45 protein-coding genes (2 of these 45 only partly in view) are annotated in these 57671 nt (G+C 43.0%); 18 read left to right on the top strand and 27 right to left on the bottom strand.

Annotation, left to right across the window (positions count from 1 at the left end; genetic code table 11):
* From BV372_RS01600 to BV372_RS01585, 3 genes are all read right to left on the bottom strand, one after another.
* Positions 1-1682: the 5' portion of a caspase family protein gene (locus BV372_RS01600; RefSeq protein ID WP_086682188.1), read on the bottom strand. The gene continues 490 nt to the left of window position 1, outside the view; only the first 1682 of its 2172 coding nucleotides appear in the window; the start codon lies at positions 1680-1682; its stop codon lies beyond the left edge, outside the window.
* Between the two features lie 841 nt (positions 1683-2523).
* Positions 2524-4800, bottom strand: coding sequence for a PP2C family serine/threonine-protein phosphatase (locus BV372_RS01590; RefSeq protein ID WP_086682185.1), 2277 nt, complete (start codon positions 4798-4800; stop codon positions 2524-2526).
* 929 nt (positions 4801-5729) lie between these two features.
* Positions 5730-6089, bottom strand: coding sequence for an NAD(P)H-quinone oxidoreductase subunit M (locus BV372_RS01585; protein WP_086682182.1), 360 nt, complete (start codon positions 6087-6089; stop codon positions 5730-5732).
* A gap of 1257 nt (positions 6090-7346) precedes the next feature.
* On the opposite strand from BV372_RS01585, the gene BV372_RS01580 reads away from it, so the two are divergent.
* Positions 7347-7628: an Npun_R1517 family heterocyst differentiation transcriptional regulator gene (locus BV372_RS01580; protein WP_086682179.1), complete on the top strand. Its 282-nt coding sequence runs from the start codon at positions 7347-7349 to the stop codon at positions 7626-7628.
* 532 nt (positions 7629-8160) lie between these two features.
* The gene (locus BV372_RS34945; protein ID WP_143844930.1) at positions 8161-8361 is read left to right on the top strand and encodes a hypothetical protein; all 201 of its coding nucleotides are present in this window, start codon (positions 8161-8163) and stop codon (positions 8359-8361) included.
* 240 nt (positions 8362-8601) lie between these two features.
* Here BV372_RS34945 and BV372_RS01575 read toward each other — a convergent pair whose 3' ends face one another.
* The 3 genes from BV372_RS01575 to ctpB all read right to left on the bottom strand — a co-directional run bounded on the left by BV372_RS01575 (position 8602) and on the right by ctpB (position 11969).
* Positions 8602-9297, bottom strand: coding sequence for a response regulator transcription factor (locus tag BV372_RS01575; RefSeq protein WP_086682176.1), 696 nt, complete (start codon positions 9295-9297; stop codon positions 8602-8604).
* Between the two features lie 168 nt (positions 9298-9465).
* A complete protein-coding gene (locus BV372_RS01570; protein WP_086682173.1) occupies positions 9466-10434 on the bottom strand; it encodes a glycosyltransferase family 2 protein in 969 nt (322 codons plus the stop codon).
* A gap of 197 nt (positions 10435-10631) precedes the next feature.
* Positions 10632-11969 (bottom strand): carboxyl-terminal processing protease CtpB, encoded by a 1338-nt coding sequence (gene ctpB / locus BV372_RS01565; RefSeq protein WP_086682170.1) that lies wholly within the window; start codon positions 11967-11969, stop codon positions 10632-10634.
* A 401-nt stretch (positions 11970-12370) separates the two neighbouring features.
* On the opposite strand from ctpB, the gene BV372_RS01560 reads away from it, so the two are divergent.
* From BV372_RS01560 to BV372_RS35850, 4 genes are all read left to right on the top strand, one after another.
* Positions 12371-12979: a YdcF family protein gene (locus tag BV372_RS01560; RefSeq protein WP_373270733.1), complete on the top strand. Its 609-nt coding sequence runs from the start codon at positions 12371-12373 to the stop codon at positions 12977-12979.
* A 190-nt stretch (positions 12980-13169) separates the two neighbouring features.
* On the top strand, positions 13170-13496 hold the full coding sequence (locus BV372_RS01555; protein ID WP_086682165.1) for a hypothetical protein: 327 nt from the start codon (positions 13170-13172) through the stop codon (positions 13494-13496).
* Positions 13497-13578: 82 nt separating this feature from the next.
* Positions 13579-16938, top strand: coding sequence for a tetratricopeptide repeat protein (locus BV372_RS01550; RefSeq protein ID WP_086682162.1), 3360 nt, complete (start codon positions 13579-13581; stop codon positions 16936-16938).
* Between the two features lie 291 nt (positions 16939-17229).
* Positions 17230-17391 carry a hypothetical protein gene (locus tag BV372_RS35850; protein WP_179197939.1) on the top strand — a complete coding sequence of 54 codons (162 nt, stop codon included), beginning with the start codon at positions 17230-17232 and terminating at the stop codon, positions 17389-17391.
* Between the two features lie 56 nt (positions 17392-17447).
* Here BV372_RS35850 and BV372_RS01540 read toward each other — a convergent pair whose 3' ends face one another.
* The 8 genes from BV372_RS01540 to BV372_RS37340 all read right to left on the bottom strand — a co-directional run bounded on the left by BV372_RS01540 (position 17448) and on the right by BV372_RS37340 (position 26324).
* Positions 17448-18119, bottom strand: coding sequence for a Uma2 family endonuclease (locus tag BV372_RS01540; protein WP_086682160.1), 672 nt, complete (start codon positions 18117-18119; stop codon positions 17448-17450).
* A gap of 124 nt (positions 18120-18243) precedes the next feature.
* The gene (locus BV372_RS01535) at positions 18244-20601 is read right to left on the bottom strand and encodes an adenylate/guanylate cyclase domain-containing protein (protein WP_086682158.1); all 2358 of its coding nucleotides are present in this window, start codon (positions 20599-20601) and stop codon (positions 18244-18246) included.
* A gap of 596 nt (positions 20602-21197) precedes the next feature.
* Entirely contained in the window at positions 21198-23603 is a 2406-nt protein-coding gene (locus tag BV372_RS01530) for a DHH family phosphoesterase (protein ID WP_086682155.1), read from the bottom strand.
* Positions 23604-23734: 131 nt separating this feature from the next.
* The gene (locus BV372_RS01525; protein ID WP_086682152.1) at positions 23735-24379 is read right to left on the bottom strand and encodes a GNAT family N-acetyltransferase; all 645 of its coding nucleotides are present in this window, start codon (positions 24377-24379) and stop codon (positions 23735-23737) included.
* A 78-nt stretch (positions 24380-24457) separates the two neighbouring features.
* On the bottom strand, positions 24458-25282 hold the full coding sequence (locus BV372_RS01520) for a PD-(D/E)XK nuclease family protein (RefSeq protein ID WP_086682149.1): 825 nt from the start codon (positions 25280-25282) through the stop codon (positions 24458-24460).
* A 248-nt stretch (positions 25283-25530) separates the two neighbouring features.
* Complete coding sequence (locus tag BV372_RS01515; protein WP_086682146.1) at positions 25531-25758, bottom strand: hypothetical protein; 228 nt, start codon at positions 25756-25758, stop codon at positions 25531-25533.
* Positions 25759-25864: 106 nt separating this feature from the next.
* Entirely contained in the window at positions 25865-26104 is a 240-nt protein-coding gene (locus tag BV372_RS01510; RefSeq protein WP_086682143.1) for a hypothetical protein, read from the bottom strand.
* Between the two features lie 88 nt (positions 26105-26192).
* A complete protein-coding gene (locus BV372_RS37340; RefSeq protein WP_256973056.1) occupies positions 26193-26324 on the bottom strand; it encodes a hypothetical protein in 132 nt (43 codons plus the stop codon).
* Positions 26325-26631: 307 nt separating this feature from the next.
* Between BV372_RS37340 and BV372_RS01505 the strand changes: the two genes are divergently transcribed.
* Positions 26632-30198: an NB-ARC domain-containing protein gene (locus BV372_RS01505; RefSeq protein ID WP_086682140.1), complete on the top strand. Its 3567-nt coding sequence runs from the start codon at positions 26632-26634 to the stop codon at positions 30196-30198.
* A 70-nt stretch (positions 30199-30268) separates the two neighbouring features.
* On the opposite strand, the gene BV372_RS01500 is transcribed toward BV372_RS01505, so the two are convergent.
* Positions 30269-30472 carry a hypothetical protein gene (locus BV372_RS01500; RefSeq protein WP_086682137.1) on the bottom strand — a complete coding sequence of 68 codons (204 nt, stop codon included), beginning with the start codon at positions 30470-30472 and terminating at the stop codon, positions 30269-30271.
* Between the two features lie 12 nt (positions 30473-30484).
* Entirely contained in the window at positions 30485-31048 is a 564-nt protein-coding gene (gene def / locus BV372_RS01495; RefSeq protein ID WP_086682134.1) for a peptide deformylase, read from the bottom strand.
* 224 nt (positions 31049-31272) lie between these two features.
* On the opposite strand from def, the gene BV372_RS01490 reads away from it, so the two are divergent.
* Together BV372_RS01490 and BV372_RS01485 are read left to right on the top strand one after the other, a co-directional pair.
* Positions 31273-32175, top strand: a complete 903-nt coding sequence (locus BV372_RS01490; RefSeq protein WP_086682132.1) for an ABC transporter permease — start codon at positions 31273-31275, stop codon at positions 32173-32175.
* A 124-nt stretch (positions 32176-32299) separates the two neighbouring features.
* A complete protein-coding gene (locus BV372_RS01485; RefSeq protein ID WP_086682482.1) occupies positions 32300-33109 on the top strand; it encodes a DUF3598 family protein in 810 nt (269 codons plus the stop codon).
* Between the two features lie 205 nt (positions 33110-33314).
* Here the strand turns inward: BV372_RS01485 and BV372_RS01480 are convergent, their stop codons facing one another.
* From BV372_RS01480 to BV372_RS01470, 3 genes are all read right to left on the bottom strand, one after another.
* Complete coding sequence (locus BV372_RS01480; RefSeq protein WP_086682129.1) at positions 33315-34337, bottom strand: saccharopine dehydrogenase-like oxidoreductase; 1023 nt, start codon at positions 34335-34337, stop codon at positions 33315-33317.
* Positions 34338-34990: 653 nt separating this feature from the next.
* Positions 34991-36829, bottom strand: a complete 1839-nt coding sequence (locus BV372_RS01475) for a tetratricopeptide repeat protein (protein WP_086682126.1) — start codon at positions 36827-36829, stop codon at positions 34991-34993.
* 39 nt (positions 36830-36868) lie between these two features.
* Positions 36869-37612 (bottom strand): TIR domain-containing protein, encoded by a 744-nt coding sequence (locus BV372_RS01470; protein WP_086682123.1) that lies wholly within the window; start codon positions 37610-37612, stop codon positions 36869-36871.
* Positions 37613-38262: 650 nt separating this feature from the next.
* Between BV372_RS01470 and BV372_RS01465 the strand changes: the two genes are divergently transcribed.
* Positions 38263-40545 (top strand): FUSC family protein, encoded by a 2283-nt coding sequence (locus tag BV372_RS01465; protein WP_086682120.1) that lies wholly within the window; start codon positions 38263-38265, stop codon positions 40543-40545.
* Positions 40546-40594: 49 nt separating this feature from the next.
* Here BV372_RS01465 and BV372_RS01460 read toward each other — a convergent pair whose 3' ends face one another.
* The 3 genes from BV372_RS01460 to yidD form a co-directional block, all read right to left on the bottom strand.
* A complete protein-coding gene (locus BV372_RS01460; protein WP_086682117.1) occupies positions 40595-41041 on the bottom strand; it encodes a DUF2127 domain-containing protein in 447 nt (148 codons plus the stop codon).
* A gap of 168 nt (positions 41042-41209) precedes the next feature.
* A complete protein-coding gene (locus tag BV372_RS01455; protein WP_086682115.1) occupies positions 41210-41920 on the bottom strand; it encodes a M15 family metallopeptidase in 711 nt (236 codons plus the stop codon).
* A 79-nt stretch (positions 41921-41999) separates the two neighbouring features.
* Positions 42000-42239, bottom strand: coding sequence for a membrane protein insertion efficiency factor YidD (gene yidD / locus BV372_RS01450; protein ID WP_086682111.1), 240 nt, complete (start codon positions 42237-42239; stop codon positions 42000-42002).
* Positions 42240-42303: 64 nt separating this feature from the next.
* Here yidD and BV372_RS01445 point away from each other — a divergent pair, with 64 nt between their 5' ends.
* From BV372_RS01445 to BV372_RS01435, 3 genes are all read left to right on the top strand, one after another.
* Positions 42304-43008 carry a diacylglycerol/polyprenol kinase family protein gene (locus BV372_RS01445; RefSeq protein WP_373270732.1) on the top strand — a complete coding sequence of 235 codons (705 nt, stop codon included), beginning with the start codon at positions 42304-42306 and terminating at the stop codon, positions 43006-43008.
* Between the two features lie 351 nt (positions 43009-43359).
* Complete coding sequence (locus tag BV372_RS01440; RefSeq protein WP_086682104.1) at positions 43360-43971, top strand: hypothetical protein; 612 nt, start codon at positions 43360-43362, stop codon at positions 43969-43971.
* Positions 43972-44288: 317 nt separating this feature from the next.
* Entirely contained in the window at positions 44289-45179 is an 891-nt protein-coding gene (locus BV372_RS01435; protein WP_086682101.1) for an N-acetylmuramoyl-L-alanine amidase, read from the top strand.
* A 73-nt stretch (positions 45180-45252) separates the two neighbouring features.
* On the opposite strand, the gene ribBA is transcribed toward BV372_RS01435, so the two are convergent.
* Complete coding sequence (gene ribBA / locus BV372_RS01430) at positions 45253-47058, bottom strand: bifunctional 3,4-dihydroxy-2-butanone-4-phosphate synthase/GTP cyclohydrolase II (RefSeq protein WP_086682098.1); 1806 nt, start codon at positions 47056-47058, stop codon at positions 45253-45255.
* A 466-nt stretch (positions 47059-47524) separates the two neighbouring features.
* Here ribBA and argC point away from each other — a divergent pair, with 466 nt between their 5' ends.
* Positions 47525-48583: an N-acetyl-gamma-glutamyl-phosphate reductase gene (argC, locus tag BV372_RS01425; protein ID WP_086682095.1), complete on the top strand. Its 1059-nt coding sequence runs from the start codon at positions 47525-47527 to the stop codon at positions 48581-48583.
* A gap of 51 nt (positions 48584-48634) precedes the next feature.
* Here the strand turns inward: argC and eno are convergent, their stop codons facing one another.
* Positions 48635-49924, bottom strand: coding sequence for a phosphopyruvate hydratase (gene eno / locus BV372_RS01420; protein WP_086682092.1), 1290 nt, complete (start codon positions 49922-49924; stop codon positions 48635-48637).
* Between the two features lie 402 nt (positions 49925-50326).
* On the opposite strand from eno, the gene gloA reads away from it, so the two are divergent.
* The 3 genes from gloA (at position 50327) to clpB (ending at position 54137) form a co-directional block, all read left to right on the top strand.
* Positions 50327-50758 (top strand): lactoylglutathione lyase, encoded by a 432-nt coding sequence (gloA, locus tag BV372_RS01415; protein WP_086682479.1) that lies wholly within the window; start codon positions 50327-50329, stop codon positions 50756-50758.
* Positions 50759-50786: 28 nt separating this feature from the next.
* Positions 50787-50963: a hypothetical protein gene (locus BV372_RS35845; RefSeq protein ID WP_179197938.1), complete on the top strand. Its 177-nt coding sequence runs from the start codon at positions 50787-50789 to the stop codon at positions 50961-50963.
* A gap of 504 nt (positions 50964-51467) precedes the next feature.
* Positions 51468-54137, top strand: a complete 2670-nt coding sequence (clpB, locus tag BV372_RS01410) for an ATP-dependent chaperone ClpB (protein WP_086682088.1) — start codon at positions 51468-51470, stop codon at positions 54135-54137.
* Positions 54138-54319: 182 nt separating this feature from the next.
* On the opposite strand, the gene BV372_RS01405 is transcribed toward clpB, so the two are convergent.
* Positions 54320-55156: an HAD family hydrolase gene (locus tag BV372_RS01405; RefSeq protein WP_086682086.1), complete on the bottom strand. Its 837-nt coding sequence runs from the start codon at positions 55154-55156 to the stop codon at positions 54320-54322.
* Positions 55157-55261: 105 nt separating this feature from the next.
* Between BV372_RS01405 and BV372_RS01400 the strand changes: the two genes are divergently transcribed.
* Positions 55262-56068 (top strand): hypothetical protein, encoded by an 807-nt coding sequence (locus tag BV372_RS01400; protein ID WP_086682476.1) that lies wholly within the window; start codon positions 55262-55264, stop codon positions 56066-56068.
* Between the two features lie 33 nt (positions 56069-56101).
* Here BV372_RS01400 and BV372_RS01395 read toward each other — a convergent pair whose 3' ends face one another.
* Positions 56102-56836, bottom strand: a complete 735-nt coding sequence (locus BV372_RS01395; RefSeq protein ID WP_086682084.1) for a DevA family ABC transporter ATP-binding protein — start codon at positions 56834-56836, stop codon at positions 56102-56104.
* 159 nt (positions 56837-56995) lie between these two features.
* On the bottom strand, positions 56996-57671 hold the 3' portion of the coding sequence (gene devC, locus BV372_RS01390; protein ID WP_086682081.1) for an ABC transporter permease DevC. Its footprint extends 521 nt past the window's final position; 676 of the gene's 1197 nt are visible here — the last part of the coding sequence; its start codon lies off the right edge, out of view; the stop codon is at positions 56996-56998.

The raw sequence follows: 57671 nt of genomic DNA, 5'->3' as shown, positions 1-57671 counted from the left end.
GGAATTACTCGCGTTTTAGCAGCCAATGGTGCAAACTCGGTTGGAGATACTGGCGGCTGTGGTGGTAGCACTGTCTGTTGAAACGACCTAAATTGCCGAACAACTATTTCTTCAATTTGTACTACGTCTTCATCTTCCAGTCCCAAAACGTTTTGAAATCGTCTTAACTCTCCACGAACCTCGTCTCTAAGTGGGTATTCATGCTGAATAGCTTGACTCACAACCTGCTCATACTGCTGCAATTTTTGTCGATGTGCCTCTATGTCAGATGTAATTCGGGTTTCAATTGGAGCAATATCTTGATCCTTAAGGCCTAAGTCTTGCTGTTGCTGCCGTAGTTGATTGCGCTGCTTTATACTCAAAGGGTATTCTTGCTGTGTTGCACTGATCAATACCTGTTCATACTGCTGCAATTTTTGTCGATATGCCTCTATGTCAGCTGTAACACTCCTTGAAATCTTAGCTATGTCCTGCTCGGTGAGCAGCCATTGCTGTTGCATCTGCTGCAACCGATAACAAGTATTTTGGCTCAGAGGAGACTCTCGTTGTATTGCTTCAGCCAATACATGCTCATACTGTTGCAAGTGTTGCTTGTAGGCTTCAATTTGTGCCTTAACCTGCGCTTCAATTAGCATTGTATCCTCATTCCTCAGCCCTAAAATTTGCTGAAGATTCTGTCGTAGTTCATTTAAATCTTCTTCACTAGGCGTTACTTCCTGCTGAAGTGCGTTAGTAAAGGCTCGCTCATATTGCTGTAACTTCTCTCTAAATTCCTGGCGAGCAACTACTAAAGTCTCATCTTCAATTGCAGTTGCTTCCACCTCAGAAAGCCCCAAGCGAATTCTTAGAACCTCTAGAGTCTGGCGACCGACAAAAGAAATTTCGCCACGTTTAATGTATCGCGCTACCTCTTTGTGATATTTCTTTTTGGGATCACCTGGCGGAACTTTTGTGAGCCGAATCTTAAAGCCTTCTCTTATCGCATAAATTTCAGGCTTCATTGCTGGCTGTATTTGTCTGACTTTTCTGCTGGCATATTCATGCAACTCGTCGATGGAGACAACTCCATCATCATCTAAGTCTGCGACCCCAGTTGTAATTCCTTCAATTAAATAACGGGTATAAATTGAAAGGTCTGACCCTTCTTGCTCAAAGGAATATTGTGTTGAACTGGATGAAGTGAGAACAGCCCGCCCTTCACCTCCTAATTGCTCACGGATATTGACAGTACCATCATCCTTGGCTAACAAACCCTCAGCAAAAGCGCCACTAAAGCAACTGTCCAGTATCACTACTTGTCGCTTAGAACGGCTGCGGCTCATACTTTCATGTACAAAACTGGCTGCAACTGCGGATGAGCGGATTAAATCTCCTTTGAGAGTTTTGCGAGTGGTGCGCGTTGCGAGGTAAAGCCTGCCAGTATCATCCTTAATGCCATGACCTGAGAAGAACAACAGTAAAAGATCATCGCGCTGACGACCTGTAAACAGATTCTCAATTGCTTCTTCCATCTCTTGACGTTGGGGATTTTGAAGCACCTCAATATCTGCTTTGGCAAAGCCACCTATTTCTGGGTGTACTAGCGCTTGGTACATTCCATCGACATCTTTCACCGCAGCTGGTAACGGGCTCAACCCTGGCTCATATTCACTAACCCCAATCAACAACGCTACCTTAGCCATCTGAGATTCCCTATCCTGCTACAAATTTTTGGGCTGCCTCAATTGCTGCTTCTAACTCTTGCCGACTACTAAATCAGAATCTTTAAGGCGATGGTGATTTGGACATTGCATGTAATGGACATTTTTCACTTCTGATTGTGGTTAATACTTAAATTATCACGACTACTTATACAATTTAGCTAGTCACCATTCCGGGCTGATTACAGTAATAAAATGTTACGGGTTTTGAAGCCTGGATCGGCAGGCTTTGTACTTTTAGCCTCACCCTTTAGGAGGTCAGCACTCTTCATTCTTCTCTTGCTTTATGCTATATAAATAATTCTCGGTTTATTACTTATAGCCCAGCTTATACAATCGTCCCTACTGATAAATGCTTTAATCGCTCTACCTACTGTAAATTTCGCACCAACCCAGGTAAAAGTCTTTGGCTAAGTCTATCAACAGCAGAAAGCATTTTCAAACAACTTCAAAGCGAAAATGTTGTGAAATTCTCATTTCCAGCGGTGAAGTAGCTCCAATTCACCAAAGCGTGAGGAGTGGTTTCAACATACAACTGAGCATTGTCTAATGGAATTTATAGATATAGTAACCGAAATTTTTCTTAGCCAAATTGTCAAATTTTTAATTATTATTACTGTCGTCAGTTCATAAAAATAGAATATATTGACTTTTTTGCACGGTTTTATTAATAGTTAAAACTGACAAAATCTTTACGATTTTGACTTCAAAGTAACAGAGAAAAAATTGCTGCCCAAATTCCCAAATTTTTCAAAAATTCGAGGAGCTAAATCAACCTTATTACAGTGAGATTCCACCCTAAAACTATTTATAATGACCTGTATTAGGGTTGATTATCTTCAGGTTGTGTACTCGTCGCAGGCGTTTGGGTTACTGGGTCTGGCGTGGTTGAGACACATGGATTTGGTTGGTTTGCTGGTAAGACGAAAACCTTATACTTTTTAAGTTGAGCGTCGGACAATATAATTTCCTGCGAAGACTTAGAAACATCAGCGTTATTCGCCTTTGATTGAGTGGGTGTATTTTTCTGTGAGCAGAGCTTCAAATTTACAGAAAAGCTCCCAGAATCTGATTCGGAGTTCGATTGTTTATTGGTAACTTCTAAAAAAGTGCCAGGCGATAATGATTCCTTGTTGTTCAGCTTGTTGTCTAGGGGTATTGCAACCGTGGTTTTAATCACCCACCCAATATCGATATTGTTAAGTGATCGCTTTATTGGCGATTTATCAGGAGTTGGCTGCACAGTTGTAGTTGGACTGGGGGTATTTTGAACTGTAGCTACTTGCGATTGCTGTTCCTTAAACCAGTAGCCAATACCAGCAGCAGCAGCCACTATGAGTAATGGGACTATAAACTGTAACGGTAGTTGAGCGCGGGGACGCTGCTTATTTTCTGGAATGACTTGCGTTTTAGCATTGGAGTTGGTTAAAAGAGTCTGTTGTGTTGTTCTGGGAGATGTATCAGTAGCTTGCGTGGGGAGACTTTCGGGAATGACTGCTGTGAGGCTGGACTCTGGTTCAATGTATTTGACCTGATAGTGTACTAAAGCGATGGTGACATTATCATGACCATTTTTGGTATTAGCGATTTCTACTAATTTTTCCGCAGCATTTGCAACATCTGTTTCCGCTTTCAGAATTGGCAATATTTCTGTTTCCCAATAATCCTCTACACGGTCAAAATCGCTTAAGCCATCGGATGTGAGTAGGAAAACAGCATCTTCATCGAGAATAAACCGTTGGGAGGTGGGATGTAGCGAAGTACTAGGACTCATCCCTAAAGCTTGTACAAGAGAGCCAGAACCACTCTGTTGTACTGCTTCGCGATAGACGGCATAGCCTAACCTGACTTCGCGGGAGGCAACATCATCGTCGAGAGTAACTTGATAACAACCGTGACGCGTAATCCAATAGGCACGACTATCACCAACATGGGTAATGTACATTTCGTGGGCAATTGGCAACGCCATTACCAAAGTTGTTCCCATGCGTTGACGCCCTTGGCGATTTTCGCTGTCGTTGCGCTGGCTGATTTTATCATTCACAATTGCTACAGCCGATTCTAAGTCAGAGAGTAGCAGTGAAGGATCTATGTGATCGGCAGGAACTTTTGTAAGTTGCTGTACCTGCTGTTGAATTGTTTCAATCGCTAAATTTGATGCCACATTGCCGCCTTCGTGCCCACCAATGCCGTCGCAGACAATAGCTAAGGCTGTGGCTTGCGGTGGTTTACTCACTAAAGTCCCACTAGGGGGATAACAGGCATCTTCATTGCGTTGGCGGCTGGGGCCTGTGTCAGTTTTGGTAAAAATTTTGATGGTGAGCGTTTGCGATCGCCCTAATTGAGCTAGTCCTTGATCTAAGACTGCAATTAGTTGTTCAGACGAATTGATTTCTGCCTGAATTAAAGAACTAGTGATTTTGTGAATAAATTCAGCTATGGCTGGTTTAGCATCCTTGTGCAACTGCCCCCAAAATTCACCTAATTGGGGCAAGGTGGGCGCTGCTGTGGAGTCAGAATGCAATTCTAACAAACGTACTAACGGACCTTCTACCCTGATTAAATCTGATTCGAGTAAGCTAACTGCCACACCTTCACTTAACAGTGGTTGCCAGAGATTCGCTAACTGCCACAGCCAGTGGAGTTGGCGCATTGAGCTAGCATCACGCCAAGCTGTAATTAAATCGGGGCAAAGTTGCACTTGTGGGACTGTACCATCGTTAAGCAGTGGCGGTTTTTCTAAGAGTAATATTTCTTGGTGGAAGCGCCCGTCTATGGGCGGTATAACTCCATATACCTGCGGTACGTGTAATCGATAAGGTATGAGCCGCAAATAAGGTTTAATTGTCGATAAACTCTCTAATTCAGGCGATTGGGGTACTAAACCAGGCCTGATATCTAAAACGATAGATCTATCGATTACTAAATAGCGATCGGCTAATATCTCCCCAGGGGCGGCAACACTCAAGCCTTCTCCTTCAGCCCAAAGATAGCGCTTGGGTAGGGGTGTAGAGCACCGCAAGCAAAATTTGTGGCTTAGGGGGTTGGGAGATTGACAAAGATCATTTGGGCAGTAGAGCGTTGCCGCATCATTTTCCATAGTTTTTTCACCGATCAGCAATTGGCAATTTCTTCAACAGCATTGGCAGCGGCAATCTAAACCGCTCATGTTTTTGAACCTGACATATCCAACTTTGGATCAATGATTTTAGCTGGTGGATAGCAGCAGGTGCTAATACTTATTGAATCTACGATCTACTTATCCAAATAATTTACTCCTCAGTCAACCCTACAGCCTCATCATAGCCTCTATTGCTCTATGTCTCTCCATCGTCAACACAGCTAACTTTAACCCTGTCACCAAAGCTTAACCCCAGCATAACTGTACTGTTTACTTTTGTTGAATTACTTCATCAAAAACAGGTAAATTATGCTGATATTCCTATAGTTTATAAGTTACTAGGTAACAATTAACTTTAATTAAGAATTAAGATAACTAAATAAATCAACTAATCAATGCTTAAAGTTTGCGAAATATGTAAAGTACGCCTATTCGATTTTTGAACTTACTTGTAGCGGTAGGGAACTGTTAACAAGGAACGGGGAACAGCCAATAAGGGAGGTTGAGGCTTAGGACATTTTTTCAAAACTCAAACTGAGTTGTTGTAGGTCATTAATCTTTGATTTAATGCTGCCAAAACTTCCGTTCATCGAATTTTTTGCTGAATGCGCCCACATTCACCCTAGAAAAGTTAGATTAGTAAAAATTATAATTACTTTAAACTAAGATAACTTGAGTAAATTCAATAATTGTGCCCAGCTATACCAAACAGATAATAGTGTATTCAAGGCTCAGAAATTAATTGCTAATATTTTGAATGCTTCAGCACTAAAACGCAAAAACAAACAGAATAAACACTTCCTTGCGTCCTATCCTGTTTCTTGTGTTTGTTCAGAATTCCTAGGGGTAGTTTGGAGAATGCCCCTAGGAAGCTCAGAGATACCAAAACTTAGAGGTAGCTCTTAACTTTACTGTTGATTATCAACGGCTACTTGTGGAACTCCCATACTGTAGTTGGTGACACGGCTTTGGAGATTGTAGCTGATTTCGCCTTTTTGCAAGAGCGATCGCAAATAATGCTCTAAGTCGGAACCAACACGGCGTAAATTGTAGTCTGTTAAATCTGCGCCACTAGATGCTTCTACTAGTTCATCAAACTTGTGATAGATCTTTTGCAGGGCATCTTCATTCCAGGTGAATTCATTGTCTGGATCAACATCTAAGGTTAAGACCTGATTACTGGGAACCAGGTCACCATCCCGGTCAATTTCTGCCGCAAAAATGCGAATATGCCGAGTTGTAGACTTGAGCAGCATCGGGTTGTCCATAAAAAGGTGTAAGATTTGGGTTGACTACACTGAAATCATTGTAGACGTTATGCCTGAGCTTAAATGCCCGCAATGACAAGGAATCATACCTATTAAGCAGGCATACGCAAAAAGCTTGTACGTCAATCAGCAACTGCTCATAACTAAAGCAAGGGAGGTTTGTTCAACTAGGAAGCGCAGATGAAATTTCCTCTATTGAAAATGATGGGGTAGGTTGTTTTCATTTCTGAAGGGACTACAAGTTTACTGTAGCGGTAACTTAACCATATTCAAACAATACTGTCAAGCTGTTTGCACTCGTTAGATTGATTAGGCATCAGGGTGGGTATTTAGTGCAAGCAGGCAAAAGGGATATTGCTAATTTCATCAGTCTCCTGCCTCATGCCACCGCTGCTGCTATCACAGGCTGGCGGTGAGCCTACTACTGCCAACAGAAGTGCCTAGCACGGGTTTTCAAGGCGCTCTGTTCGGTCGTCACACTTGTACTCCAAAGGAGAAATCTTAGGGTAGGAAGTACCGCTGCGTTGTGGTAACTTCGGGAGCTTTTCTCGAACCAGGTGACTGGCGTTCACATAGCATTTCCCAGAGAAGCTGATCCAAGGTAGTAGGATTTCTTCGGGAACCACTTTTGTGGCTCTGCCGACTTGATAGTGGATCAGTTATCTACTACTCTTGGCTCTGACTGCTTCAATTTTGTCACTTTGTAATAGGCTGTAATCAGCGTATTTCAGTGTCTATAATTTTGATTCAGATCAAAAATCAACCTTTAACGACTTTGCTGCTTAACGTCTCCTAAAATTTTAGGATGAAAAAAATGTATATCTAGTAGATTTACGTAGTTATGGTACAACTACCTTAGACTTTCATCAAAAAGCAGAAATTTAGTGTGATCACTTACGTAAAAATACTAAATTTTCAGTAAAATCCCAAACTGTTGTTGACGTTAAGATAAAGTTGATGTAAAAACCTTTAAAAAGCTCGAACAAGTTCTTACAGAAACTTTATTGTATAGAATCTTAAAAACTGAATAATAGTTATGGCTTACCTGCACACCTCTGGCGCAGGGACATTACAGCCTAAGCAGTGTAAAGTATGAATTGGCAAAAAACGAGAGGAGAGTGAAATGGAATACAAATGTGATGAATAAAGAATAATTCTTAATTCAAACACTTTGGATTCACAAGAAAATATAAAGAATTTTGCTGGAGATTTAACTCCTAAACTTCATGACCACCAAGTAAAGGAATCCTCAAATCTATGAACTCCAAAGCCTTACCCCGCCAGATAAATAATATTGAAGTAGGTGTTTATGAGTGCGAAATCCATCTCAAATTCCGTTTAATTGAGGAAAAGAGTCTATTGGGCGATCGCGAGCAACTGTTACAGGTACTATTAGATGCTTTAACCGAAGGGTCTGATGACTTTTTGGAGACGCTGCAAGCGTCGGTCAAAGCTCAGGAAATTTCTGAGTTCAAAGCTTCACCGCAAATGCGACGTCAGTTAATGCGCTTACGTAACTTTGCCGACAATAGTCAATAATTATCTGTATTAATTAAGTAGTGGCAAGTTGTGAATTGAGCATCAAATGGTAAATTTTCTATATGTAATTTGTCGTTTGCTCTAACATTTATTGAGTTGGCTTGTGTAATCTAAAACCTAGGCTTGGAGCTGATTCTCTCCTCAAAAAAGCCGAAGAAAGCGTCACAGTAGCCCTCACCCTTTGCACTACGGAAATACTTGGGTGCCTACTAATGCAGTTATGCCTTCCTCACCAGGGCGGTTATAGTTTTTCAAAAATTCTAGTTCTGGGGATACATTTAATCAGGGTGTTACTTCAAGTTGGCGAAGTACTTGCGAGCGATAATCTGCTTGATATAGTCTAAACATTGCCAAAATTGCTGAATTATCACTCCTCTGTTGAGCGATCGCAATTGTTGAATGTAGTATTTTGCGAGCTTGAAGTTACATTCCGCCCTCACAACTGGCATACGTATAAGATAATTTTGGCTAAATCGTCAGGGTTGAATTAATTTTTTTAGGATAATGTAGATTGGCATGGGGAGGCAGTGCAGTGAGTCCAGCACTGCAAAGAGAAGTGCCTTACGGGGGTTCCCCGCATTGTGGCAACTTCGGGGAGGGTTTCCAACGCCACTTGCTACCCTTGGGGAACGCCTCCAGCGAACAAGTCGGGGAACCCTTTTGGCAGTCCGATCTTGCGGGAAACCCGCAAGATCGGACTGCCGACGCTCCTACGTCGCTACCGCTACGCTAACACCAACACAGTGGCTCCTCCGCACGTGACTGGCGTTAGCAACGTTCGCGTAGCGTCTTCCCTTGGGAGAAGGAGCCTTACCCGTAAGAGTCTTGGGATGTCCCCAAGTGGAGCAACTGCCGTCATAGGGCATGAGTTATTTCCCTTTTTCCTCTTTTTCTCCCTTATCCCCTTAATTCTGGTCTTTGTGCTTGTTTTCTGCCTTTTCCATCTATCCTTATGTACGCATTTTGATAACAGCTATTTAGCAAGACCATGTTCTAAGGCAAAACGAACCAACTCTGTGCGGCTATTTGTACCAGTTTTGCTAAACAAACGGCTAACGTACTTTTCGACATTACGGACGCTGGTCTCTAAGCGCCGGGCGATTTCTTTATTCATCAACCCTTCAGCTACCAAATTTAAAACACTTTGTTCTCTGGGGGTTAAGTCAATTTTAAAAGGTGCTGGTGATTGAGAGATGGCGCTTCTTTGAGTTAACAACGCCTTTATTTGGGCAATCTGATTGGCTAGTTCAGCTATATCAGGTGTTTCAGTATCTTCACCTGTAGCTTGAGGTTTAGCCATGCGTCGGGAAAGTAAGTTTTCTACTATGGCAATTAGTTCATCTGGATCGAAGGGTTTGGGTAAGTAAGCATCAACACCAGCTTGATAACCTTGGATGCGATCGCCTGTCATCCCCTTAGCAGTTAAAAATACTACAGGAAGTGCTTGGAAACGAGGGTCTTCTCGTAGTTGTTTCAGGAACTGATAGCCGTCCACCTGAGGCATCATGATGTCAGAAATCACTAAGTCAGGCGTATTCTGCTGCATCAAATCCCAGCCTTCACGGGCGTTACTGGCGACTTGAACGCTGAAACCGCTTTCTTGCAAATAGTCTTTTACGGCTTCCCGCAATCCCGGTTCATCATCTACCAATAACAATTGTGCTGACATTTAAAATTTCCTTGAGTCTACCTTTTTCCAATTTAGCGAAAGTTGGCAAGCATTGGACACTAGGAGCGTAAATAAAAGGACAAGGTTACAGGGAGGAGGGAAACAAGAAAGACAAAAAAGAAATAACTATTGACAATTGACTCTTCAGGCTTGACTAATAAAAAATTTCTATAACCAATCAATGATCTGGGCTTTTTCTGGTAGTTTGGCTTCACTTTGACCTAAGTAACGGGCTTTTGCTGTAAATAAGCCTATAGGAGTACTTAAAAAGTCTACAAAGGTAGCTTTACCTGCGATCGCCTTGAAAATATTTTTTGGTATTTCTTTTACTAACCAGCGTACTAAGCGATGATAATATTCCTTACGTGTCAGCCCTGGCATTAACTCCACACCGTACAGTTCATGCAGGTAGCGATTTGAACGCCCATAGCGCCGCCACTGACTTTGAAGTTCCTTAAGTGTAGTGCGGTGGCGATGTTCGACTACTGCATTTAAAGCAAATTCTAATTTGCCGATTTTTGCCATCAGAATTCGCCAACAAATATCTGCATCACCCCCAGTAGTAAGATAGGGGCGAAACAAACCGACTTTTTCCAAAGCGAGACGGCGAATGGCTAAATTAGCAGTTTGACCATAAGCACAGAAGCGATGGGAAAGAGTATGCTTTTGTGATAGAGTTTCTTGGCGGTCGGCGTGTTGTTCTAAAATACTTTTACCTGGTAGCGCTGTAATTTCACCTACAACAATTACTACGTCCAGGTTGATAAAAGGTTGAATTAATGATTCTAGCCACTGTGGCTGCGGACGGCAATCAGCATCAGTAAAAGCGATTATTTCACCTGTGGCAGAGCGAATGCCAGTGTTACGGGCTGCATAGGAGCTTTGAATTTGATTTTCACTCAAAGGGCGAATGGCGAGGGGGGAAAGTTCCGCAGCTGTTTTGAGGAAAGTCAGAGTGCGATCGCTGCTGTTATTATCTACCAGCAAATACTCTACCCGGTCTTGAGGATAAGTTTGAGACAACAAACAAGAGATTAAATCTGGTAAATCTGCCTCACCATTATAAATAGGTACAACCACCGACACCTTAGGCAAAAAGCTTTGGGCGGTGGTTGCATCAACTGGTGAATGATTCATAAATTAAAATTTTGGGATGGGATTACTAACTAGTATTCCCAATCCAAAGTCTTAAAATCAGTTAAGATAGGCAGTTTGCCAAAATCTCAAAACCTAGATTACCAGCAAATAGATCTTAGGAAGAAATTGAGTAGCGTAATCAATTACTCAATTCCTTAATTCGCATTTGTGTAGCAATTATCCAGAGAGCCTATCCCCTATAATTTTAAGTCTCTAGCACGAACGCTCATGGCTCCAGTCGGTTGACTGGCTGGGGGTTGAGCGAAGTTAGTATTAGAGAGCGCTGTAATTGCGCGCGCATATTGCGGATCGTTTTTCGTGCCAACTAAATCTGGATTAGATGCTAGCTGACGCTCTTGGGCTTCTGTTAATTCTTGCTTGATATCAGGTGTAATTCCTTTATGGTTAATATCAGTTCCTTTAGGCGTGTAATAGTGAGCAATGGTGACTGCCAAACCAGAACCGTCTGTGAGTTCATGAACTGACTGCACTAAGGCTTTACCAAAAGTTTGACTACCAACAACTACTGCCCGCTTATTATCTTTGAGTGCTCCTGTTAAGATCTCGCTAGCACTAGCTGAATTACCATCTACCAATACTGCTAAGGGGAGATTAGTCAAGGCAGTGCGATTAGCTTTAGTGTCCTCAGTTCCTCCCTGACGATCTACTGTACGGACAATGCCACCGTTATCCAGCCACATCCGCGCAATTTCAATGCTTGCTTGCAACAAACCGCCAGGATTGCCTCGCAAATCTAAGACATAAGCGTTAACTTGCTTACTGTTCAAATCGCGGATAGCTCGACGCATTTGCTCGCCAGCATGGGAACTAAACTCTCGTAACCGAATATAGCCAACGCGGCGGTTACCTTCTTGCTTGAGGGTATAACGCACTGTTGGAACTTCAATAGTAGCCCGGGTTAGCTTTAGATCAAAAACACTCTGCCCTGTCCGTCCCAGCCGCAAAGTCAAAGCAGTACCAGCTTTGCCGCGAATCAATTTGGAGGCATCATCCACTTTCATTTGTTGAGTGGGTTTACCATCAATAGCCAAAATCTCATCGCCTGCTTTAATACCTGCTTTGAGTGCTGGGGAATTTTCTATAGCTTCCACAACAGTCAGCCGCTTGGTTTTGTCGTTCAATTCCATGCGAATGCCAATCCCAGAAACTTCTCCTGAAGTTTGGCTGGTTAAAGCTTCATACTGTTTGGGGTCCATAAACCTAGTGTATGGATCGTTCAAAGTTTTTAAAGCTTCGCGAATTGCGACATAAGCGTCTTCCCGAGAAGCATAGTTTTTACTTAAAAGGCTCTGTCTAGTAGCTTGCCAATCTTGTTGATTAAATTTACCATCAACATATTCACGATTCACCAATTGCCATACTTGGTCTACTATTGCTTTCGGGCTATCTTGTAGGGCAGCACGAACGCAGCGAGTCCAAGCGGGACCAAATACAGATACAGTGGCTGTCGTGGCGATCGCTCCACCAATCAAGGCTACTTGGAGCGGTGAGTAACGTTTCGCAGATTGGTTCATGTATATCAGCTGGAATAATTGTGTTGTTGACAGTTTAGCAATCAGGATTTCCAGAAATTTTTAAGTTTTTATACTCAAGTTAAGCTTTACTTTTTAATCATTTCAATTAGAAATGATACTGAAAATACAGCTTTACTTTTTAACAATCATTTCTCTGTTTGCTAGCTTTCTCCGGGATAATCATCTAGGCGAATATGACACTTTTATATGTGTCAACTTTACACCCTTGATTACTTTTATAAGATAGCACTTTGCTAGCTTAGTTGCTGGTATTTTAAACACTAACTAACCAAGCTTTTCGTAACTGTGTAATGAAACGTAATGGTTCCATGAAATCAACAGATTCCCATAGGAGAAAACTCAGGAAACTGTGGCACTTGATACAAAAAATAGCCTGTGGGATGTGCGTTATCCTTGGGATTTGGCTGGTCTGTACCACTATAACCCTAGTTTCAGTATCTTCCCAGCCAGTAGACGCTTTGTTTGTGCTTGGTGGTAGTATCCGCCGAGAAATATACGTAGCCAAAGAAGCTAAAAAATACCCTAGTATCCCAATTTTAATTTCTCATGGTTCTCCAGACCCATGTGTATGGCTCATATTTCAAAGAGAAAATACTGAGTTACAAAATATTTGGTTAGAAAACTGTGCAAATTCTACTTGGGGAAATTTTTACTATAGTATTCCCATTCTGCGGCGCTGGGGAGTACATAAAGTAAAACTAATTACTTCGCCAACACACTTACCTAGAGCTAAATGGATGGCGCAGATTATCTTGGGAGCTAATGGCATTTGGGTAGAGCCAGATATTGTTCAAGAGCAAGGTATTCCCGCCAATCATGAATATTGGCTGAAAACTGGATTGGATGTAACTCGGAGCTTGATATGGGCGGGTTTAAGCCAAATTATTCAGCCACAATGCTCGAAAGTGACACGACTTGCAGATGTAGATATGCAAGCTTGGCAAAGTCACGGTTTTAAATGTGAACATCAGGGGAAGTTAGAGAGATAGGGGAATTTAGGGACGCAAAGACGCGGAGAAGTCCGAAGTAATGAAGAATTAACCGCCGATATAGATGGCTTCCCGCAGGGTACGCAGATGAAATTTACCTATGTAAGAGGTTTAATGAATCGCAGAAAGTCGGAGAAATGGCGATCGCATATTGCTTAAAATAACCCTGAAGATAGTTGTAGGTAGATCTATGGCAGAAATTCAGTTGGCGATTGAGGGTGAAGATGCGATCGCAGCAACAGAGGCGCTTTTGGCGATTCCTGGTATATCAGGCGACTATGCAGTGAGTTCAGAAACACAGGAACGAGAGCCAGTAGTTACAACAGTTGCAACTATTGTAGGGATTGTTGGGGGTGCGATCGCAATTGCTGAACAAATCCGCAAGTGGTATCAAGAGTATCAAGCCAAAAAGTCTGGTAAAAGAATTGAAAAGGTGTTGATTGTAGGGCGAAATGGTAGGCGATTGCTGTTGAAGGATGCGACGTTAGAGGAAATTCGCCAAATTTTAGAATCGTAGAGACGCGATTGATCGCGTCTTTGGAATCGAGGGTGATAGACTTGCAGAAAATACTGAAGTCTTAAAGTTCTAGAGCAAGAACGTGCAAACCCTCCACCTCGACCTCAAGCCAGTTGATGGGAATTACGTAGAGCTACGTTACTTTATTGATAATCCAAATGAGTATCAGAAGCGATCGCTTCCTTTAGCAGAAGTCGCTGATTTGATTGAGTTGGCGGAGCGAGATTATTACGTTTCGTCGTTACCAGAGGATTATACGGTAACTGGGCGGCGGTTGTATAACTGGTTGGATGGGAGAGATCGCAATCTGCAATCCTTACTAGATAAGTATCGGCGGGAAGGGGTGGTGTTAGCGATAACTTCGTTAAGCTCCGCTAACGCAGCAGCAGAAAAACTCGCCCATCTGCCTTGGGAAGTGCTGCACGATGGTAGTAGTTTCCTGGTGCAGCGTGTACCGGCGGTGGTTCCGGTGCGGTGGCTGTCGGATAGCACGGTAAAAAAATTGACTGTTGAGGGAGAACCAGAAAACCGGGCGTTGCAAGTTTTGTTTATGGCGACTTCACCCTTGGATGTCTCACCTGTGCTGGATTTTGAGGCGGAGGAAGGGCGGATTTTAATAGCGACGGCGCGGCAACCTTTAGCATTGACAGTGGAAGAAAGCGGCTGTTTGTCGGAGTTGGGTTATTTAGTCGATAGTTACGACAGGGATTATTTTGATGTTTTACACCTGACTGGTCATGCTACTTTACAAGATGGGCAACCGCGCTTTATTACAGAAACGGCAACAGGTGAAGCTTACTATGCCAGTGCGGAAGATATCGCCCAAGAATTACAATTTCGACTGCCTAAACTGATTTTCCTCTCTGGTTGTCGCACTGGGCAAGCTGGTAATGGCGGTGATGTACCTTCAATGGCGGAAGAATTGCTGAAAGCTGGTGCGAAGGCGGTTTTAGGTTGGGGACAAAAGGTATTAGATCCAGAGGCGACGGCTGCGGCGGCGGCGTTATATCGAGAATTGTCGGCGGGGAAACAAATAACTGAGGCTGTTGCTAGTACCTACCAAGCATTAATTAAGAACAAAGCGCGGGATTGGCATTTATTGCGGCTGTATGCAGCAGGTGATTTACCAAGTTCACTCGTCACACCCTTGCGGACTCGTGGACGCAAACCAGCACCACCGCCTTCTGTGACTACCCAGTTTTTAGATCCTGCGGGTAAGGTGAAAGTCCCGACACGGGAAAGTTTTGTTGGTCGTCGCCGTCAGTTGCAAAATTGTTTAAGGGTGCTGACGCAATCAACCGATGAAATTGGAGTGTTAATTCATGGCATGGGCGGTTTGGGTAAAAGTAGTTTAGCAGCTAGGCTGTGCGACAGACTGCCGACTTTTGAGCGTGTTGTCTGGGTGGGACACATTGATGAAGCTAGTTTAGTGAGTCGCTTGGCGGAAAAGTTGGATGATAACGAACAACGCAAAAGCTTACAAAATTACGATGAAGAATTGAGGTTTCGGCTGCGGCGAGTTTTTCAGCAGTTGCATGAGGGTGGAAAGTCGTTTTTGTTGGTGCTGGATGACTTTGAAGTGAATTTAGAACCACGCAATGAGAGTTATGTGTTGCAAGCAGAAGCAGCCGAGATGTTGAAAGCTGTAGTTTGGGCGATTAGAGAAAATTACACTTCCCACCGCATCATTATTACTTGCCGTTACGATTTTGAATTTACCCAGTTGCAGTATTTCTACAAGCAGCCGTTGGATGCGCTGCAAGGTGCAGATTTGCGAAAAAAGTTTAATCGCCTCACAGCTTTTGGTGACAAATCTCAGGTTGATGAGGTGTTGAAGTTACAGGCGCAGAGGTTGGCGGATGGGAATCCCCGCTTGCTGGAATGGTTGGATAAGATTCTGCAAAATACAACAGTTGATCAAGCGGCAATTTTGCAGAGGTTAGCAGCAGATCCGGTGGAGTTGCGAGAGCAAGTTTTGGCAGAGGCGCTGTTGCAACAGATGGATGAAACAATGCGGGAGATGTTGTCACGGGGTTTGGTGTTTGAATTACCAGTACCGAGGGAAGCGTTAGCCGCAGTTTGTGAGAGTATCCCCAATTTGTCACATTATATTAGTCGGGCAGTCGCCTTGGGGTTGTTGGAAGTCAGCCATGATGAGGCTTTGCGAGTGCCGCGTATTTTGCCTGTGCAGTTAGCGGGAGATAGGGAAGCTTTGTATAAGCAAGCGGCTGAGGTGTTGTATCCCCTTTGGTGGGAAGAGGCGGAAACCGCAATTGAGGAACAAAAGCTAGAAATTCATCGGTTGGCGTTATTGGGGAAGAAAGAAAAAAAAGCAGCCGACATAGCCAGCAGTTTAGCAAATCGCTGGTTGCATCAAAGTCGATTTAGGGAAGCAGTGCAACTGTGCAAATCAACCTTAGAAATTACTGAAGACTATCGCGTTCTCAAGGAGATGGGTTATTGTGAGAGCCAAGTTGGTGAAGTTGATCTAGCACTCAAGCATTATCAACAAGCGTTAAATCTTTGTCCCCCAGAAGATAAAAAAGAACAAGCATCAATTAGTTACTATTTAGGGATACTCAAAGCCAATCGCGGGGAAATCACCGAAGCGATCACTCTATATCAACAATCCCTGGCTATCTTTGAACAAATCGGCGATGTCCAAGGCAAAGCGTCGACGTTGCACTGTCTGGGAATGCTCAAAGCCAATCGCGGGGAAATCACCGAAGCGATCGCTCTTTTTCAACAAGTCCTGGCTATCGATGAACAAACAGGCAATGTCCAAGGCAAAGCGGCGACGGTGCACGAACTGGGGAAACTCAAAGCCAATCGCGGGGAAATCACCGAAGCGATCACTCTATATCAACAATCCCTGGCTATCATTGAACAAATCGGCGATGTCCAAGGCAAAGCGGCGACTTTGTACCAAATGGGAATGCTCAAAGCCAATCGCGGGGAAATCACCGAAGCCCTTGCGCTATATAAACAATCCCTTGCTCTGTGTGAACAAATAGACGATATTCGACGTAAAGCAGCGACTTTGTACCAAATGGGAATACTCAAAGTCACTATAGGAGAAATCAATGAAGCTATCACCTTTTATAAACAGTCCTTTGCTATCGCTGAACAAATCAACGATGTTTATGGCAAGGCGGCAATGCTGCATGAAATAGGAAGGCTCAAAGCCAATAGTGGCGAAATCGAAGCTGCGATCGCCCTTTTTCAAGAATCCCTAGCTATCACTGAACAAATCGGCAATGTCCAAACCAAGGCTATGACATTATGGTGGTTAGGGCATATAGCAGGACAACAGGGTAATTACAATCAAGTACTTGATTATTGGCAGCTAGCCTTGGAGATATTGCAGCGTATCCAATCTCCTAATGCTGAAGCAGTTAGGCAAATGGTAGTGAGAGTACAAGATTTAATTCGTAATTCGTAATTCGTAATTTGTCATTGCGAACGAAACGAAGTGCAGTGAAGCAATCGCGAGGGCTGGGATTGCTTCGCTTCGCTCGCAATGACAGTTATAATTCAACTCGATTGTGCTGGGTGCGATCGCCGATTTTGCTTTAAGCTAACACGTCCACCAGTCTTTGATGCTCATTAATGAGGCTTTTAACTCCATTAATCAGCCTTTAATACTCGCGCGAGAGTCTTTAATACTCGTGAGCGAGTCTTTAATACTCGCGCGAGAGTCTTTAATACTCGTGCGAGAGTCTTTGATACTCGTGTGAGAGTCTTTAATACTCGTCGGGGAGTCTTTGATACTCGTGCGAGAGTGTTTGATACTCGTCGGCGAGTCTTTAATACTCGTGCGAGAGTCTTTAATACTCGTGAGCGAGTCTTTGATACTCGTCGGCGAGTCTTTAATACTCATTCACCAGTTTTTTAGACTCGTACTTTGGTTATCCTAGCTTGCATCTGCCGCAATTCAGCCCGAAGCAGATTCTAAACCAAAGAATCTGAATCTACACCAAGCGATCTCAGACGTTCTGCTAGCAATTGAGCGCGTTGTTCTGCTTGTTGCACTCGTTCTTCTGGTGCTAATAATCGCTTACCTTGCTCGTTATACCAGTAAAGCCACTCGCGGGTAATGCCTTGATATGTCCCGATTTCACTACCAATCCCTAATCCTATTTCCGGAAGCCAAACAGGATTTCCTAGCTGTAATTGATACTTGCCATCAACCAAGCGATACACTTCTAAAGTGCGTTTTCTCTGCCGATGAGGACTATAAATGACATAATATAAGACTTCTAATTGAGTATAAATTTTTCTCTTGGTGTTGTATTCCCCGCCTGGTTGATGAGAAATCACCTCCAATGCCATAATTGGTACGCGCTGTTCTTCCCAAAGAAGATAAGCTAAACGCAGATTTTCATCAATAATTCGTTCAATACCCAAGCTCAAAAACCCATCTGGTGCGATTGCCGGCTGATCGGGATCGTAATAAATCCCCATATCAACGCCAAAGAACCAGTCCATCCGGTCTGCCCATACCATAGCTAGTGTGGCTTCTAATAAACGACAAATCAAATGTTCTAGCTGATTAAAAGGGGTATCGTCACCGAGCAAATCCTCAGCGTCGGGTAAGCAGCCTAGTGGATCGTACTGTAGCATGATCTGATTAGCGTTTATCTCGTACTTTGATCATAGTGCTGCTTACTGAAGTCCGGGCGAATGGAATTCGCAGTTCATCTTAGCAATGGCCATCAAAACCCGGAGCCGGTGGGCAATGCCCACCCTACAATGCGGTTTCTAACTGCCTTTTCAACTCCAGAGAAATCGCATCGTAGAGATGATCGAGCATCGTCCGCACAGATGGGGGAAGGCCTGTAAAGCGGATGTAGAAGCTGCCCTCTGGTGCCGATTTTTCCAATACTTTGGCATAGATATCTTCGCCGGCTTCTTGGGGCAGATTGTTATTCAGCAGAATCAGCTTCAAATTCGTCAAAGGGGCTGGCAATTCTCCGTCAAGGTTATGGTGCTGAATTAGGGCTTCCCGACAGGAGAGTTGGATGATCTCTGCGTCATACCAGCGATCGCCTACGTGCTTGCTTTCTAAGGTGACGTACTGGAGTAAAATCGGCTCTGGCAAATCTAGGAATTGTTCTTCTGATTTCGAGAGGAATAAGTTATGCTCTCCTGCAATGCCGCTAATTTCATAAAGGTTAATGGGATCTTTGACTCCCTTCATCTGCACCTTTTGTTGTGCATCTACCTGCACGATGTCCCGCACTTCAGACAACACATCTTCCGAGATAATAATTTGTCCGCCGACGCTGCACGCTTCAATGCGGTAGGCGAGGTTGATGTGGCTGCCGACGACACCATACTTTGTCCGTTTTTCTGAGCCGATGTTGCCGACAACAACCTCACCTGTATGAATGCCAATGCCCATCTCCAATTCGGGGAAGCCCCATTCTTGCATCTGCTGGTTGACGGGAATCATTGCCTGTTGCATGGCGATCGCACAGGCAACAGCCCGTTCAGTGTCGTTTGCTCTGACGGTGGGCGCACCAAATAAGGTCAGAATCCCATCCCCCATGAACTCATCGATTGTACCTTCGTAGTGGGTAATTACATCTGCCATATATTCCAGGTAAAAGTTGAGGATGGCGATCACTTGCTCTGGAGATAGCCGTTCGGCTGTAGCAGTGAAGCCGCGCAGATCGGAGATCAGGATGGTGATTTTACGTCGCGTCCCGCCCAACTCTAGCCCCAGAGGATTTTCTAGGAGATTACTGACAATCTCATCACTGAGGTAGCGCCCAAAGACTTGGCGAATCAGCGCATTTCTGTTTTTTAGTTCTCCGTTGATTTTGGCAAGTGACTGGGTGCGATCGCGTACCTTTTGCTCTAGAGTTTCAAACAATTCTTTTAATTGTTGCGCCATGCAGGTGAACGACTCAGCCAGTTCCCCAATCTCATCAGATCCTTCTATTACTAGCTTTTGCTCCCAGCATCCATCTGCTAGTTCTTTAGCTGCGGTATTCAAACGCTGAATCGGCTTAACAATCCAAAGAGATGTTTGCAGTCCTAGCACCGTTGCAACGATCAGCGACAGCAGGCACAGCATCACCGTGATCCGAGTATTTGCCTGAATGCGCTCCATGAAATCCGCTTCTGGCATAACAACCACAATCAACCAATCCAACCCTCTGCCATCCTGTAATGGCGTCACCTGGAGAAATTGCCGTTCTCCCTGGATATTAAAGTCTAGTGGTTGGCTGTTGTGAATTTGTGTAAAATTGCCGAACCTTTGCTGTAAATGTTTAGCACTCTGCTGGAGTAGATAATTTTGACTTTCAGAAGCTTTAATCCGTTGCGTCTGCTTAGTGGTAATTTGGTAGGTTGGATCGGGCGTAGATGTGGCAACCAGCATTCCAGAACGTTCCATAATGAACGTTTGACCGGATGTGCCAATCTTGAGGCTTTGCAGAAATGTATTCACCTGGGAAAAAATAAAATCACTCCCCAGGACACCCTTGAGTTTCCCTTGCTTGTCATAGACAGGTTGAGCTGCTGTAATTGCCAGCCCTCCTGTACTAAAGTCGCGATAGATTGTACTCCATGTCGGTTTACCTGCCGCAACAGCCTGCTTGTACCAAGGCCGTTGTCGGGCATCAAAATTAGGGAGAGCTTGGATCAGACTGGTGCGATCGCCCTGTCCATTGGTAGCAAAGTACTGGTTGTATCCTGTAGACTGATTGCGTTCCATTACCTGCAAATCACCAGTCGCTAAGCGTCTTGCTCCTAAATATTCTCCTGTAACGCTACCGTAAAAGTTGTAGGTGATCACTGGAAAGGTACGGATCTGCTGCCAGAAATACTTCTGCTTATACTGGGTATTTTGAGTATCTAACTGTCCTAACTCAAAGGCATTGGCATTCAGCCGATTGATCAGATGGGGCGTTTCTACATAGAGTAGCAATCGCTCCTTAACTCGTGCAGCCACCTCATCCCGGAGTTCGGTGGCCACCTCGTTTACTGCCTTTTGTCCATTACGAAAGGAGAAATATCCGGTTAATCCTACAGCCGTAAGCACCTGGAGTAGTGTAGATAAAATAAAAATGACTCGTAGCGGCATTTTTGTAGACATAACTTGATAGCTAGATGCGTAATTTCGCACCAGCAAGCATCCTCCAGGTGATGAATTTTCTTTCTTTCAGGATTCCCAGATAAGGAGTTGAATGTAAGGGACTTCCAAATAAATAATTATCCCATCGCTTTTGAAGCTGGGGTAGCTGGGGAGGCTGGGGGAGAAAGAATCTGATCGTCGTCTTCGCGTCTCAAAATTGGATAATTTAATTTCTGGAAATCCCTAACCAAAATTGTGGTTTATTACCTTCGCCAAAATTCAACACTCCAGTACCGCAACGTGAAAGCTTAACTTTAGGGTGGGCAATGCCTAGGCTGTTCACTTTGATGGAATTTGGGGGTTTTTGGTTTATGCTATTTTTGCCTGGTGTCATTGCGAGCGAAGCGAAGCAATCCCAGAATATTTGCGATTGCTTCGTCGTTCCTCCTCGCAATGACGACACATATTTTGCATGATTTTTGAACTCTTAAAAAAGCACAGAGTCCACACCCTAGGCAATGCCCACCAAAACCTAGATATGGTGCGATTGTGAGGTGTATTTCAAAAATCAAATATGAATCCTAGAGATGCGATCGCACTCCCAGACAGCGGGCGAACTACTGACTATTAACCATCGCCACAATCGTAGACAAGGGTACTTCAGCAAAATACTCTCGTTGAAATTGTTCTTCGCGCACAGCCGCTAAAAATTTGGCAACAGCCGCATCGGCTTGAGTTTGGGAGGCATTTTCGGGTTCTTGACTAATTCGCAAATAATTATCTTGGCGTTGAAGTGTGAATCCTAAATATTTTAATGCTCTGATTCCCATCAGTAAGGTTTGGTCGCCAATGCCCAGTTTGTCTAAAAGTTGGACGCGGGTAACTAGTTGATTGGTGCGACTGAGATATTTGGCAATTCCCACCAGAGTCAGCCAAATTTGGTTGGGTGGTTGCTGGTGGGGTTTAGTCCAGGCGATCGCAAGTTGTTGATGATTGTAAACACATCGCTTCCACCAAGCCCGTAAATCATCCCAGCTATTGGGACATTCTTCGATAATCAGTGTTGAGTTCTGAGTTTTAAGTTCTGAGTGTTCTTGATTGCGCCAATCGAAGATAAGTTCTGAGTGCTGAGTGGTGAGTAGTGAGTTAGCGCTGGGACGAACGGCGATTAATCTAATTTCGTAGCGTTTTTTAAAGGTGTTGTAGTCCAACTCGGCTATGCAATCACATCTACCAATGGGTAATTCATCTTTGTAATGTCCCCACCAGATACCCGGAAAAGCATTTCTGCTGGAATCATCCCGAATATCAAAATCGGTTTTAATGTACTGTACTTTTTTCCCTTGGGAATCTTGTTGATTGCGATGCCAAGCATTTTCAAACCAGCAGTTTTGAATCAACAGTTTCGGGACAGGATTACCCATGCCACAAGGTTCTAGTACTTTGAGTTCTAAAAATAAATCTTTGCCTAAATCTGCAACTGTTACCGCTATGTCTGCTTGGACTGTGGGCGTGAGCATTTTACCACCCAAGGATTGCCGCAACCTTTGGTTAATTGCTTCTGTAAATAAGGGAATATTTTCTACCAACATACTCAACCCAGCGGCGAAGGGATGTCCGCCAAAGCGATGCAACAGATGTGCTTGGTCTTTGACTAATTGGTATAAATCAACAGAATTCACTGAACGGGCAGAACCACGGGCGAGGGGGGATGAGGGAGTGTGGGGCGTGTGGGGAGTTTTCTTACCCATCTCCTCATCTTCCCCCTCTCCCACTGCTCCTTGGGCACTGAGCGCAGTTGAAGTACTGCTCCCTTGCTCCTCTGCTACTTCTGTACTCAACAAAATCGTCGGGCGGCCTGTTTCTTGTGCTACTTGTCCCGCAACTAAACCCAACACGCCTACAGGCCATTGAGCATCTGCTATGACGATCGCACTTGTGGTAGATAAATCTAATTGGGTAAGCTTATGTGCTACTTGCGTTTGCACGTCTTTCTGCAAGGACTTACGGCGGGCGTTGGCTAGTTCTGTATCTTCTGCCAGTTCATTACAACGTTTGACATCGCGGCTTGTGAGTAATTCTACACAAAAACTAGCATCGCCTTGAATGCGGCTAACTGCATTGATGCGCGGTCCCAAACCAAAGGAAATATCTGTGGGGCGATCGCCACTTTTCTGACACAATTCTAATAATCTACCCACCCCTGGTCGTCGCCTTGCTGTGGGTGGTTGTTTAAAATCTTCCTGTAGACGTTGAATTCCTAATTGCGCTAAATATCGACAATCTCCGCTTAATTGCACCAAGTCGGCAATTAACCCGACAGCCACTAAATCTAATAAATCCTCTAAGGGATGTTTTGGTATATCAGGCAGGGTTTGATAAAGTGCTTCTACTAACTTGTAAGCTACCGCCACCCCAGAAAGATTAAATAGTGGATGTTCATTCGGCAAATTGCGCGGGTTGATAATTGCGCTAACTGGTGGACGTTCTGCGGGTAATGTGTGATGGTCTGTAACTATGACATCAATGCCTAGCTTTTGAGCATAAATAATTTCATCAATATTGGTGCTGCCAGTATCGCAAGTGACAATTAATGTAATACCTTGTTTTGCTAAGTTATCAATACCTGAATCATTGAGTCCGTGGGATTCTTTCAGGCGGTTGGGAATGTAATAACTTAACTGTATGTTTTGCACAAAAAATTGCCCCAAACCATCCCAAAGCACAGATGTAGAGGTAATCCCGTCGGCGTCAAAATCTCCCCAAATAGCAATTTTCTCACCAGCATTGCGTGCTTGTTGCAAACGTGCAACCGCTAGATGCATTTCTTCCCCAAACTCAAAGGGGCTGGCTGGTTGATAGGTTTTATAGTTGACGAAACCTTCTAATTGGGATTTATCTTGAATACCCCGTTGCCATAATAATTGTGCTGCATAAAGCCCACTTGATGCAGGAGTATAGTTTTTCACTGCTTGGATAAACCACTCTGGTGGTTGTTCAGTTGCTGCTAGAGTCCACTGCATTTTGAGAGAAGGGGGATGAGGGGGACAAGGGAGTGTGGGGAGTGTGGGGAGTGTGGGGAGAAATGAGACTAGGGGGACAAGGGGGCAGGGGAAGATAAAATGCCCAATGCCCAATGCCCAATGAATAATGACTAATCATCATTGATCATTAAATCTCTCTGAGGTTCATTTACTAAAGGATTGAGGACAACTTCGTTAGCAAATCCCTCAGGCTTACGGGCGCGAATAGCAGCCGGACGCGATCGCCTATAACCTGCTCTTTCGGCTTTTTGATGTTCATAATCAATCAGTCTGCCATAGTATGGGTGCTTGCTGAGATTCATTGACAAGAAAATATGCTGACGATTATTGCCAAAACCTTTACGGTTGAAAAACTTGACTGCTGACGTATTGGTGGGGTCGGTGTCCACCAGCATAAATCGCGCCCCATCTTCAATCATGCGAGCGACAACCTTATCAACTAGCTTATCTGCTACTCCCCGACGCTGAAACTGGGGACTAACTCCCAACCACAAGATATATCCGTAAGTCCAAGATGCTTTGGTAATAATAGTTCCTAAAATGAATCCTGCAAGTTCGCCATCTATTTCAGCCACCAAGCAGTATTCGGGATCTGTGTTGTAAAGTCCAATCACCTCCCATTCATCCCAAGTTCTATATAAATAAGGATATAAATCGCTGGTAAATAGCTCTTCTCCTAAGTGGTAAACAGGGGCTATGTCATCAATTCCTAATTCACGGACATACACTGTGTCCATGTCATCAATGTTTGTCATAGCTGTTAAAGTTGTAATTTTTAGGTATAACTAGGTCTAAAAAGCGTAAGAATTTTCATTTTCTGCCTCTTCTTAAGCTTAAAGCGATACTTCTTCTATACTGGCGAGATTTGGCAAGGAGTTGCGTAGGTGTAGCCCGTCGTAGACATCGCTTTCTTGTTCAGTTGCTTGTGTGCGATCGCAGCGACTGGCAAATTGACAATAATTGCAGGCTTTATTACCTAATGGCAGTTGGGGAAATTGCTCTTTTTGTTGATAACGTTCTAGCCAATAAGTTAAATCGCTTAACAGTTCATTAAGTTCATTAGCAGTTCGCTTGTGTTGCACAGTATTGTATGTAAATTTAATATTTTGTGGTTTGCCTTCAGACTGAACAAACCAGTAGGTCATCGAAATATTTTCTGGCAAGTATTCGCTAGTTTCTGCCAAAACATAGAGATAAAGACGTGTTTGCCAGTTCTGTTCTAACTTGCTTTTATGTGGTGGTTTAGGATAAGTTTTCCAGTCCAGAATTTGGGCTTTTTGGTTATCAGCTATTAATAAATCATAGACAACAGTGAGCAAATAGTTTTGTACTTGCAGAGTCCGGTAATGTTCGCTTTCCCGGAAAGTTTGGTTATCAGCCGCAGGTGCTAAAATTTCTGGTGCAGCATTGGCAAAAGCTGCCATCCAGGTTTGTAGTTGGGTATCTGCTTGTAAAAAACTCTGAATTGGCAAACCCATTTCTCGTTGCTGCATCAGCAAGTGAAAGCGACTACCTAAAGTTTGCCGTTCTTCCTGTTCTGGATCTGAGGGAGAATTGAGGTTTTCTAAGTAGGTATGTTGAAACTGACGAGGACAACGTTCTAGTAAATTAAGTTGTCCTTGGGAAATTCGTAATAGTTGAGTAGGAGTTGACAGCATACTTATATTCTAGAAGCGATCGCTGTTTGCCAGGATAAGCGATCGCTCTAAATTATGCTTACAAATCAGGCTCACAAATCATAATTTTGAAAGAAAGTTTAACCCCTACCGCTGCATTGCGAACCATATAGATAGAAATGTGGCAACACCAAGCCTTTGCGGCACCATTTGATTGGGCTGCTTTCACTCTGCTAAGACAGTGGAAGTAATCAGCCCTTCAAAAATGATGACGCTATAACGCGGAGATATTATTTCACCTCCTCGTCATCTGCATTTTTCTGGTTTTTGGACTGTTTATTTTCTCCTAGGGGCTTCATTGAACCAAAGCTATAAGCCATCGCAATTTTTACAATATCAAAATATGCTGGGTGATTGTCTTTGTTGATAATTGCCAAAGAAATTGACCCAGCGACTAAAATAACTAAAATCGGTGACAGTGTTTCTTCTGGGGAGCCTTTTTTGTTGTGGTTTGGCATTTGTCATCTCCTATTGGGAAAGCCTTTGGTTGAATGGAAGTTAACCAAAGGCAAATTTGATTAAAGTTCACCATGAGTATTGAGTGAGCACAAAATAGCTGAGAAATTAACTCCAAGACTCAATCACTACGGCAATCGCAAACACGCAAAAGAGGAATACTCCGATTCGGAAAAACCAAATCCAGAGGCTAGGCGATAGCAGCATCGCAGTCAAAGAAGCTGCACCAAAACTGTGAGACACAACACAGGCGATGACAAAGCCCAGCACAGTCAGCAAAAAATACTTAAGTCCCCTAGAAGCCCACTTAAACAGTAGGTTTTGATCGTCTTTAAAATTGCTTTTCATAGCTTTCGTCCTGTTTGGAAATGTAAATTTAGGCAGCGAGTGCGTCACCTCGACTACGCTAAATCAGGAGCGAATGCCCATAGCATAGCTATGCCAAGCGCCCCCACCCAGCCAAGGCATGACGCAGCAATCCCACTTCTGAGTTGAGTTGGAATGCCACAAGGGTGGTCATGGTATTTGCAAATGAAAAATAAGCTCCTCGATAAATTCTCAGGGTCATGTTTAATTCAAATACACACATCAACCCCTCAACTGCATTACTTACAAGCAGGCAATCAACTTTGATGATTCGCCTGTTTCAGAATCAGCCTTTCCTCACTAAGTTTCTTTAAAGTACCTTTAAACTTAACTAAGTTACCCAAAAGTGCGATTAAAATTACTATAAAGTAACTTAGTTACCTCGTCAAGGCATACTTAAGTAAAATTACTCGAAAATATATCTAAAGACTTATTTCATCCTCACTTGTTAAATCTGCTTTTCTCACTTTGTGAGATAGCATGAGACATGTAGTCTGCCCAGTGTGAGTATGAGTGTCATTCCCAAAGACTTTCTTTTAGCTCTAGCCCAAGAGCGAAGTTTGTCAGAAAGTGAAATAGAAGTATTGATATATGCAGTAGAGGGACAATCACCAAATGCGATCGCCAAAGAATTGAATATTAGTGCTGAGGCAGTACGCAAAAGGTTAAGTGAGGTTTATAAAAAATTTCATGTTAATGGTGTTGGGCCTGGAAAACTCACTAAGTTACAACAAGTGATTGAAAGAGACTATCATGCCTCTTCGGTTAGTGTGAAACCCATTGCCAGCAAGCCTCCAGATTGGGGCGAAGCACCTAGTATAAGTGGTAACTTTTACGGACGAGAAGCAGAACTGTCTCACCTCAAGCAATGGATTGTCAAAGATAAGTGCCGATTAGTAACACTATTAGGGATGGGAGGAATAGGCAAAACTACTTTGTCTGTAAAGCTAGCAGAAGAAGTGCAGTATGATTTTGAGTACTTAATTTGGCGATCGCTCCGCAATGCCCTACCGCTAAAAGAACTCTTGGCTAACCTGATCGTATTTTTATCCAATCAAAAGGAAATTGATTTACCAGAAACCGTAGATAGTCAAATCACTTTACTGATTAAATATTTACGAGAACAGCGTTGTCTTTTAGTCTTGGATAATGCCGAAACCATTTTACAAGGAGCCAATCGCGCTGGGGAATATAGACAAGGATATGAAGCTTATGGTCAACTACTCAAACGAGTGGGGGAAGAAGCGCATCAAAGTTGTTTAGTATTGACTTCTCGGGAAAAACCCAAAGAATTTGCTCCTCTAGAGGGAGAAACATCGCCAGTCAGAACACTATTATTAGCTGGCTTAGGAGAAATAGAAGGGCAAGAAATTCTTAAAGATAAAGGCATATTTGGGTCAAAGCAAGATTGGGCAAAGCTAGTTGAGAATTATTCAGGTAATCCCTTAGCATTAAAGTTAGTTTCTGAGCCGATTCGGGAGCTATTTGGTGGTGATATTGCCGCTTTTATTAAGTCAGGAGAGATAATTTTTGGTGACACCCGTAATTTATTAGATCGGCAATTTGAGCGCACTTCAAAAGCAGAACAAGAAATTCTTTATTGGTTGGCAATCAAGCGTGAGGCAGTTTCATTAGAGGAATTGCTGGATAATATTTTGCCTGTTTTACCAAAAAGGGAATTATTAGAAGCTCTAGAATCTTTACGCAGGCGATCGCTAATCGAGAAGGCTACACCGACGCTCATTGACAAAAGTGAGAAAATATCTGCATTCTTTACCCTGCAACCTGTGGTCATGGAGTACATTACAGACCGATTAATAGAGGAGGTTTGTCAAGAAATTGCTAGTGGTGAAGTTGCCTTGTTGATGAGTCATCCTTTAATGGAAACTAGTGCTAAAGATTATGTCAGAGATACTCAAATTCGCCTAATTATCAAGCCAATTATAGACAGATTAATAAATATTTTTTTAATTAAAAAAAATCTGGAAAACAACCTAATTAAAATCCTTAATAGCCTGCGCGATAAATTTACTGTTACATCAGGATACGCAGGAGGAAACATTATCAATATCTTGTGTCAATTAAAAACAGATTTAACTAGTTATAACTTTTCGCATCTGGCAATCTGGCAAGCTTATTTGCGGGGAATAAATTTACATCACGTTAATTTTGCTAAATCCGATTTAAGGAAATCAGTTTTTACTGAAACCTTCGGAAGTATTTTGTCTGTTGCCTTTAGCCATAATAGAGAACTTTTAGCTACAGGTGATGCTAATGGTGAGATTCGTTTGTGGCGGGTTGCAGATGGTAGACAAATTTTAGCTTGTCAAACTTATATTGGTTGGGTACGGTCAGTAGCCTTCAGTCCAGATGATAAAACTCTTGCTAGTGGTAGCGATGACAAAACAGTACGCTGCTGGGATGTGACTACGGGCAAATGCCGCCTCACTTTGCATGGACATGAAGATTTTATCCGGTCAGTAGCCTTCAGTCCAGATGGTAAAACTCTTGCTAGTGGTAGCGATGACAAAACAGTACGCTGCTGGGATGTGACTACAGGCAAATGCCGCCTCACTTTGCACGGACATGAAGACTTTGTTCGGTCAGTTAGTTTCAGCCCAGATGGTAAAACTGTTGCTAGTGCTAGTATCGACACAACAGTACGCTTTTGGGATGTTAGCACAGGCAAATGCTACCAAACCCTCAAACATGATGATTGCGTATCCTCCATTGCTTTTAGTCCAGATGGTAAAACCCTGGTTACTGGCAGTGATGACCAAAAAGTTAGGTTATGGGATGTTAGCAGCAGTATATGTGTGAAAACTTTCACAGGACACAGTGGTCGAGTCTGGTCAGTTGCTTTTAGCCCAGATGGTAAGACCCTGGCCAGTGGCAGCGATGACCAAAAAGTTAGATTATGGGACGCAAATAGTGGTGAATGCCTAAAACTTTTGGCAGGACACAGCGGCCGAGTCTGGTCAGTTGCCTTCAATTCTCTAGGTAATGTCCTGCTGAGTGGCAGTGATGACCAGATGATGAGATTGTGGGATGTCAGCACAGGCAACTGTCGCATGAGCTGGCAGGGTTATACCAGAGGAATAAGGTCAATAGCTTTTAGTCCAGATGGTCAAATCTTGTGCAGTGGAAGTGATGACAAAACAGTACGTTGCTGGGATATTGCCAAAAATGAAGCCAACCTACCTTTGGATGAACACAACGGTCACGTCTGGTCAGTCACTTTTAGTCCCGATGGTACGATGCTTGCTACCGGCAGCGATGACAAAACAGCCAAGCTATGGGATGTCAACACGGGTGAATGCCACCTGACTTTTTACGGACATGAAGATTTTCTGCGGTCAGTTGCCTTTAGCCCAGATGGGACGCTACTTGCTACCGGCAGTGATGATAAAACAGTCAAGCTATGGGATGTCACGACAGGTGAATGTCACCTGACTTTTCATGGACATCAAGGCTGGGTATGGTCAGTTGCCTTCAGTCCTAATGGTCAAACTCTAGCTAGTGGCAGTGGAGACCGCACAGTGCGGCTATGGAATCTCCACACAGGTGAGGGCCAACTCACTTTGCACGGACATGAAGATTTCCTGCGGTCTATTGCTTTTAGTCCAGATGGTCAAACTCTTGCTAGTGGCAGTTTAGACCGTACAGTGCGGCTATGGAATATTACTACAGGTGAATGCCGCCTCACTTTGTGCGGACATCAAGGCTGGATATGGTCAATCGCTTTTAGTCCAGATGGTCAGACTCTTGCTAGTGGCAGTTTAGACGACACCGTGAAACTGTGGGATATTAGTACAGGTGAATGCCGCCTTACTTTGGAAGTGCATTCTTTGGGGGTATGGTCTGTGGGCTTCAGTCCTGATGGTAAGACTTTGGCTAGTGGTGGCCAAGATGGGACAATTAAGCTCTGGGATGTAGCAACAGGCAAGTGCCAGAAAACACTGCGATCGCCTAGACCCTATGAAGGTATGAATATTACTGGGGTTACAGGGTTAACTGGATCACAGGCATTAACACTCAAAGCTTTAGGGGCAGTGGAAGACAAAGAGAAAAAGTAAAAGGTAAAAGGCAAAAGGATGAATTTTGTAATTTGTCCTTCTTGCTTTTACCTTTTTATGTACCTGATGCTTATTTAATGTTAGCCCTTGCGTCCCTCACTGCGGCAAAGAAAAATAATCCTGTGAGTGGAATGCTCAATACTAGGATAATTGTCGTGAGTGGGACGCCTAAATCTGGTTGTCCGTAACTGAGTTCAAAAATTGAACCGACAGCCGCGATCGCGGTTACACAAGAACCGCCTAGAAATAAACCGCTTTTTGGAGTTAAATACACTACTAGACCACCCTATGCTACAGGTTTCACGGCTTGATACGAGAAGCCATTTTTAGATAGTTCCTGGGCCAAAGTCAAGGAATTATCCACGCGGTCTACAAATACCACGCCATTGAGGTGATCCATTTCGTGCTGAATGCAGCGTCCGAGTAAGTCATTAGCCTTTAATGTCTTAGGACGACCATATTCATCTTTATAGGCAATTTCCACCACTTCTGGGCGCTTCACATCCATGTAAACATTGGGAATGCTCAAACAGCCTTCTTGCGCAACGCAGATTTCCTTGCTCACCTGTTTTATTGTCGGGTTGATCAATACCAGGGGTGGATTAGCTGGATTATCTGGTTCAAGGTCAATGACTATTAGTTGTTTATGAACTCCTACTTGGGGCGCAGCTAAACCAATGCCATCTTTGCTGTACATAGTTTGCAGCATTTCGCGTACTAGTTGGCGTAGTTCATCATCTACTTTAGTAATGCGCTTTGCTGGTTGACGTAAAACGCGATCGCCTAAATAGTGAAGTTCCAAAGGAGGATTTGTTAACTTTTTTTTCTCGACAGCAATTTCGGAGGGCATGATTCCTGATGGCTAGATTGTGAAAATTCCTACTCTAATTCTATCAATCTCGTTGGGGGTGGAATCCTGCGGCCTCTGCGGTAAAAAACCCAAAATACCCAAACTCTCCACCGTCGAGTATAAATGTGATCTGATATCGCGCCAATTAGTAGGGGTTTAGCAATGCTAAACCCCTACGAGATCTTGCATTTAGGCGCAAAATTCGTATATCGGAGTCATAATGTGTGTTGAAATTTTTAAATAAACTTGACTACCTGCTCAAAGAAACGTTCCTTGGCTTACTGCGTGGAGGTTGGATGAACTGGGCAGCTGTTAGTACTGTAACGGTATTGCTATTTTTATTTGGTATGAGTTTGCAAACTTCCTGGCAAGTGGAAAAGCTTCTTTACCAGTTTGGTAGCCAAATGGAAGTCTCAGTTTATCTTGATTCTGGTACACCAGCCACAACCATTGAAGCACTAGTAACAAATATGCCAGAGGTGGCAGCAACGCAAACAATTACCAAAGAGCAAGCTTGGAGTAAGTTAGTTAAAGAACTAAGAATTTCTGATATTGAAGGTGCTAATCAGCAGCTAGGAGAAAATCCCCTGGTTGATGAAATAAAAGTAAAAGCCCGGAACTCGGAAGTTGTGCCGAATTTAGCGACGCAGTTGGCTAAGTTACCGGGGGTTAATACGGTGCAGTATGTCGATGAAGCAGTTAAACGCATCGCCAAGTTACACCAAGGCCTAAACTGGATTACTTTGACAATTACTATCATCCTCACCTTAACTGCGATCGCTGTCACTAGTATTACAATTCGTTTGATTGTGATGGCGCGACGACAAGAAATAGAAATCATGCAGTTAGTGGGTGCAACTACTGCTTGGATTTACTTACCCTTTATTTTGCAAGGTATAACTTTTGGCATACTTGGGGGTGCGATCGCTTGGAGTTTTATTTCTCTAATTCAACAGTTTCTCGGAAACCTGCTAGCCAAGCAGCCTGAGTTTATTCAATTTATTACTAAAGGTTTACAACTCACTTCCGTACAAATCTTATTATTACCTTTAATTCTCTTGAGCTTTGGTGCAGCTGTAGGATTAATGGGGAGTTTATTTGCTGTCCGGCGTTTTGCTAGAAGTTAGTCATTAGTCAACAGTCAAGGGTCAAGAGGCAATAGGCGGTCAATGGTTATTCAAATGACAGATGACAAATGACAAATGACCAATGACAAATGCCAAAGGACAAAGGACAAAGGACAAAATTGCTATGACATCTCAATGGGAACGGTTGCTGCAAAATCTTGGTGAATGGCAAGGTTCATTCACCCGTTTCTCGCCCCAAGGTGAACTACTGCAAGATATCAAAAGTGTCGTCTCTTTAGAAGGGTTGAATAATAACCAGACAATTCGCCAGATTGTTCGCCGTCAGGGACAAGAAGATTTAGTTCTGGAATACAGTTCTTTGTCTAAGAGTACTTTGTTTTTTGAAAATGGCGCATTTTCTCAAGGTTCAATTCAACTAGCACCATTTACTGAATTTGGGGCGGAACTGGGTTTGATTCATGAAAATCACCGTTTGCGTCTGGTGCAACTATTTGATAAAAACGGTCAACTAGATCAACTCACCCTAATTCGAGAACATTTAGCTGGTACTGAAGCCGCAGAAAGCCCGACTGTACAAGTAGAGGACTTGTTGGGAGAATGGCGAGGTGAAGCAATAACAATATATACAGATTTGCGATCGCCTAATACTGTCTCAACAACCTTAGAATTAAAACTTAATGATGCTGGGCGATTTGTTCAAAGTCTTTCTTATGGCAAACACACAATTACCTCCAGTGCAACCATTAAAGGGCCCATCATCCACTTCGATCAAGATCCGCACAAGCAGATGCAAGTATTGCTTCTACCTAATGGTGCTTCCGCTACTTCTCCACTGAAAGTTAATCTCCGCCAAAGTTTTATCCTAGAAGTAGGTTGGTTAATTCAGCCAAATCTTCGCCAAAGAATGGTTCGCAGCTACAGTGACAAAGGTGAATGGACAAGTCTCACCTTAGTTACAGAACAAAAAGTCTAAGAGTTTAGAGCAAAGTTCTTGCCCATAGAAGTCAAAGAATATAGCGTTTCTCAGTTGGGTGCAGTATGCTTTGACGCCACCCCTTAATTCCCTCACTCTCCTGCGGAGTGGGGAACTTTTGCGTTAGCAAATGTGGGGTGAGGTTCCGACAGTATTCCTATCAAGCGAGAAGCGCTATAGTCTCTAACCTCTATTCCCTAGCCCATTACTTCACAAATTGAGGCATAATTTCGGCAGCAGTAAAAATTCCATAGATACTGCGTTGGTGCAATTGCCTACCGGCTTTGAGATAACCAAAAGCAGGACCGCAGACATTGGCTGCCATACTGGTTTCATCTCCCAAAGTAAAGGTATGAGTGGAAATTTTACCTTCAAAGGTACGTCCTGTAACCTTAACGTTGGTGCTGAGGGGCTTTTTAGGATTGCGCGTATCCACTACACCACCAACAGTAACGCGATCGCGATCACATATTCCGGCAAACTCTAGCATCACATCATCGGCGTGTTCCATATTTTCTAAGGTAAGCACGCCGTTAGTTTTATCTAGTAGTGCTTCTACTTCCGCGTCACTCATCGCCCTAGCAGCTTCCACCGAGTAACCAGGCATATGGCCAATATCTTCTCTAACTGTGGCGCGGTAAGCTTCCCAGTTAGCAATTCCTACCCCAAAGGTAATTTCAACTTTGTGAATTTCCGCGTAGCTTTGGGCTGCTAAAGCGGCTGCGGCTGTTAACAATCCAGGTGTCGCCCCACATCCTGTCATGTAGGTAATTCCGGCTGCTTGCAGTTCCTCTTTCATGGCCAGTAGTTGTTCTACAGCACTGGTGCGCTTAATCGCATCCACCAGCACCCCTTGCCAATCAGCAGAGATAAACTGCTTGGCAACAGAAGGAATAAAGTCGTTAGGTAAATTGGGTAAAGCCAGAAAATACCCATCTACAGGTTGTGTGGTGTCAATTAAATCTTGAATGCTGTGATTTGTTAAAGTCCCAACTGGCTCTAAATAACCCACCGAACCTTGAGATTGGTAAGTTGCAATGCATTCTTGAACATTTAAACCTTCAGCAGCGTAAGCGAAGCCCTTTTGATCTGCCACGGCTACTAAAATCATTTCCCGTTTGCCAGCAAGTACCTTGGCGGCTGCTTGTCCGAGTCCGCCGAAACCCAGTACTCCTACACGTATCGCTGGCGAAATATTAAGAGAACTTTTGACTTGTTCTGGATTCATAGCCAAGTAGTTAAGTTGAATCGAAAGCTTTGAGTATTCAGCATTTCAGCATTTTGCCTGTGGCTGGTAACTAAAAGCTATAAAGGTTAATTATGCTTCATTATCCTGGTTTCTTCTCCAAGGAGATCAGTTTTTTCATCAGAAATTATTGCTGAGTAGAATGAAATTGAGAAACTTTTGGCCTTAAGAGCGTATCGTGGAGATCGCATCACAGAACAGTTAGATGCCGTGTATGCTGAGAAAGGCAGTAGTCTTGAACCGTTCCTTGTTGAGCTTGAGCTTTACAGCTTAAGCAGGTGAGCTAAGTTAGCGATCGCGTGATGTTACTCGTTGAAGATGGATTGCGGATTGTTCTGGCGTTACTCTAACTATACCCACAGAATTCAGAAATTGAATGATCTGGCTTTAAGGTCGAATGATTGCCTTTTTACTCGACAATTCGTGTTCCAAAGTGCAAGCTTCGAGTTAAAAGGTGAAATGATGAAGCTCTGAGGTCGAATGATCGCCCTTTTTACTCGACAATTCATGTTCCAAAGTGGAAGCTTCGTGTTCGGAAGTGAAATTGTGAGGATTGAAGGTAGAGTGATTGCATTCTCAAAAATAAGTGCTCGCCTACCTTTGAGATTGCGAATATTTTAACCAAATAAACGCCCCTAACAACTCTTCTTCTCATTCCTCAAAAACTCTAAGTTTTCACGAAATACAGTGCTACTAGGATCGAGGCGAACAGCTATTTCTAATTCGGCGATCGCTGCTTCTACCTTTCCTTGATGGTACAGCGCTAACCCCAAGTTATGGTGAGGGTAGGCATCGTTTGGGTCGAGGCGCAAGGCTGTTTGGTAGCTGGCGATCGCTGCTTCTAACTTCCCTTGCTTAAACAGCGCTAACCCCAAGTTATTGTGAGCATATGCAAAGTTTGGGTCAAGGTGCAAGGCTGTTTGATAGCTGGCGATCGCTGCTTCTAGCTTGCCTTGCTTGGACAGCGTTAACCCCAAGTTATTGTGAGCATATGCATTGTTTGGGTCAAGGTGCAAGGCTGTTTGATAGCTGGCGATCGCTGCTTCTAACTTGCCTTGCTTGTACAGCGCATACCCCAAGTTATTGTGAGCATATGCTAAGTTTGGGTCGAGGCGCAAGGCTGTTTGGTAGCTGGCGATCGCTGCTTCTAGCTTCCCTTGCTTGGACAGCGCACCTCCCAAGTTGTTGTGAGGGTAGGCATCGTTTGGGTTGAGGCGCAAGGCTGTTTGGTAGCTGGCGATCGCTTCTTCTAACTTCCCTTGGTTAGACAGCGCACTCCCCAAGTTATTGTGAGCAGATGCATTGTTTGGGTCGAGGCGCAAGGCTGTTTGGTAGCTGGCGATCGCTTCTTCTAGCCTACCTAGCTCGTCCAAAACAAACCCCAAGTTATTGTGAGCATATGCATTGTTTCGGTCAAGACGGATGGCCGCTTGGTATTTGAGGGCGGCTTCCTCGAACTTTTTATCTTCGCGTAAGCGTTCCGCTTCGTTAATCAGGCTTGTGACTTTATCTTGGCGCTTTTCTTGCTCTTGTGCAATGACTTGCTCCTCAAGCAGAGTTACATCCTCATCCCTGAGTTTTAGCATCTGCTGATAATTCTTTAATCCTTCACGGCTGTGTTGGCTGAGTGGATACTCCCATTGCAGGACTTTGATTAATTCTTGCTCATATCGTCGCAGCTTTTGCTGATAGTCCTCCAGTGATACCTCTACCTTTTGAATACTGACAACCTTGAGATACAAATCTCCCCGTTGATTGGTTATCGGGTTAAGTTTACCTTTACCTCGAATCCGCAGTTTCTTACCAGGACTAAAACCAGATGGAACAGTCACAGTAATTGAGCCATCCTCCAGCGCAATCTTCTTTTCTGTACCGTAGGTCAATTCAGCGATGCTCAGAGGAAGTTCTAGCGTTAGGTCAGTTTCAATTTGATTACCAGGCTGAGATGGAGCATTATCTGCTGCGGGTTTGAGAGCAAGAGGTTTTTGGTTTGCTGAACTGTCTTTGGGAGGTGAGTAATTCGAGCTAGCAACTAATCGCGCCACCTCTTGCCGAATTCCCTTGACAACTTCTAAGAAAGCTTCATCTCGGTCAGTCCAGCTTCTTATCGGTTTGCGATTGCTTGGCAGGGGTGACAATTTATCAATGGGAGGATTGTCCCAATCTGCATGGCGTAGCAATACCGGAATCACACGAGCCTTACCTGTGGCATTTTGTTCTAAGGCTCGTGTAACTTCAACTGTCCAGTGATAGTCTGAAGCAATAAAATCTGGACTCACCAACAGTAGAATTAGCCCAGCCCGTTTGAGGTACTTATTAATTTCATCTTGAAACTCTTGCCCAGCGATAATTTCGCGCTTGTGCCAACTAGTAATAAGTTTTTCCCGCAGCAAAGTCGCTAGATGCTTCTCTAACTCTTCGCGCAGTTGTTCATCTTCTTGGTGATAAGAAATAAAAATTTCGATAGACTTCATATAGGATATGGCAAGAGGTTGGCTGGTTTAAAAGACAGACTACAAAAGCTTTTGCTCGATTTCCTCAAGCTGCCGATCTAATTGCTTCAGTTCTGTTTCGTTTTCCTGAATTTGTTTTTCTAACTTAAACTTTACAGATACATCCGTTTCAATTGAGTAAGCTTGGCGCAGCCGACTTAATTTTGTGTTAATCAGCTCATATTGTTGTTCTAGTGCATCCCGTTCTTGCTCTAATCGGCGACGCTGGCGTTCAGTTAATCCCCCACTCGTTGCAGCAGGGGTGGAAGTCGCAGGTGTAGTAGTTCCAGCAGCAGTTGAGGAGGAGGATTTTGATTTGGCAATGTCTTCAACTACTCTGCGAATCCCTTGAGCGACATTTAAAAAAGCCTCATCTTGGTCTGGCCAAGTTGTAATCGGTTTGGCATTTTTGGGGAGTGCTTGCAGTTTACTAAAAGGCGCACCATTCCAGTCTGTCGGCTTCAGAATAATCGGTATTACACGAGCTTCCTTAGTTTCATGTCGCTCCATAGCCCGTGTCATTTCTTTGTCGTAGCAGTAATCTGAAGCCAGAAAGTTAGCACTTACCAGCAGCAGAATGATATCTGCAACTTCAAGATTTTCATCAATGGCATTTGCCCATTCACTCCCAGCACTGATTTCGCGGTCATGCCAAGCTTCAATAACTCCCTGACGCTTCATCATGCTCAGATGAGTTGCCAATTCGTCACGTAAGGCTTCATCTTTGTGGGAGTAGGAAAAAAATACTTTAACCGCATTAGGCATATTCTTAAATTTACTTGATTAAATAGCTGTATAAAAGTATATAAATGAATTTTCCCAAAATAAAAGCCCAAACAGTAAATTATTAATCATCTTCTGTGAGCCAATTGCGGTTTATTACTGAAATATATTCATTATATTCATCAGGTTGCAAACGAGCCGCGCACCCACATTGTCATTCTACTTAGTATCGCTAACTTCACAGATATCAATGTTAATAATTTTGTTAGTGCTATTATCCAATTCTCAAAAAAGGCAAAGCGATACTTAGGTTAAGCCGCACCAACACGCTTTTGACTCGACAATTGGTGTTCTAAGCAGCAAGTTCCGAGTTCCGAACTTCAACGATCGCCCTTTTTACTCGACAATTCGTGTTCCGAAGTGAAATTGTGAGGATTGAAGGTAGAGCGATCGCCTTTTTTACTCGACAATTTGTGTTCCAAGCAGCAAATTCCGAGATCTGAACTTCAACAATCGCCCTTTTTGCTCGACAATTCGTGTTCTAATGTCCAAGCTTCGAGTTCAGAACCTCAATGGTGAAGCTTTGAAGTCGAGCGATTGGTAATAATTATTCGCTGCACAGTTATATCTAGTTAAAATTCTTGAAGAAGCGATCGCTCTATACTTTTTTTAAATAATCCCCAGCCTAAATAATGCCATCTACAGATCAAGGTTCTCTTAGTTGGCTGTTACAGCAGTTTCAACTCAAGCCAGGTAAGCCAGCATTTGCCAACGGATTGCGGACTCTCTTGGCACTGGGTGGTCCGGTTGCAGTCGGAATTCTTACAGGTAATGGTGCTGCAAGTGCGATCGCGGTAATGGGGGCGATGTTCGTGAGCATGGCGGATGGTGGCGGAGCCTACCGCCAAAAAGCTACTGCGATGATGGCAGCAACCATAGGAGTAACTGTGGCACTACTGTTAGCAAATTTAGTTAGCAGCACCCTTTGGTTAGCGCTTCCCACAACATTCATTGTGATATTTATCGCAGGTTTAGCAGGGCTGTATGGCAGTGTAGCTGCTTCTGTCAGCTTGGTTATTTCGATTATGTTTGTAGTCGCGCTGGCTAGATTCGCTTCATTTCCCGATTTGTCTACGGTGCTACTGCAATGCTTGCTATGTCTGGCTGGAGGAATATGGGCAATGGCATTGTCATTAGGGTTGTGGGTGATACGTCCTTACATACCCGTAATGCAGGCGGTTGCTAACTGTTATCTGTCATTGAGTAAATTCGTAGAATTGGCAAGCCAGAGAGTATTAAATCCTGAGGATCTTCAAGATTGGGCACAGAAATTTTTACAAGCTCAGGATACCGTAACACAGGACTTAACTTCTGCTCGTACCACTTGGGCATCTGTCTGGACTGGACAAAGAGCCATGAATTTGCGGGGAAATCAGTTACTAATTTTAATTGAGGATGCCAACCAAATAATTAATTCTGTTGTGGCAGAGGTTGAACTTTTGGCGATCGCATCGCAACACCCGTTATTTTCTGGGTTACAGAGAGAAATTTGGCAAGTAATGGCAGAGTTGGCAATTGCGCTGCAAAGTTTATCAGAAGGGATTTCTAAAGGTAGAAGCTCAGTTCATCTAGGAAATTTAGATCGAACCATTGAAGCATTAGAACATCAATGGCAAGTGATACGTGGTGAAGTTGTTAATCATACAACCAATCTTCAAACAACTCACTATTCTGATTTAGTCAACTTGGGGAAGATCACAACTAGTCTGACAAAGCTGGCAGAACAAATTCATAATGATGCTGAGATTGTTACAGATTTGAGCACGGGAAAACGGCGCAGTCAGATTTGGCGAGAAATTTCTCCCCCAGCGCAGCCAGAGGGTTTTTCATTCATCGACACGCTACGGAATAATCTCACCTTTGATTCAGTGCTGTTTCGTCATGCGTTGCGCCTTGCATTAATTACGACAGTTGCAGAACTAGTAGCCTCAGTATTGCAACTCCCTAGAGGCTATTGGGTAACCCTAACGGCTGTAGTTGCACTTAAGCCCAATTTTGGCGGAACCTCGCAGACAACAGTGCAACGAGTTCTGGGTACTTTTTTAGGTGGAATCATTGGTATTGCTCTAGTTGTACTGATTAAAAATCCCTTAGCGATCGCAGTTTGTATTTTGCTGCTAGTGTTTGCTGCTATGTCAGTGCGACCTTTAAGCTACAGCATATTTACCATTCTGCTAACTCCTGTGATCATTCTGTTACTTAACGTTCTTAGTGCAGGTGGCTGGAAGATTGGAGTATTGCGGATCGTTGATAGCCTAGCTGGGGGAGTTTTAGCACTGCTTGGTAGCTATCTACTTTTCCCTCGTTGGGAGCGACAGCAACTCCCTGCACAACTAGAAAAAACAATGCGAGCAAATCTCGTCTACTTTCAGCAGGTCATCGCTAATTATCTCAATTCTCGACAAGATGCTGCTGATTTTATTAATAGACTACGACATCAAGCCGCACTAGAAAACGCCAACGCTGAGGCTGCTGCTCAACGGTTATTTGGTGAACCCCGTCATGTTCAAGGAGAAGTCGAACCTGTAATGACGCTGATGATTTACATTCGCGCCTTTTTCAGTTCCGTGACCACTTTAGCCGAACATCTGCGGGAATTTAGCGGCGAGTACCAATTTACTGAACTTAAGCGACTTGCTGATGCCTGCATCCAAGTTTTAGAGAACTTCGCAGATACACTGCAACAGGGAGAGCCACCGCAACCATTACCGGAACTAGATAGTTATCTCGAAGCAATTCACAACGAAATTGAACAGCTACATACTGCGCGGATATCAGAAATTGCTACACATCCCAACACTGTAACTCCCGCGTTACAAGCTGTGCGCGAACAAACAACCCTTTCCATAGAATTAGAGCGGATTGTTAATGAAATTAAAGTTATGCATTGTGCGATCGCGCTTCTGCAAAAATAATTTTGACAATAAATGATTTAAATTTATCTTGTCTTAATCACTAAAAAAATTAGTGTTTATGCTTAGGAAAATTACGTAATAAATACCAAAATACTCCGACATTAGCCAAAAATACGATTAATTTAATAGGAGATAGTCCTCGAATTAACTCATAAATTTCTGGAGGAATACTGATACCTACTAATACTAATACTAGAATATGTGCCCAACGCTTTTCGTACCATAAACCAATAGCTTCAATTGCCGTCACAATAGAGTAAATTCCTGCTCCAATACCACTGAAGGCTAATGTTTTAGGATTAAAATTGAGAATCTTTTCGACAAGCCAATCAATGATTCTTGCTTTACTTTCTAAAACATAATCATCCGAAAAACCCTGAAGATATTGATAGTTTTTTAATGCAAATAATAAAGCTATAGAAGTAAGCATCAATAATGAGGCAGTAAAAGCTTTGTAACAAACAATAGCTATTAACCCAAATGAACGCTTTTTCAAACAACCTCCTCAGTGGATATGAGCTTCAGCCCACTTAATGCTGATAATAAATTATTTCCTGACTTCATCCCAACATAGCCAATGGCTGAGGTAATTTCCAGATTGGTGAAGATTTACAAGCTAGGGAAGCACGAGAAGGTATTTGACGAAGCTGAATTAATCTCAGGTTTAGATCTTCAGACGCCCATAACGAGCAGTAAAGCAATTATCTGAACCCGATTGATTACTTAACCAAGCCCACATTTGATCTCCAAAAGAAAAATGCCACCACTCTCTGGGGTTGCGTTGAAATCCGGCTTTTACCATCACATCCCGCAATAACTGGCGGTAAGTATCATACTGTTGTGCTTCTGGATACTCACTGTTGGCATAGTAATCAGGAAGCGATCGCTCGGATAATTCATCAATTGGCGAACCCATATCTACGATTTGTCCTTGATCGTTTACCAACGTCACATCCACTGCTGCACCTGTACTATGAGGCGGGGGAGTTTTTTCATCCAAGCTAGGTGCAGCCCAAATTTGATAAACTAATTCCCAAATTTCTTGGCGCTGGGTGGGTGATAACTCCGCCGCAATCAGTCCTCTTTGATTTAGGGCTTGAGCAAAGCTGTAATCTACCATAAACTGCTGCACAGCCACCGGGCGATAAGCATCAAAAATTTGGATGTACCAATTAGGTTGCAGCAATTGCAGATAATTTTGAGCTTGTAGCAAATTTTCAACCACACTCTGCCGAAGATAATAAGGAGAATGCGATCCATAAGGCGCACCCAGTTTTTCATAAGGATGGGGAGATTCCACAGCAAATAGTTTTAAAGGAATCTCTATTAATGGTTCACCACACTCGAAGATTGATATCTGATGATAGGGTCTCATTCCTAATTTTGGCTTTTAAGTTTGGCAAGGATCGCCGTACTTTGGTTTCCAAAGTTGAGCGAACAAATGCTATTTACAATTAGCAGCAATCTTTTGTTTTTTCAATTACCTCTGGTACAGGATCGTAACCACCAGGATGAAATGGATGACAACGCAAGATGCGCCGAATACCCATCCACGTACCGCGCCAAGGGCCAAATCGTTCAATTGCTTGCATGGTATACATCGAACAAGTGGGCTGAAAGCGGCAAGTTGGCGGAAATAACGGCGAGATAAACATTCGGTAGCCCCGAATCAGCCAAATCAATATTAGTTTCATAGCAGCTACTAAATCTAATAAAGTAGTAATAGGGAACCAAATTTTCTTTCTAGTACTATTTTTGGTGAATAACTTTTCTGCTTTAGACTCAATTTCTCCTTTATGGCTACAAATTGCGATCGTTGCGGTTTGGGTGTTATTCATTTTAGCGATCGCTTGGGGAGTTAATCGTTTCGCCCATAAAGATCCAGAAATTGTCCGCAAGATAGTTCATATTGGCACTGGCAATGTGATTTTGCTGGCTTGGTGGTTAAATATTCCAGCAAGTATAGGCATTACAGCTTCAATTTTAGCCAGCGCGGCCACCTTATTGTCTTATCGCTTTCCGATTCTCCCTGGTATTAATAGTGTGGGTCGTCAAAGTTTCGGAACATTTTTTTACTCTGTCAGTTTCGGTATTCTAGTTGCCTGCTTCTGGTACTTGCAACAACCCCAGTACGCAGCATTGGGAATTTTGGTAATGACATGGGGAGATGGATTAGCAGCTTTAATTGGTCAACGCTTTGGTAAACATAAGTATAAAGTTTTTGGCTCGCAAAAAAGCTGGGAAGGTTCTTTGACGATGGCCCTTGTTAGTTGTCTCGTCAGTTTTTTAGTTTTGGTCGGTGTGCAAGGAAATATTTGGCAAGCTTCGGTAGTAGCCTTAGTAGTGGCAGTGGTAGCTACTGCTTTAGAAGCTTTTTCGTTTCTAGGTATTGATAATTTGACTGTTCCTTTAGGTAGTGCGGCCTTAGCATTTTTCTTAATTGAGCGACTTCCACTTAATTAAAAGGGTAATGGGACATAAACTGGTTAAGAATTATTAATCAATACTGCCTAAGCCGCAAGAAGTAGGGAATGTAATCATTACTTTTTTGTTACAAAATATAAACCTACTCTTGTTAGATTGTAGGAATACTAAGAAAGAAATGTCATGGAAATTTAATAATTAGCCCATTGGAGAAATTTTTTTTTAGGTGGGTTGATTTGTCTTGCTAATTTTCTGTAAAACAAATCACAGATTTACAACTGAATAGAGCATATAACATAGCTACATTTATCACCAAAGAGAGATTAGATTCAGGGATAAATCATTTTAGATAGGAAACAAATATAATTCTTTCCTGTTATAAATTTTAAAATGACCTTTTTTAATTATTCACAACCGCCTTTGTGCCGCAAACAGCCAACTAAAGCAATTCAAGAACTGGAAGGGCTTTGGTATGTGAACTGGGAAATCGGGAAAATTCGACTTTACTCAACTTTTTACACTCGTGTCGATCAAGCTTGCATCCTTTGGAGTTTGCTTCTGTTACCAATATTTGTGACTGCGCAATTTCTGCCCATTAGTTGGAGTTTACAAGCTACCTTATGGTCCATACTTAGTGGTATCGGCACTATAGCAATGGTAAGTTGGACTAGTTACTGGGTAAAGGTAAGACAAGTTAGATGGGTGCTATTTTGCTGGGTAATTCTGATGTTATTAGGAGTAGTTTTAACGAATTTAAGCATTTACTTAGGCTGGGCTAATATCTTATTAAATCTATGCCCATTATGGTTAGGGCTAAGCACAGTTGGATATATTTGTACTGGTTTAGGAGTGCGATCGCGTGCCCTAATTTTTATAGGAATACTTCATTTACTATTAATTTTCATTTTGCCTTATATCGCCCCTTGGCAGTTTCTCATTACTGGCAGTTTTATGGCTTTATGCTTATTATTATTAGCTGAATTTCAGTGGGATGGTTTATAGTTTTGACGACATCAATACTTAAGTATTGCCAACCAAATAATATCCAAATAATTTGCTCTTCATCCAGATACCCGACTTCTTTAAGAAGTCGGGTATCTAAATCTATAAATAGTTTATTTTAAATTTTTAAATACATTAGATAGGTTGGCGATGTTGCTTGACGATAATTGAAGTACAAAGCAGACATCAGCATAACTGTAGAGATAGAGGGCTAGCTTAACAAAATTACTGAGGTTTGACAAGTATACCAGTAGCCTATTTTTCAGTAATATCAAGAGATTAAAATTACTATTAGCTGTTTTACTAAGTATAAAAAAATGAGATTTAGAGAATGGGCGACGAAAGTAATGCTGATTTTTCTATTGTTCGCCACTCTAATTTTGGTGCTGTTTGCTGGGAAAGCAACACAATCACAGGACAATACAGCCGCATCTAATCCAGAGGTGATAGCCTGGAGTGATTATCCTAAGGCAAAATTACAAATAGCAAAAAATCCGAGTGCTGAATCTCAGGATGTTCTTAAATCGCAAGTTAAAAAGAGTCAGCCGAGTCCGTCTATAGCGCCGAGTCAGCCTGTAGCAAGGTATTATCGCACTACTGAGGCTTTTAAGAGATACAGACCTCCGTATGAAATCACACACGTAGATCCAAGTAACTATGGAGAACGGTATGCCAAAGATATTAATGGTCTACCTGTACGCAATCAGCCAATTGTAGTACTACATGAAACTAGTAATTCTGCATCTAGCGCTATTAATTTTTTTCAAACATCTCATGATAATGAAAATATCCAAGCGAGTTATCACACCTTAATTAAGCTAGATGGGACAGTGGTTTATCTCATTCCACCAGAAAAACGCGCCTTTGGTGCAGGTAATTCGGTGTTTGATGGGCCTAATGGTTCTGAAACTGTGAAGACTAACCCCAATTTGCCACCGTCTGTGAATAACTTTGCTTATCACGTTTCTTTAGAAACACCGCCAGAGGCTTGGGGAGATAAGCAAGCAAAAAATCATACTGGCTACACAGAGGCTCAATATCATTCTCTGGCTTGGTTAATAGCTCAAAGTCAAGTTCCTGACGATCGCATTACTACCCATAAAGCTGTAGACCGATCGCGTCAAAAAGTTGACCCAATAAATTTTGATTTTGATAAATTCTTCGAGTTACTTCATAACTATCGCCAACCTCCGCGGGGAATTCAGTGATTTCGCGTCAGTTGTTAATTGTCAGTGGTCAGTTGTTTTGGCTAATGACCACTGACACCAAACGGCGGGGCGGTTATTTGCTAAAGCTATAAATTTGCTGAGTTTCTAAGCGATCGCAAATTGCAGAAGGTAGCGTATCAGATTCAAAAGTCTGTCGATCTAGTTGGACTTGCAGATTACTTAGGGGATCGCTACCGGCAGAAATCAGAAATTCTAGCTTTTGGATGTAAGGCAAAGTTGCCAGATGGTCAAGAATTTGAAAGATTGCTTGCAGATAAGGATGACCTTGCTGCTGATACCAATCACAAGCAGCTACTTTTGGTTGATCAAAACCCAAATGTACTGTTAAGGAAGGCTTGTCGAATAAAGCGATCGCTAATGGCCGCGCTTCTTCTTGCAGCAATAAGTCGTGAGTTTTCGCTAAATGCCGTATTTTTTCTAAGCGTTCATAGCGTTGCGTCACCGATTGGGGATCGTCTTGCCAATGAATAGCTACTGTTACTAAATAAGTTTGCAGAAGCATATGACCTAGCTTTTTCGCCTTGGTTGCTAGGTAATAAGAATTGTAGTCATTGGCTTCAATCAATAATGGCACGCGATCGACTACTTCCAAACTATAGCCCTTGACTCCGGCAATTTTGCGGGGATTATTCGTAATCAGGCGAATCTTTTTCACGCCCAAATCCATGAGCATTTGCGCTCCCATACCATAATCTCGCAGGTCAGCGGCAAATCCCAAACGCTCATTTGCCTCGACTGTATCTAGACCCATATCTTGTAAGGAATAGGCTTTTAGCTTGTTAATCAACCCAATTCCCCGTCCTTCTTGACGTAGGTAGACTACGACACCTTGGCCAGCACTCTCAATCATTTTCAGTGCTGCTTGCAGCTGCATCCGACAATCGCAGCGTAAAGAACCCAAAGCATCACCAGTTAAGCATTCTGAATGCATCCGCACCATAACTTCTTCATCTTTGAAGCTAGCGGGATCGCCCTTGACAATGGCAACGTGTTCAGAATTATCTAAGGTATGGCGGTAAGCGTAGATTTTGAAGTGACCGAACTGGGTGGGTAAATCGGCAATGCTTTCGCGAGTAACTAAGCGATCGTGCTGGAGACGATAACTGATTAAATCAGCAATACTAATAATTTTGAGATTGTGACTTTGAGCATACTCGATTAACTGGGGCAATCGCGCCATTGAACCATCAGGGTTTTGAATTTCACAAATTACCCCTGCCGGATATAACCCTGCTAATCGAGATAAGTCTACAGCTGCTTCTGTATGTCCCGCCCGTTTGAGTACGCCTCCAGCCTTAGCTCGAATCGGGAAAATATGTCCGGGACGACGTAAATCTAAAGGCTTTGTCGCTGGATTGAGAGTCACCTGGATAGTACGAGCGCGGTCTTCGGCTGAGATCCCGGTACTTACACCCAAATGTGGTCCAGCATCAATGCTGACGGTAAAAGCTGTCTGGTTAGTGTCTGTAATATTGCTCACCATTAATGGTAAGTCCAGTTCATCTAGGCGATCGCCTGTCATAGCCAGACAAATTAGCCCTCTTGCTTCCACCGCCATGAAATTTATCATGTCGGGTGTGGCAAATTGGGCAGCACAAATCAAGTCGCCTTCATTTTCTCGATTTTCGTCATCTACCACGACGATGACACGACCAGCTTTCAAATCTGCTAGAGCCGCGTCAATGGAATCAAACTTAAAAGATGAGCTAGCGCTGTTAGGAGCCGACGCTGCGGCAACGGTTTCCGATTCAGGCGACTGCTGAAAGGCTTTCTCTACTTGAGGAGCCACCCCAGCGCTCTGGTCGCTAGAGTTTAGGGGAGTGGCTTGCGACTGCCGTTTAGTCTTAGGCTTTGACACAGAGTATTTCCAGCTACCAAAAGTAAATTTTTTTAACAATTTCTTCTTTTAGATTGTAGCTCCTTTATAAGGCAGAGAAGTACACTAGCAATGATTTGATAACATGCCAAAAATTTCTGCCCTAAAATTGAGGTTTATTACTCAAGTGCAGCAGTAAGGCGCACAGAGCAAGAGTATACTTTCAAGCTCTGCTGCTTTAAAAGGTTTGGGATTGCCTAAATATGCTAGTTTCACAATGTTTGATTCCCTATTTACTTAAGTCTGTGAGCAGGTGCTACTCCCGCCCTTGGGAAGAAAAAGCTAAAAAATTGACTTTTGGTGAGAGCATAGAATCTCATCGCAATTAAGTGCGGAGCCACCAATACCCCGGCTTAAGTCCGTGGCTAATTGTGCGTTACGCGTCTGGTCGCTGATATTTTGATAGCTAAGAACTAATTAAACAAAAGCGCATAAGGATTTGATCATCATGGGCAAAAATGGACGCGTACCCGTTGGGATTGTTGGCGCGTCAGGCTATGGCGGAGTACAGTTAGTACGACTACTGATGGATCATCCAGAAGTCGAACTAGTTTATTTAGGCGGTGAGAGCAGTGCGGGAAAATCCTTTGCGGATCTCTATCCCCATCTGGCTCATGCAGTTAACCTGCCAATAGAGGCGGTAGATGCAGAAATTATCGCCCAGCGCTGTGAAGCAGTGTTTCTTTCTCTACCAAATGGTCTGGCTTGCCAAATCACTCCAAAACTTATCGAAAAAGGATGTAAGGTACTAGATCTCAGTGCCGATTATCGATTTAATGATTTGGCAACCTATACCACTTGGTATGGCACAGAGAGAAGCGATCAAACAACTGCGGCTACAGCAGTATACGGATTACCAGAACTTTACCGCGATCGCATTACCGAAGCCCAGCTTGTCGGCTGTCCCGGCTGCTATCCCACAGCCAGTCTTTTAGCTCTTTCACCACTTTTAAAACAGGGTCTAATAGTGCCCGAAACCGCCATTATCGATGCTAAATCTGGTACATCTGGCGGGGGACGACAAGCTAAAATTAATATGCTTTTAGCTGAGGCAGACAACTCCCTCGCTGCATACGGAGTTGCCCGTCATCGTCATACCCCAGAAATTGAGCAGATTTGTAGCGATCTCGCAGGGCACGAAGTCACCATCCAATTTACACCGCATCTGATTCCGATGGTGCGGGGAATTTTAGCCACTGTATATGCCACACTGCGCGATCCCGGTCTCGTGCGAGACGATATGGTGACAATTTATAACGCTTTTTACCGCAACTCTCCTTGGGTGAAAGTCTGTGAAAGTGGCATTTACCCTCAAACAAAGTGGGCTAGCGGCAGTAATCTTTGCTACATCGGTATAGAAGTTGACCCGCGTACTGGTCGAATAATTGTCATGTCAGCAATCGACAACCTGATTAAAGGGCAGGCGGGTCAAGCAATTCAATGTTTAAATCTGATGATGGGTTGGGATGAAACCTTGGGGTTGCCCAAATTAGGATTTTATCCATAGTCAGTTCCGAGTGCTGAGTTCTAAGTAATTTTCTCGCTCAGCACTCAGTACTTACTTCGGTCCTAAACCCACTGCGCCGGCATAAAGGGCGCGATCGCCTAGTTCATGCTCAATGCGTAGCAAGCGATTGTATTTTGCTACTCGTTCACTACGACAAAGAGAACCAGTTTTAATTTGACCAGCACGGGTAGCTACAGCTAAATCCGCGATCGTTGTGTCTTCGGTCTCACCAGAACGATGGCTAATGACTGAGCGGAAACTATTGCGAGTCGCCAAGTCAATTGTTTGCAAAGTTTCCGTCAAAGAACCAATTTGATTGAGCTTAATCAAAATGGAATTACCAGCCTTTTGCTCAATCCCTTTTTGCAGGCGGTCAACATTAGTCACAAATAAGTCATCGCCTACCAACTGCACCCGCGAACCAAGCTTCTGGGTGAGCAATTGCCAATTTTCCCAATCTTCCTCATGCAAGCCATCTTCAATCGAAACAATGGGGTATTGGTCAACTAACTGCGCTAAATAATTAACAAATTCTGCGGGGGCGTGAGGTTTACCATCGTAAACATACTGTCCATCCTTGTAAAACTCACTAGCTGCCACATCCAAAGCTAAAGCAACTTGTTCTCCTGGCTGGTAACCAGCCTGTTCAATGGCAGCAACGAGTAATTCTAAAGCTACCTGATTGGACTCCAAGTTAGGGGCAAAGCCGCCTTCGTCTCCTACACCAGTCAGCAAACCCTTCTCATGTAATACCTCGCTCAGGGTAGTAAATACCTCCGCACCCCAGCGCAATGCTTCTTGGAAGGAAGATGCCCCAACTGGGACAATCATAAACTCTTGAAAATCTACGTTGTTAGCTGCGTGGGCACCACCGTTAATCACGTTCATCAACGGCACTGGCAACAAATTTGCTAAAGGCCCGCCCAAGTAGCGATATAAGGGAAGTCCTAGAGAATCAGCACCGGCTTTGGCTGCTGCTAGAGAAACCGCCAAAATTGCATTTGCACCCAAATGAGATTTGTTTGCAGAACCATCCAGGGCAATCATCGTGCGGTCTAGCAATTCTTGATTGAGGGCATCCAAGTTTAATAACTTCGGAGCAATGACCTCTTGGATGTTTTGCACCGCCTTGAGTACCCCCTTACCCCCGTAACGGCTTTTATCCTTATCCCGCAGTTCGTGCGCCTCAAAAGTACCAGTAGAGGCACCACTGGGAACCTGTGCCAGTCCCACAGCACCGTTGAGCAAATGTACTTCTGCTTCAACTGTAGGTCTACCCCGCGAGTCGAGAATTTCACGGGCAACAATCGCCTCAATGGCAGAATCTTGAATTGTACTCATGTGTGATTTATCCTTTGTTTCCTTTGTAGAACTGCGTTCTTAGAGTTGCTCGCATACAGTACAGTGGCTTAACCCAATGGCTAGCATAGGCTTTTAAGGGACGCTGTAGGCTGAGATTAAAGAATATTTCAACTCATTGCGTCAACTGATTTGCAATTTTGCATTTGTCACGAGTCAAGAGTCATTGGTCATTTGTCATTGGGCAAGAAGGCAATAGGTGAAGCAGTGCGTAGCGATAGCGAGGAACGAGCGTCACCCGAAGCGCAATAGTCATTCATTATTCCTCCCCCTGCCCCCTGCTCCTCTGCTTTTCTCCCTTCTCTTGTCCTTTCATTTCCCAGTTGCAAGTCTGTATCACCACTCCCAAATTAAAATCGGTAAAGAACCTATCAGGAGTTAATGATGCGCTTACTTCATACAATGCTACGGGTGGGCAATCTTGAAGAGTCCTTGAAATTCTACAGTGATGTCCTGGGAATGAAATTATTGCGTCGAAAAGATTATCCAGATGGAAAATTCACTCTAGCTTTTGTTGGCTATGGTGACGAAAGCGATCATACAGTCATAGAACTAACTTACAACTGGGGGGTGGAAAAGTACGAATTAGGTAATGCCTATGGTCATATTGCCCTTGGTGTTGATGATATATATGCCACCTGTGAAGAAATCAGAAATCGTGGCGGTAAGGTAGTGCGGGAACCAGGGCCAATGAAACACGGTTCTACGGTAATTGCATTTGTGGAAGATCCGGACGGATATAAGATTGAACTGATTCAATTGGGTACTCAAGGAATAGAGGCGAAACAGGAATCACAAAAATTGGTGACTCAGTAATCATCTTGAAATAATTCAGGTAAAACAGTTGAGTGCGAAGCAATGCCTGCGGCTAAAAGTTAATTTTCCTCCTTCATCTGATTTTCAGTCAATAGACTGGCTTACTCAGGCATTGCGATCGCTCACAATCATTGAGAAGTATTTTCTATTACTTAGTACTCTCAAAAAAGCCAATTTACTGGGTATCAATCAGAGTCAACCATAAATAGCTTTTTATTCAGCGATCTCCATGTCATCTATCTAGAACTAGAAGATTTATGTGTTAACAAGTTCATCTTTAGATTGTTTAACCAATCCGCTTTTAATGGCTTCTGAAAGCTGACTGAGTATTCAAAGCAGTAGCTATTGGTGAACAGCATACACTGTATGCGATAGCATGGCTTGTAGGAGGATGCCACAAAATAGGTAATGCGTTGCACTAGAATCAATTACCAAGTTTAAATTGCAACTCCAGATACACGCGAATACATGCCAATAATGTTTGGATATTTAATTAGGGAGTGAAAACTAGTTATGAAGTATGAACTATGAAGCAGCACAGTTTTAATTCTAAGCTAAGGCAATAACTGCATTGCTACATATTGGGCTTTTTGTGTGTTTATTCCTCCCCAATTGCCAATTTATACAATAAAATCACCCCATTTAGTACCAGTCAGAGAACTCTTCCAGCGGCTGTAAAATCTGAAGTCTCAACTCGAAAATTTTAAAGATGCAACCTACAGATCCCAATAAATTTACTGATAAAGCCTGGGAAGCAATTGTAAAATCTCAGGATATAGTCCGTGCCTATCAACAACAGCAGCTTGACGTAGAACATTTAATTATTGCCCTTTTAGAAGAACCTACTAGCCTAGCAATACGTATTCTTGCCAGATCTGAGGTCGATCCTATCCGCTTGCAACAGCAACTCGAAGCCTTTACCCAACGTCAACCCAAAGTTGGCAAAAGCGATCAGCTCTATCTTGGCCGGAGTTTAGACGTTCTGCTCGATCGCGCCGAAGAAAATAGAGTGCGGATGAAAGATGCCTATATCTCTGTGGAACATATACTCCTAGCCTTTGCTGAGGATGAACGGATTGGGCGGCGGGTCTTCAAAAGTTTGAATATAGATAATAGTAAGCTAGAGGCTGCAACCAAAACTGTACGCGGTAGCCAAAAGGTGACAGATCAAAATCCAGAGTCTCGCTATGAAGCTCTGCAAAAATTTGGCAGAGACTTGACAGAGCAGGCTAAAGCGGGCAAGCTTGACCCGGTAATTGGGCGAGATGATGAAATTCGCCGGGTAATTCAGGTACTATCTCGTCGTAGCAAAAATAACCCCGTCTTGATTGGCGAACCTGGGGTCGGTAAGACAGCGATCGCCGAAGCTTTAGCACAACGCATGGTCAACGGTGATGTTCCCGAATCGCTAAAAAACCGTCAGCTGATTTCTCTGGATATTGGTAGTTTAATTGCTGGAGCCAAATACCGAGGTGAGTTTGAAGACCGTATTAAAGCAGTTCTACGTGAAGTTACGGAATCAAATGGTCAGATAGTTTTATTTATTGACGAACTGCACACTGTAGTAGGTGCTGGTTCCAATCAGCAAGGATCAATGGATGCGGGAAATTTGCTCAAACCCATGCTGGCGCGGGGTGAGTTGCGCTGTATTGGGGCGACTACCCTAGATGAGTTCCGCAAACACATCGAGAAAGACGCAGCTTTAGAACGTCGTTTTCAGCAGGTATTTGTCGATCAACCCAGTGTAGAAAATACGATTTCGATTCTCCGAGGTTTAAAAGAACGTTACGAAGTTCATCACAACGTTAAAATTTCGGATTCAGCACTAGTAGCAGCAGCAACGCTGTCAGCACGTTACATTTCTGACCGCTTTTTGCCAGATAAAGCCATCGACTTAGTGGATGAAGCAGCAGCACAGCTGAAAATGGAGATTACCTCCAAACCAGCGGAACTGGAAACCATTGACCGCCGCCTGATGCAGCTAGAAATGGAAAAGCTGTCATTAGCTGGAGAAGACAAAGGTACGGCTCAAACCAAAGAACGTTTGCAGCGCATTGAGGAAGAAATTACCTCTTTAACAGTTAAACAGCAAAAATTCAACGACCAATGGCAAGGTGAAAAGCAGCTATTGGAAGCTATCAGTGCTTTAAAGAAAGAAGAAGATTCCTTACGGGTACAAATTGAGCAAGCAGAACGGGACTACGATCTCAACAAAGCTGCCCAATTGAAGTATGGCAAATTGGAGGGAGTCCAGCGCGATCGCGAAGCCAAAGAAGCGCAACTTTTAAAAATTCAAAGTACAGGTGCTACTCTGCTCAGAGAACAAGTCACAGAAGCCGATATTGCGGAAATTGTCGCCAAGTGGACAGGAATTCCTGTAAATCGCCTGATGGAATCGGAAAGGCAAAAACTGCTGCAACTAGAGCATCATTTGCATCAACGAGTTATTGGGCAACAAGAAGCGGTAACAGCAGTAGCGGCGGCCATTCGTCGTGCTAGGGCAGGGATGAAAGATCCCAACCGTCCTATCGGGTCATTTTTGTTCATGGGGCCTACAGGTGTAGGTAAAACCGAACTTGCTCGTGCTTTAGCGCAGTTTCTGTTTGATTCTGATGATGCGTTGGTGCGCTTGGATATGTCCGAGTATATGGAAAAACACTCGGTTTCCCGACTTGTGGGCGCGCCTCCAGGCTATGTTGGCTATGAAGAAGGAGGTCAACTTTCCGAGGTGGTTCGCCGTCATCCCTACTCCGTAGTGCTATTGGATGAAGTAGAAAAAGCTCACCCTGATGTATTCAATATTTTGCTGCAAGTATTGGATGATGGTAGAATTACTGATTCTCAAGGCAGAACAGTAGATTTTCGGAACACTGTGATTGTGATGACCAGTAACATCGGTAGCGAACACATCCTCGATATATCTGGTGATGACTCCAAGTATGAAATGATGCGGAATCGGGTAACAGAAGCTCTGCGATCGCACTTCCGCCCGGAATTTCTCAACCGTGTGGATGACATTATTCTCTTCCATACTCTCAGTCGTTCAGAAATGCGGCATATCATCCGCATTCAACTCAAGCGCGTTGAAAATCTACTCAAAGAGCAAAAAATCTTCTTTGATATTTCCGCATCTGCTTGTGACTACCTAGTGGAAACAGGCTATGACCCAGTTTATGGCGCACGTCCCCTGAAACGTGCAATTCAGCGGGAAATAGAAAACCCCCTTGCCACTAAGTTACTGGAGAACACCTTTATTTCTGGGGACACAATTCTCATTGACAAAGGTGAAACCGGGCTGACTTTTAGTAAAAAAGTGACAATGAAAATACCAGCAGCACAGGCGACTGTTCAGTTATTAGAACCTTCTGCTGATATTTAAGCGATTGTAGGGGCAAACAGCAAAAATTTATTTTTCCTATTTGCCACACAATAGCAATCCTCGATGATATGTGAAAATTCGCTCCTTCCAGATCCCCGACTTTTCAAAAAAGTCGGGGATCTAATTGTTTACTAATGATTGATGACTACTATAGGATTCATATTTGCAGACTGAAGTTCTGACTACGAAATTATGTCTGTGGGTTGTATAGGTACACCTTGCAAAAGATAATTAGATAACTCACAAAATCCCTCACCTTCACTAGCAGAAGTAACATAAGCTGGCTGATGCTGTAACTGATTTGCATACTCCAACACATTCGCTACACCCACAGACAAAGGAAAATAACGGCGATTAAATAAACTTTCATCATTGGGGCTATCGCCTACTGTAACCACCTGTTCTAATGAGTATTGAGGCCAGTATTCCTGCAATACCTGCAATAACCCAATAGCCTTATCTTGAGTTTGGGGTTTAATGTGGCATTGCACATTGCTATAAGTAAATCCCCATCCTATTTCTTGACAGAGATGATCTAGAGTTTGTAGTTCAGTAGGAGTTAATGAAGCTACGTCAAAAGTCCAGTCGGTGATGCGAAAACGATTATCGACAGATTCTTGGATTTGGGGAAATTTGGTTTGTAATTTCTCAAAAGCCGCCGCTAAATGCCGACGATGGCTGTCTAAGTCAGGAATGGGTGTTAAGGCTACTGGTTGATCGCTCCCAGACAGATAGAATAGACCTCCGTTTTCTGCCACAGCACCCACCACAGGCATGAAACTACTTAGTCCACTTACCCACCCGGCAGAACGTCCTGTAACAATTAGTACTTTAATTTCTGCTGCTGCTAAATTTTCTAAAGCTTGCAGCAATTTACTTGTAAATTTTCCTTTGCTGGTTAAAGTACCATCCATATCTGTAGCAACCAGCCGAATATTGTTCCAGCAACTTGAGTCAGCTTGAGACAGAGGTAAGGGATTTATAAAACCTTCACCAGCGAGGCTAAGGTGTCTGTACATATACGATTTTGGAAAAGCTGTAAAAAACAGTAATAATACCGCAAAATGGAATGCAAAATTTGGGCATCCTAAACATTAGAAATGAAGTTTTTCTATTTGCTCACCATGTCAACTTCGATGTTTGTTGCCCAATTGACTAAAAAGGCATCCCATGAAGTGCCAGCAAGTACTCCAGAAACACCGCCTGTATTAGTTTTAGGCTCTGGCGGACTAGCTTTAGCGTTGATTGCTGCGATTGTTTATGGCAGGGTTTTGATGACTCAGCTAGAGAAAAAACTCAAATTTGAACAATTCCGAGCGCGGGAGCTAGAGAAAAAGTTTAAGTTAGCGCTGGAAACAATTCGCAAAATGGAAACTAATCCCGATTTGGTTAACTCTCGGGACTTTAACTTGGATTACCTACGTATGCGGATGTCCGAGGAGGTATTTCATTTTGCGATCGTTAATCAAATGAAAATCAAAGTCAAAGATAAAATTTCTCAAGCTCTGCGTCCAAATCAATCCCAACAGGGACAAGTAGGGATTGCCAGCAATACTGGAAGGCAGGTAGATGAAATTTTTGATGTAGAGTACGAAACTGGCAGTGGAGCAAACATTGCCAAGCGGGTACTGTTTCGCATTCAAATTCGGTTAATGAAGTTACCAACACAAGCGACTTCTGCCACTATTAGCCAAATTATTGACTGTATCGAAACTTACCTCAGTCCCACAGAAGATGAAGATACTTGGCAACCGACAATTCAAGGGCGCGTTGCCCACATGCATTGGGATCAAAAAGCCAAGCCTACTCCTCTTTTAGTACTGGAGCAGTCAAACGAAGGTGTGAATGTGACATTCCGTACTAGTCGCCAACCTAATTCCCCAAAAAACTTCGAGCAGTCTGTATTCAAACAATCAGGTTCTGCTAAATAATTATTAGGGTTTTAGGGTGCAGTTCTATCGTTTTTATGAATTATGATTCTTAACAGCAGAATCGTAACTGCTAACCATAGCTTGAGAATCACGCGTTAAAAGACCATCTTCCATTTCGACAATGCGATCGGCTATATCCAAAATCCGGTTGTCATGGGTTACCAACAAAATAGACGTTCCTTGGTTTTTGGCTAGACTCTGCATTATTTCTACAACATCACGTCCAGATTGTTTGTCTAAAGCCGCTGTAGGTTCGTCTGCTAGTACTAATGGGGGATGATTCACCAACGCCCGAGCGATCGCAATCCTTTGTTTTTGACCTCCAGAAAGATTATCTGGATAGTAATTAATTCTTTGCTCTAAGCCAACTGCCCCAAGCATGGCTTCTGATTTCGCAATTGCTTCACTTTGTGCAATCTCGTCATTTAACTCTACCGCCATTTGCACATTTTGTCTGGCTGTTAAAAAACCCAACAAATTATGAGCTTGAAAAATATAGCCAATTTTGCGCCGGACTTGCACTAATTGGTTCTGGCTAGCACCAAATAATTCTCTATCTAAAAATTTTAAACTACCTTCTTGTACAGACCGCAAACCACCAATCAAGCTCAGTAATGTTGTTTTACCTGACCCCGATGGCCCGGTCATGATCACAATTTCTCCGGGATAAATTTCTAAGTTAATGTCAAATAAAATCTGTCTTTTTAGTGCGCCTCTACCATAGTAGTGATTGAGATTTTTAATAGCAATTACAGGTTGTTTTTTCATCATAAGTTAAATAGCAAGAAGTTAGCAATTCTGGGACGAACCTTAGTGCCAAAAAGAAGTTATCAATTATTAATTATAAAATATGAATATTGATAAGTATTGAGCATTTATAATCATTTTACTATTTAAAAATAATAATTACTAATTATTTAGTATTAACTAGAATATATCTGCCGGATCTGCTGAGCGTAATTTGCGCACAGCTATTGCACCAGAAATAAAGCACATTACCATAGTTAAAAGCAGCACTAATACTGCTCTATCAAGACTCATAAATACTGGTAATAATGTTGCATCTCTAGCAGTCTTATACATAAATAAAGCAAAAGTAAATCCAGGCATATACCCGATTACTGCTAATATTAATGCCTCTTGTAAGATTACTTTTAATAAATAATTTTGTGTATATCCTATGGCTTTCAAAGTAGCATACTCCGCTAAATGATCGGCTACTTCTGTATAAAGTATTTGATAAACAATTACAGTTCCTACAATGAAACCCATAATTGTACCTAAAGTAAAAATAAATCCAATAGCGGTACTACTAGCCCAGTAATTGCGTTCAAAGTCGATGAATTCTTGCTTAGTTAAAACATTGATTTCTTTAGGTAAATAATTTCTTAAGTCTTGAGTGACAGTAGTAGCGTTTGCTCCTGGCTTTAATTTAATAACTCCAATATCAATTAAACCTCGCTGACGATTGTTGAATATTCGTAAGAAGTTGACATCACTAGTAATTAGGTTACCGTCAGCCCCAAATGATGCACCTAAAGTAAATAGTCCTCCTACTTTTATTCGCCGCCGCCGTACTTCTGCTGTTACAGTTTTACCTTGG

The organism is Nostoc sp. T09, assembly GCF_002154695.1.
Lineage (GTDB): Bacteria > Cyanobacteriota > Cyanobacteriia > Cyanobacteriales > Nostocaceae > Aulosira.
Note: the sequence above shows the minus strand (reverse complement) of the source record. Positions and strands in the feature narration are given on the sequence as shown.

What these genes read in the sequence shown, in the direction of transcription:
- BV372_RS01590 (WP_086682185.1), bottom strand. Translation starts at nt 4,800, where the DNA reads ATGGAAAATGATGCGGCAACGCTCTACTGCCCAAATGATCTTTGTCAA.
- BV372_RS01585 (WP_086682182.1), bottom strand. Translation starts at nt 6,089, where the DNA reads ATGGACAACCCGATGCTGCTCAAGTCTACAACTCGGCATATTCGCATT.
- BV372_RS01580 (WP_086682179.1), top strand. Translation starts at nt 7,347, where the DNA reads ATGAACTCCAAAGCCTTACCCCGCCAGATAAATAATATTGAAGTAGGT.
- BV372_RS01575 (WP_086682176.1), bottom strand. Translation starts at nt 9,297, where the DNA reads ATGTCAGCACAATTGTTATTGGTAGATGATGAACCGGGATTGCGGGAA.
- BV372_RS01570 (WP_086682173.1), bottom strand. Translation starts at nt 10,434, where the DNA reads ATGAATCATTCACCAGTTGATGCAACCACCGCCCAAAGCTTTTTGCCT.
- ctpB (WP_086682170.1), bottom strand. Translation starts at nt 11,969, where the DNA reads ATGAACCAATCTGCGAAACGTTACTCACCGCTCCAAGTAGCCTTGATT.
- BV372_RS01560 (WP_373270733.1), top strand. Translation starts at nt 12,371, where the DNA reads ATGTGCGTTATCCTTGGGATTTGGCTGGTCTGTACCACTATAACCCTA.
- BV372_RS01555 (WP_086682165.1), top strand. Translation starts at nt 13,170, where the DNA reads ATGGCAGAAATTCAGTTGGCGATTGAGGGTGAAGATGCGATCGCAGCA.
- BV372_RS01540 (WP_086682160.1), bottom strand. Translation starts at nt 18,119, where the DNA reads ATGCTACAGTACGATCCACTAGGCTGCTTACCCGACGCTGAGGATTTG.
- BV372_RS01535 (WP_086682158.1), bottom strand. Translation starts at nt 20,601, where the DNA reads ATGTCTACAAAAATGCCGCTACGAGTCATTTTTATTTTATCTACACTA.
- BV372_RS01530 (WP_086682155.1), bottom strand. Translation starts at nt 23,603, where the DNA reads ATGCAGTGGACTCTAGCAGCAACTGAACAACCACCAGAGTGGTTTATC.
- BV372_RS01525 (WP_086682152.1), bottom strand. Translation starts at nt 24,379, where the DNA reads ATGACAAACATTGATGACATGGACACAGTGTATGTCCGTGAATTAGGA.
- BV372_RS01520 (WP_086682149.1), bottom strand. Translation starts at nt 25,282, where the DNA reads ATGCTGTCAACTCCTACTCAACTATTACGAATTTCCCAAGGACAACTT.
- BV372_RS01515 (WP_086682146.1), bottom strand. Translation starts at nt 25,758, where the DNA reads ATGCCAAACCACAACAAAAAAGGCTCCCCAGAAGAAACACTGTCACCG.
- BV372_RS01510 (WP_086682143.1), bottom strand. Translation starts at nt 26,104, where the DNA reads ATGAAAAGCAATTTTAAAGACGATCAAAACCTACTGTTTAAGTGGGCT.
- BV372_RS37340 (WP_256973056.1), bottom strand. Translation starts at nt 26,324, where the DNA reads ATGACCCTGAGAATTTATCGAGGAGCTTATTTTTCATTTGCAAATACC.
- BV372_RS01505 (WP_086682140.1), top strand. Translation starts at nt 26,632, where the DNA reads ATGAGTGTCATTCCCAAAGACTTTCTTTTAGCTCTAGCCCAAGAGCGA.
- def (WP_086682134.1), bottom strand. Translation starts at nt 31,048, where the DNA reads ATGCCCTCCGAAATTGCTGTCGAGAAAAAAAAGTTAACAAATCCTCCT.
- BV372_RS01485 (WP_086682482.1), top strand. Translation starts at nt 32,300, where the DNA reads ATGACATCTCAATGGGAACGGTTGCTGCAAAATCTTGGTGAATGGCAA.
- BV372_RS01480 (WP_086682129.1), bottom strand. Translation starts at nt 34,337, where the DNA reads ATGAATCCAGAACAAGTCAAAAGTTCTCTTAATATTTCGCCAGCGATA.
- BV372_RS01475 (WP_086682126.1), bottom strand. Translation starts at nt 36,829, where the DNA reads ATGAAGTCTATCGAAATTTTTATTTCTTATCACCAAGAAGATGAACAA.
- BV372_RS01470 (WP_086682123.1), bottom strand. Translation starts at nt 37,612, where the DNA reads ATGCCTAATGCGGTTAAAGTATTTTTTTCCTACTCCCACAAAGATGAA.
- BV372_RS01465 (WP_086682120.1), top strand. Translation starts at nt 38,263, where the DNA reads ATGCCATCTACAGATCAAGGTTCTCTTAGTTGGCTGTTACAGCAGTTT.
- BV372_RS01455 (WP_086682115.1), bottom strand. Translation starts at nt 41,920, where the DNA reads ATGAGACCCTATCATCAGATATCAATCTTCGAGTGTGGTGAACCATTA.
- yidD (WP_086682111.1), bottom strand. Translation starts at nt 42,239, where the DNA reads ATGAAACTAATATTGATTTGGCTGATTCGGGGCTACCGAATGTTTATC.
- BV372_RS01440 (WP_086682104.1), top strand. Translation starts at nt 43,360, where the DNA reads ATGACCTTTTTTAATTATTCACAACCGCCTTTGTGCCGCAAACAGCCA.
- BV372_RS01435 (WP_086682101.1), top strand. Translation starts at nt 44,289, where the DNA reads ATGAGATTTAGAGAATGGGCGACGAAAGTAATGCTGATTTTTCTATTG.
- argC (WP_086682095.1), top strand. Translation starts at nt 47,525, where the DNA reads ATGGGCAAAAATGGACGCGTACCCGTTGGGATTGTTGGCGCGTCAGGC.
- eno (WP_086682092.1), bottom strand. Translation starts at nt 49,924, where the DNA reads ATGAGTACAATTCAAGATTCTGCCATTGAGGCGATTGTTGCCCGTGAA.
- gloA (WP_086682479.1), top strand. Translation starts at nt 50,327, where the DNA reads ATGCGCTTACTTCATACAATGCTACGGGTGGGCAATCTTGAAGAGTCC.
- clpB (WP_086682088.1), top strand. Translation starts at nt 51,468, where the DNA reads ATGCAACCTACAGATCCCAATAAATTTACTGATAAAGCCTGGGAAGCA.
- BV372_RS01405 (WP_086682086.1), bottom strand. Translation starts at nt 55,156, where the DNA reads ATGTACAGACACCTTAGCCTCGCTGGTGAAGGTTTTATAAATCCCTTA.
- BV372_RS01400 (WP_086682476.1), top strand. Translation starts at nt 55,262, where the DNA reads ATGTCAACTTCGATGTTTGTTGCCCAATTGACTAAAAAGGCATCCCAT.
- BV372_RS01395 (WP_086682084.1), bottom strand. Translation starts at nt 56,836, where the DNA reads ATGAAAAAACAACCTGTAATTGCTATTAAAAATCTCAATCACTACTAT.